The sequence below is a fragment of the Arthrobacter celericrescens genome (assembly GCF_003614925.1).
Lineage (GTDB): Bacteria > Actinomycetota > Actinomycetes > Actinomycetales > Micrococcaceae > Arthrobacter > Arthrobacter celericrescens.
The window spans coordinates 1-56,338 of record NZ_QYLP01000095.1 but is presented as its reverse complement, the minus strand read 5'-3'; the positions used below and the strand labels follow the sequence as shown (position 1 = coordinate 56,338).

Annotated in this window: 51 protein-coding genes, 2 tRNA genes, 1 pseudogene and 1 riboswitch (1 of these 55 cut by a window edge); of the genes and pseudogenes, 24 read left to right on the top strand and 30 right to left on the bottom strand. The window is 68.4% G+C overall.

The annotated features are described in order from the left end of the window. The 7 genes from D3654_RS17400 to D3654_RS17370 form a co-directional block, all read right to left on the bottom strand. Positions 1-4,145, bottom strand: partial view of an ATP-dependent helicase gene (locus D3654_RS17400; protein WP_120522712.1) — the 5' portion only. It extends 832 nt beyond the left edge of the window; only the first 4,145 of its 4,977 coding nucleotides appear in the window; its start codon is at positions 4,143-4,145; its stop codon lies beyond the left edge, outside the window. A 42-nt stretch (positions 4,146-4,187) separates the two neighbouring features. Then, positions 4,188-4,814 (bottom strand): DUF4232 domain-containing protein, encoded by a 627-nt coding sequence (locus D3654_RS17395; protein ID WP_120522711.1) that lies wholly within the window; start codon positions 4,812-4,814, stop codon positions 4,188-4,190. Between the two features lie 112 nt (positions 4,815-4,926). Beyond that, positions 4,927-5,652: a YcnI family copper-binding membrane protein gene (locus D3654_RS17390; protein WP_120522710.1), complete on the bottom strand. Its 726-nt coding sequence runs from the start codon at positions 5,650-5,652 to the stop codon at positions 4,927-4,929. Positions 5,653-5,731: 79 nt separating this feature from the next. Beyond that, a complete protein-coding gene (locus D3654_RS17385) occupies positions 5,732-6,367 on the bottom strand; it encodes a hypothetical protein (protein WP_120522722.1) in 636 nt (211 codons plus the stop codon). 66 nt (positions 6,368-6,433) lie between these two features. Next, on the bottom strand, positions 6,434-7,582 hold the full coding sequence (locus tag D3654_RS17380; RefSeq protein WP_120522709.1) for a cation:proton antiporter: 1,149 nt from the start codon (positions 7,580-7,582) through the stop codon (positions 6,434-6,436). A gap of 49 nt (positions 7,583-7,631) precedes the next feature. Continuing rightward, positions 7,632-8,198, bottom strand: a complete 567-nt coding sequence (locus D3654_RS17375) for an SRPBCC family protein (RefSeq protein WP_120522708.1) — start codon at positions 8,196-8,198, stop codon at positions 7,632-7,634. Positions 8,199-8,214: 16 nt separating this feature from the next. Next, positions 8,215-9,354 (bottom strand): sulfite oxidase, encoded by a 1,140-nt coding sequence (locus D3654_RS17370; RefSeq protein WP_120522707.1) that lies wholly within the window; start codon positions 9,352-9,354, stop codon positions 8,215-8,217. An 87-nt stretch (positions 9,355-9,441) separates the two neighbouring features. On the opposite strand from D3654_RS17370, the gene D3654_RS17365 reads away from it, so the two are divergent. From D3654_RS17365 to D3654_RS20560, 7 genes are all read left to right on the top strand, one after another. Continuing rightward, a complete protein-coding gene (locus D3654_RS17365; protein WP_120522706.1) occupies positions 9,442-10,050 on the top strand; it encodes a TetR/AcrR family transcriptional regulator C-terminal domain-containing protein in 609 nt (202 codons plus the stop codon). A 159-nt stretch (positions 10,051-10,209) separates the two neighbouring features. Continuing rightward, the gene (locus D3654_RS17360; protein ID WP_205571848.1) at positions 10,210-11,493 is read left to right on the top strand and encodes an MFS transporter; all 1,284 of its coding nucleotides are present in this window, start codon (positions 10,210-10,212) and stop codon (positions 11,491-11,493) included. A 30-nt stretch (positions 11,494-11,523) separates the two neighbouring features. After that, positions 11,524-13,149 carry an amidohydrolase gene (locus D3654_RS17355; RefSeq protein WP_205571847.1) on the top strand — a complete coding sequence of 542 codons (1,626 nt, stop codon included), beginning with the start codon at positions 11,524-11,526 and terminating at the stop codon, positions 13,147-13,149. A 133-nt stretch (positions 13,150-13,282) separates the two neighbouring features. Next, on the top strand, positions 13,283-14,893 hold the full coding sequence (locus D3654_RS17350) for a PAS domain-containing sensor histidine kinase (protein WP_120522705.1): 1,611 nt from the start codon (positions 13,283-13,285) through the stop codon (positions 14,891-14,893). 190 nt (positions 14,894-15,083) lie between these two features. Continuing rightward, on the top strand, positions 15,084-15,701 hold the full coding sequence (locus tag D3654_RS20685) for a sunset domain-containing protein (protein ID WP_205571846.1): 618 nt from the start codon (positions 15,084-15,086) through the stop codon (positions 15,699-15,701). Positions 15,702-16,178: 477 nt separating this feature from the next. Continuing rightward, on the top strand, positions 16,179-16,541 hold the full coding sequence (locus tag D3654_RS17335; RefSeq protein WP_120522703.1) for a hypothetical protein: 363 nt from the start codon (positions 16,179-16,181) through the stop codon (positions 16,539-16,541). 102 nt (positions 16,542-16,643) lie between these two features. After that, complete coding sequence (locus D3654_RS20560) at positions 16,644-17,183, top strand: hypothetical protein (RefSeq protein WP_162943779.1); 540 nt, start codon at positions 16,644-16,646, stop codon at positions 17,181-17,183. Between the two features lie 15 nt (positions 17,184-17,198). Here the strand turns inward: D3654_RS20560 and D3654_RS17330 are convergent, their stop codons facing one another. Continuing rightward, the gene (locus D3654_RS17330) at positions 17,199-17,618 is read right to left on the bottom strand and encodes a hypothetical protein (protein WP_120522702.1); all 420 of its coding nucleotides are present in this window, start codon (positions 17,616-17,618) and stop codon (positions 17,199-17,201) included. 100 nt (positions 17,619-17,718) lie between these two features. Further along, positions 17,719-18,018: a DUF4193 domain-containing protein gene (locus D3654_RS17325; RefSeq protein WP_120522701.1), complete on the bottom strand. Its 300-nt coding sequence runs from the start codon at positions 18,016-18,018 to the stop codon at positions 17,719-17,721. Positions 18,019-18,301: 283 nt separating this feature from the next. Between D3654_RS17325 and D3654_RS17320 the strand changes: the two are divergent. After that, positions 18,302-18,535, top strand: a pseudogene (locus D3654_RS17320) (RNA 2'-phosphotransferase); the annotation flags it as partial. Between the two features lie 42 nt (positions 18,536-18,577). Here the strand turns inward: D3654_RS17320 and D3654_RS17315 are convergent. Together D3654_RS17315 and D3654_RS17310 are read right to left on the bottom strand one after the other, a co-directional pair. After that, on the bottom strand, positions 18,578-19,234 hold the full coding sequence (locus D3654_RS17315) for a VOC family protein (RefSeq protein ID WP_120522699.1): 657 nt from the start codon (positions 19,232-19,234) through the stop codon (positions 18,578-18,580). A gap of 363 nt (positions 19,235-19,597) precedes the next feature. Then, positions 19,598-19,687, bottom strand: a tRNA-Ser gene (locus D3654_RS17310). Positions 19,688-19,772: 85 nt separating this feature from the next. Between D3654_RS17310 and D3654_RS17305 the strand changes: the two genes are divergently transcribed. The 3 genes from D3654_RS17305 to D3654_RS17295 are packed head-to-tail and all read left to right on the top strand — an operon-like array spanning position 19,773 to position 22,193. Next, positions 19,773-20,801 (top strand): zinc-dependent alcohol dehydrogenase, encoded by a 1,029-nt coding sequence (locus tag D3654_RS17305; protein ID WP_120522698.1) that lies wholly within the window; start codon positions 19,773-19,775, stop codon positions 20,799-20,801. Positions 20,802-20,803: 2 nt separating this feature from the next. Next, entirely contained in the window at positions 20,804-21,193 is a 390-nt protein-coding gene (locus D3654_RS17300; RefSeq protein ID WP_120522697.1) for a 6-pyruvoyl trahydropterin synthase family protein, read from the top strand. Between the two features lie 4 nt (positions 21,194-21,197). Then, positions 21,198-22,193, top strand: coding sequence for a glycosyltransferase family 4 protein (locus D3654_RS17295; protein WP_120522696.1), 996 nt, complete (start codon positions 21,198-21,200; stop codon positions 22,191-22,193). A 7-nt stretch (positions 22,194-22,200) separates the two neighbouring features. On the opposite strand, the gene D3654_RS17290 is transcribed toward D3654_RS17295, so the two are convergent. Genes D3654_RS17290 through D3654_RS17280 form a run of 3 tightly spaced genes read right to left on the bottom strand, consistent with a single transcriptional unit; the run spans position 22,201 to position 23,901 of the window. After that, a complete protein-coding gene (locus D3654_RS17290) occupies positions 22,201-22,482 on the bottom strand; it encodes an acylphosphatase (RefSeq protein WP_120522695.1) in 282 nt (93 codons plus the stop codon). Next, entirely contained in the window at positions 22,479-22,901 is a 423-nt protein-coding gene (locus D3654_RS17285) for a VOC family protein (protein WP_245413306.1), read from the bottom strand. The genes D3654_RS17290 and D3654_RS17285 overlap by 4 nt, the downstream gene beginning before the upstream one ends. 52 nt (positions 22,902-22,953) lie before the next feature. Beyond that, positions 22,954-23,901, bottom strand: coding sequence for a LysR family transcriptional regulator (locus tag D3654_RS17280; protein WP_120522694.1), 948 nt, complete (start codon positions 23,899-23,901; stop codon positions 22,954-22,956). Positions 23,902-24,017: 116 nt separating this feature from the next. Here D3654_RS17280 and D3654_RS17275 point away from each other — a divergent pair, with 116 nt between their 5' ends. The 4 genes from D3654_RS17275 (at position 24,018) to D3654_RS17260 (ending at position 30,198) form a co-directional block, all read left to right on the top strand. After that, on the top strand, positions 24,018-25,283 hold the full coding sequence (locus tag D3654_RS17275) for a TDT family transporter (RefSeq protein ID WP_245413305.1): 1,266 nt from the start codon (positions 24,018-24,020) through the stop codon (positions 25,281-25,283). Between the two features lie 178 nt (positions 25,284-25,461). Then, on the top strand, positions 25,462-26,997 hold the full coding sequence (locus D3654_RS17270; protein WP_205571845.1) for an MDR family MFS transporter: 1,536 nt from the start codon (positions 25,462-25,464) through the stop codon (positions 26,995-26,997). Beyond that, the gene (locus D3654_RS17265; protein WP_120522693.1) at positions 26,990-29,578 is read left to right on the top strand and encodes a PEP/pyruvate-binding domain-containing protein; all 2,589 of its coding nucleotides are present in this window, start codon (positions 26,990-26,992) and stop codon (positions 29,576-29,578) included. Before D3654_RS17270 ends, D3654_RS17265 begins: the two co-directional genes overlap by 8 nt. Continuing rightward, the gene (locus D3654_RS17260) at positions 29,575-30,198 is read left to right on the top strand and encodes a TetR/AcrR family transcriptional regulator (protein WP_120522692.1); all 624 of its coding nucleotides are present in this window, start codon (positions 29,575-29,577) and stop codon (positions 30,196-30,198) included. Before D3654_RS17265 ends, D3654_RS17260 begins: the two co-directional genes overlap by 4 nt. 25 nt (positions 30,199-30,223) lie before the next feature. Here the strand turns inward: D3654_RS17260 and D3654_RS17255 are convergent, their stop codons facing one another. Next, a complete protein-coding gene (locus tag D3654_RS17255) occupies positions 30,224-30,733 on the bottom strand; it encodes a nucleoside deaminase (protein WP_120522691.1) in 510 nt (169 codons plus the stop codon). A gap of 24 nt (positions 30,734-30,757) precedes the next feature. Between D3654_RS17255 and upp the strand changes: the two genes are divergently transcribed. The 3 genes from upp to D3654_RS17240 all read left to right on the top strand — a co-directional run bounded on the left by upp (position 30,758) and on the right by D3654_RS17240 (position 32,648). After that, complete coding sequence (gene upp / locus D3654_RS17250) at positions 30,758-31,393, top strand: uracil phosphoribosyltransferase (RefSeq protein ID WP_120522690.1); 636 nt, start codon at positions 30,758-30,760, stop codon at positions 31,391-31,393. Between the two features lie 63 nt (positions 31,394-31,456). Next, entirely contained in the window at positions 31,457-31,834 is a 378-nt protein-coding gene (locus D3654_RS17245; protein WP_120522689.1) for a VOC family protein, read from the top strand. Positions 31,835-31,937: 103 nt separating this feature from the next. Beyond that, positions 31,938-32,648: an HAD-IA family hydrolase gene (locus D3654_RS17240; RefSeq protein ID WP_120522688.1), complete on the top strand. Its 711-nt coding sequence runs from the start codon at positions 31,938-31,940 to the stop codon at positions 32,646-32,648. Positions 32,649-32,683: 35 nt separating this feature from the next. Here D3654_RS17240 and D3654_RS20945 read toward each other — a convergent pair whose 3' ends face one another. The 6 genes from D3654_RS20945 to D3654_RS17210 all read right to left on the bottom strand — a co-directional run bounded on the left by D3654_RS20945 (position 32,684) and on the right by D3654_RS17210 (position 39,957). Then, complete coding sequence (locus D3654_RS20945) at positions 32,684-34,636, bottom strand: ArnT family glycosyltransferase (protein ID WP_120522687.1); 1,953 nt, start codon at positions 34,634-34,636, stop codon at positions 32,684-32,686. Then, positions 34,633-36,045: a bifunctional glycosyltransferase family 2/GtrA family protein gene (locus tag D3654_RS17230; protein ID WP_120522686.1), complete on the bottom strand. Its 1,413-nt coding sequence runs from the start codon at positions 36,043-36,045 to the stop codon at positions 34,633-34,635. Before D3654_RS17230 ends, D3654_RS20945 begins: the two co-directional genes overlap by 4 nt. 151 nt (positions 36,046-36,196) lie before the next feature. Beyond that, positions 36,197-36,598, bottom strand: coding sequence for a DMP19 family protein (locus D3654_RS17225; RefSeq protein ID WP_120522685.1), 402 nt, complete (start codon positions 36,596-36,598; stop codon positions 36,197-36,199). Positions 36,599-36,693: 95 nt separating this feature from the next. Next, positions 36,694-37,398, bottom strand: a complete 705-nt coding sequence (locus tag D3654_RS17220) for an aggregation-promoting factor C-terminal-like domain-containing protein (protein WP_120522684.1) — start codon at positions 37,396-37,398, stop codon at positions 36,694-36,696. 5 nt (positions 37,399-37,403) lie between these two features. Beyond that, positions 37,404-37,575, bottom strand: a riboswitch (cyclic di-AMP (ydaO/yuaA leader). A gap of 160 nt (positions 37,576-37,735) precedes the next feature. After that, positions 37,736-39,211 (bottom strand): sensor histidine kinase, encoded by a 1,476-nt coding sequence (locus tag D3654_RS17215; RefSeq protein ID WP_120522683.1) that lies wholly within the window; start codon positions 39,209-39,211, stop codon positions 37,736-37,738. A gap of 8 nt (positions 39,212-39,219) precedes the next feature. Further along, a complete protein-coding gene (locus D3654_RS17210; RefSeq protein ID WP_120522682.1) occupies positions 39,220-39,957 on the bottom strand; it encodes a response regulator transcription factor in 738 nt (245 codons plus the stop codon). A 232-nt stretch (positions 39,958-40,189) separates the two neighbouring features. On the opposite strand from D3654_RS17210, the gene D3654_RS17205 reads away from it, so the two are divergent. From D3654_RS17205 to D3654_RS17195, 3 genes are all read left to right on the top strand, one after another. Next, positions 40,190-41,014 (top strand): hypothetical protein, encoded by an 825-nt coding sequence (locus D3654_RS17205; RefSeq protein WP_162943778.1) that lies wholly within the window; start codon positions 40,190-40,192, stop codon positions 41,012-41,014. A gap of 666 nt (positions 41,015-41,680) precedes the next feature. Beyond that, positions 41,681-42,550 (top strand): winged helix-turn-helix domain-containing protein, encoded by an 870-nt coding sequence (locus D3654_RS17200; protein ID WP_120522680.1) that lies wholly within the window; start codon positions 41,681-41,683, stop codon positions 42,548-42,550. A 216-nt stretch (positions 42,551-42,766) separates the two neighbouring features. Next, the gene (locus D3654_RS17195) at positions 42,767-43,294 is read left to right on the top strand and encodes a SixA phosphatase family protein (RefSeq protein ID WP_120522679.1); all 528 of its coding nucleotides are present in this window, start codon (positions 42,767-42,769) and stop codon (positions 43,292-43,294) included. Here D3654_RS17195 and D3654_RS17190 read toward each other — a convergent pair. Both D3654_RS17190 and D3654_RS17185 read right to left on the bottom strand, forming a co-directional pair. Then, positions 43,263-44,021, bottom strand: a complete 759-nt coding sequence (locus tag D3654_RS17190) for a phosphatase PAP2 family protein (RefSeq protein WP_120522678.1) — start codon at positions 44,019-44,021, stop codon at positions 43,263-43,265. The genes D3654_RS17195 and D3654_RS17190 overlap by 32 nt on opposite strands. Before the next feature lie 75 nt (positions 44,022-44,096). Further along, on the bottom strand, positions 44,097-45,023 hold the full coding sequence (locus D3654_RS17185; protein WP_120522716.1) for a LysR family transcriptional regulator: 927 nt from the start codon (positions 45,021-45,023) through the stop codon (positions 44,097-44,099). 73 nt (positions 45,024-45,096) lie between these two features. Between D3654_RS17185 and D3654_RS17180 the strand changes: the two genes are divergently transcribed. Further along, positions 45,097-46,026 (top strand): EamA family transporter, encoded by a 930-nt coding sequence (locus tag D3654_RS17180; protein WP_205571844.1) that lies wholly within the window; start codon positions 45,097-45,099, stop codon positions 46,024-46,026. A 46-nt stretch (positions 46,027-46,072) separates the two neighbouring features. Here the strand turns inward: D3654_RS17180 and D3654_RS17175 are convergent, their stop codons facing one another. The 5 genes from D3654_RS17175 to D3654_RS17155 form a co-directional block, all read right to left on the bottom strand. After that, the gene (locus D3654_RS17175; protein WP_120522676.1) at positions 46,073-46,651 is read right to left on the bottom strand and encodes a hypothetical protein; all 579 of its coding nucleotides are present in this window, start codon (positions 46,649-46,651) and stop codon (positions 46,073-46,075) included. Positions 46,652-46,725: 74 nt separating this feature from the next. Beyond that, on the bottom strand, positions 46,726-47,361 hold the full coding sequence (locus tag D3654_RS17170; protein WP_120522675.1) for a TetR/AcrR family transcriptional regulator: 636 nt from the start codon (positions 47,359-47,361) through the stop codon (positions 46,726-46,728). Next, on the bottom strand, positions 47,358-49,394 hold the full coding sequence (locus D3654_RS17165; RefSeq protein WP_120522674.1) for a YhgE/Pip domain-containing protein: 2,037 nt from the start codon (positions 49,392-49,394) through the stop codon (positions 47,358-47,360). Before D3654_RS17165 ends, D3654_RS17170 begins: the two co-directional genes overlap by 4 nt. Next, the gene (locus tag D3654_RS17160) at positions 49,391-50,107 is read right to left on the bottom strand and encodes an ABC transporter ATP-binding protein (protein ID WP_120522673.1); all 717 of its coding nucleotides are present in this window, start codon (positions 50,105-50,107) and stop codon (positions 49,391-49,393) included. The genes D3654_RS17165 and D3654_RS17160 overlap by 4 nt, the downstream gene beginning before the upstream one ends. A gap of 69 nt (positions 50,108-50,176) precedes the next feature. Next, positions 50,177-51,646, bottom strand: a complete 1,470-nt coding sequence (locus D3654_RS17155; RefSeq protein ID WP_120522672.1) for a dihydrolipoyl dehydrogenase family protein — start codon at positions 51,644-51,646, stop codon at positions 50,177-50,179. A 209-nt stretch (positions 51,647-51,855) separates the two neighbouring features. Here D3654_RS17155 and D3654_RS17150 point away from each other — a divergent pair, with 209 nt between their 5' ends. Next, positions 51,856-52,572, top strand: a complete 717-nt coding sequence (locus D3654_RS17150; RefSeq protein WP_120522671.1) for a FadR/GntR family transcriptional regulator — start codon at positions 51,856-51,858, stop codon at positions 52,570-52,572. 65 nt (positions 52,573-52,637) lie between these two features. On the opposite strand, the gene D3654_RS17145 is transcribed toward D3654_RS17150, so the two are convergent. Both D3654_RS17145 and D3654_RS17140 read right to left on the bottom strand, forming a co-directional pair. Continuing rightward, on the bottom strand, positions 52,638-53,816 hold the full coding sequence (locus D3654_RS17145) for an amidohydrolase (protein WP_245413307.1): 1,179 nt from the start codon (positions 53,814-53,816) through the stop codon (positions 52,638-52,640). Between the two features lie 259 nt (positions 53,817-54,075). After that, positions 54,076-54,149, bottom strand: a tRNA-Arg gene (locus D3654_RS17140). Between the two features lie 295 nt (positions 54,150-54,444). Here D3654_RS17140 and D3654_RS17135 point away from each other — a divergent pair. After that, positions 54,445-56,271, top strand: coding sequence for a phosphoenolpyruvate carboxykinase (GTP) (locus D3654_RS17135; protein ID WP_120522669.1), 1,827 nt, complete (start codon positions 54,445-54,447; stop codon positions 56,269-56,271). Positions 56,272-56,338: the final 67 nt, after the last annotated feature.

The following is a 56,338-nucleotide window of genomic DNA, read 5'->3' as shown; positions in this document are numbered from 1 at the left end:
CGCGCTCGCGGCGGCCTGGCGACCTGCCGGTGGGCCGTCTTGCCGCCCGCAATCAGCGCCCGGACCGGCGCGAAGGTGTCGCCGGTGATCCGCCCGGCCCACACGAGATCCCACAACGCGGCCACCACGGCGTCGTCGCTGAGCACGGCATCCATCCCGCCCGCGACCTCGGTGAGCTGGCGGAAGAAGTACGCCCCGCCGCCGTCGCGCAGGTGCCCGAGCAGGCGCAGCTGCGCGTCCGCGGGCTCAAACCCGGGGTCCGGGTTCAGGGTCAGCTCGGCGGAGTCGGCCACGTGCAGGCTGATCCAGCCGTCATTGCCCGGTAGCGAACCTGCCCCGGCCCACAGCAGCTCGCCAGCGGCCATCAGTTCGTCCAGCATTGCCGGCTGGTAGTCGGCCACCCGGCTTGCCAGCACCAAAGGCTCCCACGCCGACGCCGGAACGGGCACCCCGGAGAGCTGGTCCACCGCCGTCATGATGCCGTCCAGGCCGCGCAGCGCCGAGCCCGCGCGGGACCTCCCCGGCTGGCGGACGTTCTGCCAGTCGGGCAGGAACCGACCGTAGGCGGCGGCCTCCACGGGCTCGACTTCGGCCCGCAGCGCCGCCAGCGAGCGACGCCGGAGCTTGCGCAGCACGTCGGCGTCGCACCATTCGCTCGCCGGCGGCGCGCCGGCCGCGCCTGCCACTGGCGGGAGCAGTGATTCGGCTGTTTCCGGCCCCGCGCCACCTGCAGGCTCGGCGACCGGGTGCGGCCGGAACTCGCCTTCCACCACGCGGCCGTCGGCGGCGAGCCGCTTCAGGGCAGTGCGCACGACGGCGGCCCCGAGCCCCAGCCGGGCGGCGGCCTCTTCCGCGGTGAATGGGCCGTGGGTCCTCGCGTAGCGCGACACGAGGTCGCCCAAGGGATCCGCCACCGGCTCGATGAAGGCCAGCGGGACACCCACGGGCAGCGGGACCCCGACGGCGTCGCGGAGCCTGGCCGCGTCCTCGATGGCTGCGTAACGCTCCACGCCGCCCAAGGTCACCGTGAGCGCCCGGTTGGCCCTACGCAACGCGGTGAGGTGCCCGGCTGCTTCTGCGGTGGTGCCGTCCTCGAGGCGTGCGGCGACTTCGTCCGTGTCCAAGGGCCCGAGCAGCCGCAGCAGGTCCGCGACCCCTTCAAGGCCCCGGACCCGTCGGTCCGGAACGAGCCGTTGAAGCTCCAGTTCGGTGCTTTCGATGACCTTGGCGTCGAGCAGTTCACGCAGCTCCACCCGGCCCAGCAGTTCGTTCAGCAGGGCCGAGTCGAGGGCGAGGGCGGCGGCGCGCCGTTCGGCCAGGGGGGAATCGCCTTCGTAGAGGTACTGGGCCACGTAGCCGAAAAGCAGGGACTTCGCGAAGGGCGAGGGCTGCTGGGTGGTGGTCTGCACCAGGCGCAGTTCCCGGCGCTCAATGGCGCCCGCGATGTCCTTCAACGCCGGGAGGTCGTAGACGTCCTGCAGGCACTCCCGCACGGTTTCGAGCACCACGGGGAACTGCGGGTACTTCTTCGCCACGTCCAGCAGCTGGGCGGATCGCTGGCGTTGCTGCCAGAGCGGTTGCCGTTTGGCGGGGTTCTGGCGGGGGAGCAACAGGGCGCGGGCGGCGCACTCGCGGAAGCGGGATGCGAACAGCGCGCTGCCGCCCACCTCCGCCGTCACGATCTGCTCAAGTTCGTCCGGTTCGAAGAGGAACAGTTCTGCGCCGGGCGGTTCGTCCTCCATCATCGGCACCCGGAGCACGATGCCGTCGTCGGCGGCCATGGCGGAACCGTCCAGGCCGTAGCGCTGCTGCAGGCGCTGCCCGACGGCGAGTGCCCAGGGCGCGTGCACCGGCATGCCGAAGGGGCTGTGGAGGACAACCCGCCAGTCGCCCAGCTCGTCGTGGAAGCGTTCGACGACGAGCGTCCGGTCGTTCGGGACCACCTCCGTGGCCTGCTGCTGCTCGCGGAGGTACTGGAGCAGGTTGCCAGCGGCGTAGTCGTCCAGACCGCTGGCCTTGCACCGCTCCAGGGCGGGGGCGGGATCGGACGCGGACAGTTCGCGGACGAAGGCGCCCAGCGCCCTGCCGAGGTCCACGGGCCGGCCCAGCGAGTCGCCTTTCCAGAACGGCAGCTTCCCGGGCTGGCCGAAGGCGGGGGAGACCAGGACGCGGTCGTGCGTGATGTCCTCGATCTTCCAGCTGGTGGCGCCGAGGGCGAAGATGTCCCCCACCCGGGATTCGTAAACCATTTCCTCGTCGAGCTCGCCCACGCGGCGCCCGCCCTTGGGAGCCCGCGACGGCGTTCCCGCCTCCTGCCCGGACCCTGAACCCGAGCCGGTGGAGCCTTCGTTTTCCGTGCCGATGATGTAGACGCCGAAGAGCCCACGGTCCGGGATGGTGCCGCCCGAGGTCACGGCGAGCCGCTGGGCGCCGGGCCGGCCCTCGATGGTGCCGGCGTTGCGGTCCCAGATGATGCGGGGCCGCAGTTCGGCGAATTCATCGGACGGGTAGCGGCCCGAGAGCAGGTCCAGGGTGGCCTCGAAGGCCGAACGCGGCAGTGTGGCGAACGGTGCCGAGCGCCGCACCGTGGCGAACCAGTCCTCGACGTCGATGCTCCCCAACGCTGCGGCGGCGACGGTCTGCTGGGCGAGGATGTCCAGCGGGTTCGCCGGGATGTGCAGCCGTTCGATCCTGCCGCTGAGCATGCGTTCCACCGTGACCGTGGTGTGGACGAGGTCGGCCCGGTGCTTGGGGAAGAGGACGCCCTCGGAGATTTCGCCCACCTGGTGCCCGGCGCGGCCCACCCGCTGCAGCCCGCTGGCCACCGACGGCGGCGACTCCACCTGGATCACCAGGTCCACGGCGCCCATGTCGATGCCCAGCTCCAGGGACGACGTGGCCACCACGCAGCGCAGCCGGCCGGACTTGAGGTCGTCCTCGATCATGGCCCGCTGGTCCTTGGACACGGAGCCGTGGTGCGCCCGGGCCAGCACGGGATCGGCGCCCTGGGTGCTGCCCGCCTGGGCCATCATGTGCGCGGGGGTGGCGGTGGAGGTGGCAGGCCCGGCGGACGTCCCGGGCCCGGGCGGTTCCCCGAAGTCCGGGGCGAACCCGGCGGCCTCGGAGAAGACGTCCACCGGCATGAGCTGGCGTTCGGCGTGGATTTCGTTCAGCCGGGCCGTGAGGCGTTCGGCCAGCCGGCGGGAGTTGGCAAAGACAATGGTGGACTGCCGGGAGAGGACCAGGTCAACGATCTTCTCCTCCACATGCGGCCAGATGGACGCCTGCGGCTGCAGCCCGGACGCCGGCCCGGAGTCGAAGGCCCCGGACGCGCCCGCGAGGTCCGACATGTCCTCCACAGGGACAGTGACGGCGAGCTTCCAGTTCTTGGTGAAGGCCGGAGCCACGATTTCCACCGGCGCGGAGGACGACAGGAACTGCGCCACGAGCTCCCGCGGCTCCACCGTGGCGGACAGCCCGATCCGCTGGGCGGGCTTGGGAAGCAGCGCATCCAGGCGCTCCAGGGACACCGCAAGGTGCGCCCCGCGCTTGGTGCCGGCCACGGCGTGGACCTCGTCCACGATCACCGTGTCCACCTCCATGAGCGTCTCCCGGGCGCGGGAGGTGAGCATCAGGAACAGGGATTCGGGCGTGGTGATGAGGATGTCAGGAGGGTGGCTGAGCAGCGCGCGGCGCTCCGCCGTCGTCGTATCCCCGGAACGGACGCCGACGCTCACTATCGGTGCCGGCAGGCCCAGCCGCTTGGCCGTTTGGGTGATGCCGATCAGGGGTGAGCGGAGGTTGCGTTCCACGTCCACGCCCAAGGCCTTGAGCGGGGAAATGTAGAGGACGCGGGTGACGCGCTTGGCCGGCTTGCCCCCGGGAGCCGGATTGTCTTCCTGCACGGGCCGGGCACCGGGCGCCAGCAGCTTGTCCAGCGCCCACAGGAACGCGGCGAGGGTCTTGCCCGAACCGGTGGGCGCCACCACCAGGGCATGGGAGCCGGAGGAAATGGCCCGCCAGGCGCCGTCCTGCGCTGGAGTGGGCGCGGCAAAGGCGCCCAGGAACCACTCACGGGTGGCGCGGCTGAACGCCTCCATCACCGGGCTGTGTTTGTTCCCGCCGAGCGGCTCCTGCTCCTGCATTTTTCCATCATGCCGCACGGCGCCGACAGTAAGGAGGCAGGGTCAGCTTGCCTGGAATGACTCGATGGTCAGCAGCTTGATGCCGGTGTTGCTGCAGGCTTCACGCTGCTGCGCGAGGAACACGGAGCCGGTGTCCTCCGGCGGGTAGATCCGGAAGCCCGTGGCCGCGGCCTTCGTGCAGTCCGGGTAGAGGCCGGCCTGGGTGTAGCGGAGCACGGCGGCGCCTGAGTCGCCCGGCTTCAGGAGGAGCTCAACGGGGGCCTTGGCGGTGTCGCGGTCGGCGGGTGCCCCGATGGGGCCGCCGGTGGGTGCGTTCACCAGGGAAACGCCGGGGTAGCCCTTGAGGATGCACGGCGTGGTGCCGGAATTGGTGAGGATGAGCTTCTGGTAGACACTGCCGGCGGCGCCGCCGCCCGTGGAGTCGACGCTCGGGGTGAGCGAGGCGGACTTGCACAGGACCGGCCCTGCGGACGCGGTTCCCGAACCGGTGGCGCTGGCCGGCCCCGAGGGGGTGCTGCTGTCCGAGGGGGTCTGCGAGGCACTGGGGGAAGTGTCCGACGTCGGGCTGGCTGACGTTCCGCCCTGGCCCTGCCCGCAGCCGGCCAGCAGCAGGAGCGAGGCTGCCGCCGTGGTGAACAGGAGGGCCTTTTTGGCGCGCGCAGTAGTCATGCGCCCAGCCTTCCGGCGGCAATTGCCTGAGTCAACCACGCCACGGCGGCGGACACGGAAATGGCGCCCGGATCGTGATGTTCCGGGCGCCATCCTTTCAACTGGGTTTCAGTCAGGCCGTCTTCTTCCTGCGGAAGAACGCGGCGCCGCCCAGCCCGAGGCCTGCCAGCCCGGCAGCGAGTCCGGCCCAGCTGCGGGCGTCCGCGCCGCCATCGGACGCGCCGGAGTTGGCAGAACCGGAGGAGCCGGTCACGGCCGCAGCCGGCGCCGCGTGCTCACTGTGCCCGGCCTCCGCCGCAGTGATGGTGACCGACGGCGCCGGGGCCTCCAGGCTGTGCGGGTCCTGGCCTTCCTTGGGCTGTTCCTTCCAGTCGGTCTGGCCCTTGACACAGCTCTGCAGCGTGGGGAAGTAGAGGGTCTTGCCGGCGGCGTCGGGAAGCTTCACGGAGAGGACCAGGGCGTCGCGCAGGTGCGGATCCAGCGGGGCCTTGGCCGTGTACACGATCTTGCTGGTGCGCTTGGTGATCGAGGTGCCGTCGGCCTGTTTCCGCGGTTCCGGGAACGTTTCGGTGACCTTCTCCACCGTCCAGTTCGGGTTCACCGTGGGCTGGGCGTCGTTCAGTTCCTGCGGCAGCGTGATGGTCATCCTGGTGGTGCCGGAGGTGTCGCAGCCGTGCGGGATGCCGAAGGTCAGCAGCGCGTAGGAGTTCGCGGCGGTCTTGTCCGGGGTCACCGAGACGTGGGCGGAGGCGCCCTGCATGCCGGCGAGCATCAGGACGGCGGTGCCGCCGGCAACAGCGGCGGTGGTGAGGGTGCGGCGGAGTGCGGAGTTGGTCATGGTGCTGCCTTTCAAGGTGCGCGGAAGCGCGGAAGTACGGGTGTGTGCCCGTCACCGTGAAAGGTAGTGCCGGGCGGAGTCAGGAAGGAACGACGACGGCGGGCGGGCCGCGCCTGCTGTCCTGCCTGAGGTTCCGCCAGGGGCGGGGGGTGAACGCCGACGGTGCGCCGGCTCGCGCGCGGCGGGTACCGGCGTCGGGCACGAAGAGCAGGGCGAGGACCCGCCAGAGCGGGCGGAGCCACGAGGCCAGTTGCCACAGCGCCTGCTCGCCCTTGGCAAACAGCAACGCCGAGGCCGCCGTGGCGAGCACGTGGGCCGCCAGCATGAACCAGCCCAGCGAGGTGTCCAAGCCGTGCAGGTGCTGTGCCGCGTCGCCGATCACCGGCAACTGCACAGCGTGGTGCACATGCGGAGCCTCTGCAACCGGACCGGCGGCTACCGGGCCGAGCGCCGTGAAGGCCTCGTGCAGCAGCACCTGGCCGCCGCCGAGCAGCGCCGCCACGGCGGGCAGTCCGAGCTTGAAGCGCGTGGCCAGGGTGGTGGCAAGCGCGGTCAGGGCCAGGAGCGCCAGCAGGACCGGAAAGGCCGGCAGGGTGCCGCCCGCGATCACGTGGGCACCCGCGGCGAGGGACAGGACCGCCAAGGCGAGCGCGCCCGAACGGAGGGCGTGGAACGGAACCCGGTGACGGGAACGGGAGGACGCGGCAGCGCGCACGTGGTCCTCCCTTGTGTCCTTGGGGCCGCCTTCCGGGAGCGGCCAACCCCGCAATTCTACCGGCGCCTAGCCGGCCATCTTTTCCGGCTGGCTGAACGTACGTGCCGCCCGCGAGCCCGCTACGGCGCTCGCCGCGATGCTGATGAGGGCGCCGAGGAGCAACGCCGCGGCTTCCCCCGGTTCCAGCAGGTGCAGCTGGGTGCCGATGGTGGCCGCGGCAACGGGTACGCCCAGCTGCGAGGCCGCCAGGACCGCGAGCGGCAGGGGCTGGCCGAGCAGGCGCAGGCTGCCGTGGACCAGCAACGTCCCGAAGCCCAGGCAGAGCCCCAGCAGGATCATCCGCGGACTGCCCACGAGGGTGTGCAGGTCCAGGGAGGCGCCGAGCCAGACGAAGAACACGGGGCCCAGGAACCCGTCGCTGACCGCGAACAGCTGGTGGGCCAGGCGCCGCGGCTCGCCCACGGCCGCCACCACCAGGCCGAAGGAGAACCCGGCCAGCATGATCGACACATTCCCGGCCACCGCCAGCCCGGACAGCAGGAACAGCACCGCCAGCTGGATCCGCAGCTCCAGGGCGAACTTCCGGTCCTCCGACACGTCGTGCAGCCGTTCCCGGGCGCCGCTGCGTTCCAGCCAGCGCAGCAGGAAATAGAGCAGCACGGAGCATCCGGCGACGGCGGCGGCCCCGGCGGCGGCGCGTGCGGCGTTCGGCGGGTCGACGGCGAGGGGGAGCGCGACGATGCAGGCGATGTCCGCGATCGCCACCTGCGCCGTCGTCGTCAGGACCTTCGGCCCGGCAAGCCGCAGCGAATCGACGATCGGCAGCACCAGGGCCGCGGAGGAGGACGCCAGCAGCACGACGTACAGCGGCGTGTGCCCGGTGCCGAAGGCGAAGGCGATGCCGGTCCCGACGGCGGCCGCGAGCCCGGCCGCGATCAGTGCCCGGAGGGCTCCAGCGCCGAGCGCGGGCCGGATCGCTTTGTCGCGGACCGGTACGTGCGTACCGGCGACGAACATGATGAGGGCGAAGCCGACGTCGGCCACGAAGGTGAACGTGGGATCCGAGGAGTCCACCAGGGCCAGTCCGGTCCGGCCGATGGCGATGCCCGCCAGCAGTTGCCCCAGCACCACGGGAAGGTGCCACTTCCGGGGCAGGGCCAGCAGGGGCCCGAGGAGGGCGACGGCGGCGATCAGCGACAGCTGGAAGAACGACACACCTTCCTCCTTCCGCCGTCCGGCGTCGGCGGCAGTTTACCGCGGGGGCTCAGGCATGGGTGGTGATCCTGTGCCAGCGGTACCGCCCCGCGAAGGTGGGCTCGGGCGGCGGCGGGACCTTGGCCTTGTTCTCCGGCCGGCGGCGCCTCAGTTCCAGGGCCAGGCTTTCCTGACCGCGTGCCATGGCCCAGCGGTGGTTCGCCGCGAACACCGGGTTGAAGATGAAGCCCAGGCGCCGGATCAGGGGCTTCGAGGCGGTCACCCGCCAGTCGAAGCTGACGACTGTTTCCGGCCCGTCCTCCTCGAACATCCAGCGGCCGGTGCCGTTCAGGTCGCCCGCGGCCGCGATGGCGAAACCTTGCTCCGTGATGGGTTCCGTGACGGTGAGTTTCCAGCGCAGGGTGTAGGGCAGCCAGCCCTTCGTGTGCAGCATGAAGCTCTTTCCCGTGCCGTCAGCGTTGCCCGGGTCCAGCGGTGTCACCCGCAGGTACACCGCGGGCCACCAGCGGGCCAGGGTCCCGGCGTCGCCCAGGATGTCGGTCACCTCCCGGGGTGTTCCGGCGACGCGCCACACGGTCAGGAACTCGTAATCGATGCTGCCCTTGGAACCTCCCATGGTCGCTTTCACGCAGTTACTCCCGGACCGTCACGGTGAGGTGCTGGGCCGCGTTGTTGGCCAGGCCCTGGTAGTTCCACTCGGGCTGGTCCGGCTGTGTGAGGCCGGAGCTGTCGGTGGCGCGGCAGGCCAGGTCATGGGCGCCGGGGGATGCGATCCAGGTGAAGCTCCAGCCGCGCCATGCATGCGGACCGATCGCCGGTTCCAGTTCCGCCTCGGCCCAGACGCCGTCCACGCACACTTCCACCCGCTCCACGGTTCCGTGCCCGGACCAAGTCCTGCCGCTGAGGTGCACCGGCCCGGCCTGCACGAACCGTTCCCGGGTGAAGAAATCGGGAATGCCCGGCGGCACCATGAGGGCACGGGGCCTGATCCGCTGCACGGGCTCGCCCAGTTCCTCAGCGGTCTGCCCGAAGTGGTAGGCCGGCGTCTGCTGATAGCCGTCGAAGGCGTGGTCGATCGCCTCGATCGAGCTCAGCCACTTGACGCTGGTCATGCCGTACCAGCCGGGCACCAGGAGCCGGAGCGGGTAGCCGTGCTGCGGCGGCAGGGGCTGGCCGTTGACCTCGTACGCGAGCAGCACGTCGCCGGACATCGCGTCGGAGACACTGAGGCTGCGGGCGTATTGGTGCTCGATCCCGCCCTGGATCCCGCGGTCGGCCCCCGTGAAGACGAGTTCGACGGCGTCAGCCGGGATCCCGGCGTCGTGCAGCAAGGAGGCGAGCGGCGTCCCGGTCCATTCCGCCGTGCCGAAGCCGCCGCGGTCCCACGGCTGGCTGACCGGGCGCGGCTCCATCAGGGAGCGGCCGTTGCCGGCGCATTCCATGGTGACCGGAACGGTGCGCCGCTCACGATGCTTAAGTTCGGTGAGCGTGTACTCACGCGGGTGGTCCACCAGTCCGCCGATGCGCAGGCGCCAGGCCGTCGGGTCGATCCGGGGTATGTCGAAATGGATCAGCAGGTAGTGCATGCCGATCGGGGTGATGGGCCACTGGAGCATTTCCAGGGGCTGGGCATGGTTGCGGGACGCGAGGTGGAGCTCTTCGCGGGTGAGGGGTCCGTCAGTGGGCGCACCCGGTGCGGGAGGGGCAGCTGCTGGCCGGGCAGGCAAGGTTTCGGCGGTGTCCGCCGACGGGGGCCGGGACTCGACGCTCATGCACCTAAGTATGGGCGCCGGTGTATGGCCTTCCAAGAGCCCGCCGCTGATACCTTGGGGACCAGCCGAACCCCCAGGAGTCCTTGCATGGCGCGCCCGTCCCGACCACTGATTTCCGTCGACGCCGTGGTCACGGCCGCGCTCGAGCTCATCGACGAGGGCGGCGACTTCAGCCTGCCCAAGGTGGCGCGGAAGATCGGCGTCAGCCAGTCCTCCATCTACAACCACGTCTCCGGGCGCGAGGAGATCCTGGAACTCATCCGGGGCCGGATCACGGAAGGCAGCCCGGTCCCTCCCGCGGGCACGTCGTGGGATGAGGTCCTCCGCCTGGAAATCCGGGAGTACCGCGAGAGTTTCGCCCGTCACCCGCGCACGGCTCCCTTGCTGGTGATGCAAACCGTCCGGCACGCCAAAGTCATCGCCTTCTACGAGCGGCTGTCCTCGGCCCTGGAGGAAGCAGGCTTCACCGGAAGCGACGTGGCCTCGGCCCTGGCGCTGATCGACAGTTTCGCCATCGGTGCCGCCCTGGACCTCGCCGCTCCGGGCAACGTGTGGGAGGTGGAGCCGGGCGGCGGGAGCGCCCTCGGACGGGCCGTGGAAAATGCCTCCGGACTGGACGACCGGGCGGGAACTGCCTTTGAATTCGGCCTTGAAATCCTCATCGAAGGACTACGACGGCGGGCTGCCGGACTCTGATTTTCCGCTGATTTCCTGAACCCACTTGTGTGACGCGGGCCTCAGCCCGCATACTAAACGAAAGCCTTTCGTTTAGTGGTCCGGCCCTCGGCCAGGATCCCGACCGATCCCGACCGCAGGCCGCAACGGCGCGGCCCCGTCAAAGACCCGGAGAATTCCTTGAGCCCTTCCCCCACCCTGGATGCCAGCGGCCGCGTGCCCCTCACGTGGCGCCGCGGCATTTCGACCTTCGGCATCGGCGTCATCGGCTTCATGGCCGCCAACCTGGTGCCGTTCATGATCATCGCCCTCGTGGACGGTCACAGCCTTACGCCCACCGCCGCAGGGACCGTGATGACCGCCTGCCTGCTGAGCACGGCTGTGGGTTGCCTCCTGACCTCGCGCTGGTCGGCCCGCTCCGGCAGGTACGTGGTGGCCCGCGGCGGCCTTTTCCTCGCGGCAGCCGGCTTCGGCGCGGCGGCCTTGGTCCCCGTGACCCCGGTGGCCATCGCCGCCATCATCCTCGGCGGCCTCGGCGGCGGTGGTGCCATCTCCGCCAGCGGCGCCGCGCTCGCGGCCCTGCGCAACCCGAACCGCATGTCCGGCATCAGCGGCCTCGCCAACCGTGCGATCGTCACGGTGGTCCTCGCGCTCATCCCGCTGTTCGGCACCGGAATGCTGAGCGCGTTCGGGATCCTCGCGCTCCTGGCGCTCGCCTTCGTCCTGACCTCGGGCTGGATGCCGGCCGCGGCGGCGGCCCCGGACGCAACTTCCGCTTCGGGCCCCACTGTTGGGGCCGACGTCGGGCAGTCACCTGCGGTTCCCCGCAAGGCGCCGCTGCTGGTGACGATCGCCGGCTTCAGCCTGCTGTCCTGCTTCGGCCTGTGGGCGCTGGGGGAGGATTCGCTGTGGGCGGTGGCAGGGTCCATGGGTGCCGAGCAAACCGGAATCAGCGACGCCGACATGGGACTCATGCTCAGCATCTCCACCGCCGGGGGCCTGGTCTTCGGCGCCATCGCCAGTTACCTCGGCGACCGCCTGGGCCGCACCGTTCCGCTGCTGGTCCTCCTGCTGCTGGGCGGCGGACTGAAGCTCGCCGCAGGCTTGGTCAACGACCCCGGCACCTACATGCTGGTGATCATCGCCTGGAACACGGTCTACGCGCTGGCGTTCATGTACGTGGTGTCGGTTGCCGTGGCACTGGATGTGCGCGGCTTCTGGTCGGCGGCGTTGAGCGGCACCTACCTGATCGGCTCCGCCTTCTCGCCCCTGTTCGGCACCTTCATCGCCGAAACCCTCGGCTACGTGCCGTTGACGGCGATCCTCTCCGGATTCAGCTTCCTCCTGCTGGTGCCGTTCCTGGTGATTTCCCGGGTGGCGGCGCGCGTGGAGAAGGAGGGTGCCGCCGTCAGCGCCCCCGATTCTTCCGACGCCGCGCAGTTCAACCAAGCTGCGATCGTCTAGCCCGTGTCCATTCAGAACAAAGGAACAGTTGTGACCACCCGTACCCTCTACCGCAACGCCCGGATCTTCACCGCCGATGGTCCCGCGCTCGCCGAAGCATTGATCGTCGACGGCGACCGGCTGGCCCATGTAGGCAGCGAGGCGGCCGCGCGCGAGGTGCTGGCCGGGGGTCCTGTTTCCGAGACTGACCTCGGCGGTGCCTTCGTGATGCCCGGCTTCGTGGACGCCCACACGCACCTGGTGATGATGGGCGAGACCATGCAGAAGGTGGCCCTGCGCGACGCCGCGAACCTCTCGGAGATCCAGCTGCGGCTCAAGGCGGCCGTGGCGTCGGACCCTGGAGCGCCGCGCATCCTCGGCAGCGGCTGGCTGTTCTCCGCCATCCCCGGCGGTGCCCCGACCGCGGAGATGATTGACGCCGTCGTGCCTGACCGCCCGGTGTACCTGGACGCGAACGACCTGCATTCGGTCTGGGTGAACAAGGCCGCGCTCGCGGAAATGGGCATCGACAAGGACACCCCGAACCCGCTGGGCGGCATCATCGAACGCGACCCGGAGACCGGTGAGGCCACGGGCCTGCTGCACGAAACCGCGATGCACCAGTACGCCTGGCCGACGCTGGCGTCGCTCACCTCGGACGACGAGCGCGACGCCCAGTTGGCCACGGCCTTCGAGCACTACCTGTCCACCGGCGTCACCAGCGGCATCGATATGGCCCTGGGTGAAGCCGAACTGGCGGCGATGCGCCGGGCGCTGGAGGCGGGCGGCGGGACCCTGCCGCTGCGCATCAACGCGCACTGGCTGGTGGCGCCGTCCGGGGACCACGAGGAAAACCTGGCGCAGGTGGCGCGGGCCGCAGAGCTCAGCCGCGAAGTCAACACCCCGTGGCTGCGGGTGGTGGGCATCAAGATCATTGCCGACGGCGTGATCGACGGCTGCACGGCCGCCATGAAGGAACCGTATTCGGATGGCAGCAAAGCGGACCTCATCTGGGCCCCGGAATACCTGAACCCGGTGGTGGCCGCGGCCGACGCCGAGGGGCTGCAGATCGCCATCCACGCCATTGGCGACCTTGCCTCCGAAGTGGCCCTGGACGCCTTCGAACACGCCAACGCGGTGAACGGGCCGCGCGACCGCCGGCACCGGATCGAGCACATGGAGACCGTCACGCCGGAGAGCATCGCGCGGCTGGGGCGGCTGGGCATCGTGGCGTCCATGCAGCCGGTCCACGCCGACCCTGCCGTGCAGGAAAACTGGCGGGCCATGCTGGGCGACGAGCGGATCGAACGTGCATACCCGTGGACCGAATTCACCGACGCCGGCGCGGTGCTGGCGCTCGGTTCGGACGCGCCCACCGCACCGCACCCGCCGCTGCCCAACATGTACATCGCCACCACCCGGAAGTCCGCGCTGGAGCCGTCGCTTCCCGCGAACCTTCCGAAGTACGCACTGGAGTTGGCCTCCGCGCTTGGCCATGCCACCCGTGACGCGGCGTTCTCTTGCCGCCGCGAACACGAACTCGGCCGCCTTTCTGAGGGAATGCTGGCGGACTTCGTGGTGCTGGACACCGACCCGTTTGCGGCTGGCGTGGACTCGCTGCTGGCTTCTTCCGTGGTGCTCACCGTGGTGGGCGGGGACGTGAAGTTCCGGGCGTAGTTCTTTCTTTGCGGGTCCGTTCCTTTTTCCCGAGGGGGCGGGCCCGCCTTTTTGTCGCAGCCAATCAACGATCCATCAGTATGCTTAGCAGCACGGGTTCCAGTCTCGGCGTGAGTGGAAGGTGTGCTTGGTTATGGGGGATACCGTCTTTTTGCCGCTGGAGGATTATTTCAACCGAACGGGAATGCGCCGGGCTATTACTTTGTGCCAGCTGCCTCTGACGGTCACCGTGGCATTCATTGTCGGTTTGGCTCTTCTGTTCAACCCGGACACTCTTTCCGGGCCGGTATTCATGCCGGTCCTCATCCTGCACGTACTGATTCTCGGGGCATGCATTCTGCTTCCTTGGGACCGCTTGCCGGCCGGGAGTTTCGTGGCTGTTCCGATGGTGGATTGTTTCGCCATCGCCGCTATGCGCGAAGTAGGCGGACCGGTCTTGAGCGTCGTGGGACTCCTGATGGTGTTCCCGGTCATCTGGCTCTCTGTGAGCGCCAGCAGGGCTCGCCTGGTCCTGGCCGTCGGTGCCCCGCTCGTTGCCACCATCGCATCGTCCCTGGCGGTGGGAAGCGGGATTGAACGGTCCGACTTGATCCGAATGATCGTCTTCCCAACCATCATGGCTGGTTTGGCCATCACTGGACACGTCGTCGCCAGCGGCCTCATCCGCCACCGGGACAAGTTGAACCGCAAGGACCGTGAACTCGCGCACCTGCACGAGGCAACCAAAGACCACGCGCAATTATTGGATGCCGTCCTCGAAACCGTTACCGTCGGCGTCTGGACGATGAACACCGAGGGTGAAGACCTGCTCACCAACCGTCGTCTCCGTGCGGATCGCTCCTGGGCAGAAGGAGCAGTTGCCCCTGGCCAGGCAAACCCGTTCATTCCGTGCGCGCCAGATGCCAATGAACGGGGCGAAAGCCCTGCAAGCCTTGCCCTCAGAGGTGCCAACTTCACCAACAGGCTGGTGCGGGTCGGCTCAGATAATCAGCAGCGCACCTTTTCCGCCGCTGCACGTCCACTACTCGACGAATCGGGCCACTTGAAGGGTTCCACCATTGCCTTCACCGACGTCACCGCCCTTGTTGAAGCGCAGGCGGCACGGGACAAGTTCGTTGCTTCGGTCTCCCACGAACTTCGAACGCCGCTAACGTCCATCCTTGGCTACATGGAAGTCCTCGGAGACGGGCCGGACGCCCACTTCATGGGCATCATCGAACGCAACGCCAATCGCCTGTTGAGCCTGGTCAACGATCTGCTGCTCGTAGCTTCCGAGGACCTTGAACTCCGGCGCCGGCCCACGAACGTCTCGGAACTTCTCGAGGAGTCAGCCCGTGCCGCCATGCCAGCAGCAGCAGCCAAAGATGTCACTATTGCCACGAAGACCCCTGAGGACGTCATGGCGGTTGTGGACCCCAGCCAAATCTCAAAAGCCATCGGCCATGTCCTGTCGAACGCAATCAAGTTCTCCCCGGATGGCAGTCCGGTGACAATTGGCCTCCAGCAATATGAGGGAAGGATCGAATTCTCCGTCTGCGACCGCGGCGTCGGGATGACCGGGCAAGAGGTGAATCAAGCCTTCACTAAGTTTTTCAGGGGCGACCACGCGATGGAGACAGCGATCCCTGGGGCAGGCTTGGGCCTGCCCCTCAGCAAGGCCATCGTTGAAGCCCATGGCGGAACCATCGAGCTGAACAGCCAACCCGGATTCGGGACCACGGTAACGATCACCCTCCCGGAGTAACCCGCAATCCACGCGGGCAACAGGAAATTACAATTCATGGGTGTCGGATTGTTTAACGACCGCTTAGGCTGCACCTTGCCTGGGACTTCGCAGCGTTAGGATTCATTTCGTACACTCGTTCCTGCCTGAAATCAGGCAGCGATTCCATGGGGGAATTCATTTGTTCAGTACTTCATTGCGCCCTTCTCCAGTGCGCGCTGTTTCATGGCGTCGCAAAGCCCTTGGCACTTTGCTGGCGCTGGCCGCATTCGCCGCTCCCGCCGTCGTCGTCGCAACTTCGGCGCAGGCGGCTCCGACGGTGACGACCCGGGTGGCTTCATTTTCGGCCGGTCCGGCCACGGTGGTCCGCGGGAAGGCCATCACCGTCCAAGGCCAGATGCAGGGCTTCAACGGCCGCACGTGGGTCAAGACCGGAACGGTCACAGCAGTGGTCTACTTCGACCCGGACGGTGCCAAGCCCAACGCCGCCGTGCGCACGCTGAAGACCAACACCACCGGCTACTTCCGCACCGCGTTCGCCGCCTCGGTTACCGGCAAGTGGTCGGTGCGCATGACGCCTGGCGGCGCACTCAAGGGCAGTGCCTCCGGTCAGGCGACCGTCCGGGTGGCGGCTCCCGCGCCTGCGCCGACGTCGGCCAGGCCCGTGAGCACGTGGAACTGCCCGGCCTGGGCGCCGATCAAGGGCAACGCCCCGAGCAAGATTTACCACCTGCCCGGTCAGCGCTACTACACCAGGACGACGCCGGAAGTCTGCTTCGCGACGGAGCGCGCGGCCCAGCAGGCGGGGTACCGGAAGGCGAAGGTGTAGTGGCTAGTTGATCTGCAGGAGTTTGCGTGACGCGGCGAGCGTCAAGGCGCGTGACGCGGAGGAAGGGACTCGCCTCGACTATGCGCTCAGGGAGCTCGTGCAAAAGGCCATCAATGCAAGAATTCTGATGTAGGACGTCATTGAATGCACCAATCGAGCAACAGCGGATCTACCAATTCCGCGACGGACGTCGCTGAATCCAGAACTGGGGGAGCCATGAAGGAACTTCTCAAGAGTAGTGCCGTCCGGTCAACGGCCGTCGCCGGGATGGTCATCGCCCTCTGCGCCAGCGTCGGCGGACGGACCTACCCGTGGGTGTTCGCGGCCTTCGCCGTAGTGTGGGTCGTTGTATCCACCCTCGCTATCATCAACGCCCAGAGGAGCGCTCGCAACGAACGACGGTGACCTGGCCCGGCTGCGGGTATTGGCCGCGATAAGGGCTGAGGCGCGGGCCAGGGTGGACGCCGCGGCTGCTTCTTGGCGCACGAAACGGTCTGCACGGGCTTGTCGCCTGAGCAGGCGATCGAGGCAGTCCGTTTGTCTCTGGTGGCGGATGGGTACCGGCCGCAGATCAAGGAGCAGACAATTGTTGTCAGGCAGGGCTCGGATCTCGTAAAGAGGCTATTCGGATTGATGCTCGCGGCCGGAAGAAACGCTGTCCCGGTCGGTCTCACGGTTAGCGTCGAAGAAGCAGTTGACGGTAGCCAGGTTCGCCTGGATGCCTATGACCGGCTCGGTCCGTACCTCGATACAAAGACGAGCAAGCGCCTCGCCATAATCGTCGACGAGCGAATGCAACGTCTCATTGAAAGTGCGAAGAAGAACATCCAGCCCCGGTAATCGGAGCCGAGCGATGTGACCGGCAACGTCTGGTTCGAGCAGAGGGATAGAGCACGTTGCTGCCCCACAATAATTGTCGGTGCCCGGTGGGATCCTGCAATTATGGCCAAGCGTCGTAAATCTAGCAGCGCTGCCGCATTGGGTGCCGGTGGCGCCGGGTGTGGCCCAGCCGGCTTTATCTTCCTTCTGCTGGTGATCTGGTTCATCAGCACGTACTGGGTAGCCATCCTGGCAACCCTCTGCGTCATCACGGTGATCGTCGGGCTGATAGTTGCGTCTGTGATCGTCGGGAGAACCCCGACACCTGAAGTCAGTCAGGAGTCACAGGAACCGCCGCGGCTACCGGCCCAGGCTCCCAAGCCGGTCCGGAGGGCCAAACCGGTTCGGACGCCCAAGCCCAAGACTCTTTCCGCTGATGAACTTGCGGCACAAATGCGCGCTTTCAAGCAAACAAGTCACTTACGGGCGATGCAGGAATGGGACTACGAGTGGATCCTGCTGGCGTACCCCAACAAGAGCAGCGGGGAAATCAGCGAAATCGCCAATGCCCACTTCGCTCACGGACGATCGATCGGCGTCAACTGCGGCGACCCCACGCTCCCAGGCTTCAACGTCCGGGAGCCGGGCAAGCATGACCCGTAACTGGGGCTGCCGCCCCTACGCCGATCGCGAGCTGAGGAGTTGCCTGAGGCAGCTCTCGTAACCGGCCATGATGTCGTTGAAATGCTGCAGCTGCAGCCCCCCGTTGACGGCAGCTGCTTCCCAGGCGTCGGGCACCTCATTGTCCAGGAAGCACAGCAGCGGTTCCTGGACGACGCCGTCGCGCTCCAGTGTGGCGATTGCCCACGGGTGCGCCGGGCGGGCGACCCTGATGCCGGCTGCCGCGAGCGGCTCAGCGAGCAGGTTGCGGGTGACTACGCGCCACGAGGCAAGGTACGGCTCGCAAAGCTGATCGACGAGGTCGCTGTCCTTGCTGTCGTACGCCCGCCACAGGTCATCGGTGAGCGCATCCCATTCTTCTTCCGTGCGCACCAACAAATGGGCCGCGCGGACTTGTGCAGTGAGGACATTGAGCACTGTGCTTCTCCTTTTGATTGAGAGGCTGCCGAGTCGATTTTCAGAACAGGGTAATGCCCTTCCCTGATCATTGCCTGTCACAAGACCAAGGGGTCGAACGTCAGCCTTCGCACTCCACGCAGTAGCGGAGCCCGTCCTTCTCCTTGGCGATCTGGGAACGGTGACGCACCAGGAAACACGAACTGCACACGAACTCGTCCTCGCCCTGCGGGATGACCTGAACGATAAGTTCTTCCGCAACGATCTCTCCACCGGGTCCGCCGGCGTCGAGTCCGTCAGTTTCATCCAGCTCCAGCACCACGCTCTTTGCCGTCGGTGCACCGGCTGTCTGCAGCGCCTGCAGGGACTGTTCCTGCGACTCCTTTACGTCCGAGCGAAGTTCGTCGTAATCAGCTGCCACTTGGTAATGCCTCACTTTTTCTCAGGGGTGGTCCGCGAAGGAACAACGTACAGGGTGCCTTGGGAATTCCCTAATGCGCCGGTTCGCTGATCCGCCCGAAGGACCGCGGGCGCCGGGGCCGGTGAAGGGCACTTTCTTCGGAAGGGCTCTGTGTGGGATGAGCCCATGTCTGCTGTGCCGCGGATTTCGAATGGCTACAAAGGGGGAACCGTCGTGATGTTGATCGATGTCGACTTGAGCCGGGCTGTTTCTCATGCGCTTGTTTCACTGAACGGCACCTGAGAGATGGTCCCTGATTCAGGTTGATGGGCCGTTGCCCATGCGTCGTCAGTCCCTGCACTTGTCGGTGGACCGCGCGATGGCAGTGATGGTGGGGCGACGAAAGAGAGCCAGCCCGGTCGTATTGACAGTCGATGCCAGCGCCGCGGAAGTGGCAGGGACCATGTTCTACCGTGGCAATGAGTCGGTGTGGCTCGCCGACGGCATTCCCGCTCAGTTCATCAACGCAGGGGCTTGAAAGCCGGCCGCGCAGCTTCGTCGCGGAACATTTCTTTGGTGGTCATTCCGACTCAAGGATCACGTCGCCCAGCGGCGTGGATAGTGCGGCGCGCAGCCCCGATTCCGGAACATGCGTCACACCCTGAAGCGCCAGCACCTGGCGTACCAGCGTCGGCAGGCCCCCCAATCGCAGTTCGCGCAGCGTGACGCCGCTGGCCGCCATGTGGTCGGTTGGGTGGGTGCCGTCCCACTCGATCAGGGTCGGCAGCGCGCCGCCCAGCTGTAGTCCGCCGTCGTCGCGGACCAGAACCTGCCAGGCCAACCGTCCATTCGGCGTGTCGCGGGACATGGCGATGGGCAATCCAAGGTCGATTCCGACGGCGGCAAGGTCCCTCCGGTGTCTATCCAGCATGCGGCTGCGTGCCACCACGTGCACCAGTCGGGGCGAAAGGGCGATGCGCTCCTGCAATTCGGGGTCGTCGAGGCCGAACCAGCGTCTGCGCTGCGGCGGCGGAGCCTCGGGATCGATGGCGATGATCTCGAAGTACGTGGCCGGGTAGGCTGTCGACGCGATGCTGAACACCCGGTTGTGTGTGCCCATCAGCGGGTGCTTGCCGCCCGGCCCCGGTACGATCCCGAGCGTGATTTCGCACCAAGCCACGCCCTGCTCCAGGCTGGTCGCGGCGACGACGAGGTGATCGACTTGGGTGCTGCTCACGGGCACACCTTACCGCGGGCGCAACCGCCCTTGAAGGGTGGCGGCGCGTGGCCCCCTCAGTCCTTGATCGGCGTGACCAGCCTGAACATGCCCGTCATGTCGCCCGACGTGAAACCGCTAGCCGACGGTGCTCCTCCGGAGTCGGAAGCCGGTCGGAAAGGGTGTAGCCGATGGTCATGCGGCCATCCTAGTAGAGTCCTTGAAGCGCAGGCTCATCCTTGACGCGGGAGCTCAACCTGAGTCTTGGCGGCGAACATTGCGCGAAGGAATTCCATCCGCTGCTGGATGATCAGCCGGCCTGATTCCACCAAAGCAAAAGGCCCCGGTTCCCTTGTAAACAAAGGGAACCGGGGCCTTCTCATGTGGCGGTGACGGTGGGATTTGAACCCACGTTGGCTGTTACACCAAACAACATTTCGAGTGTTGCACCTTCGGCCGCTCGGACACGTCACCAACTGGAATAGGTTACCGGAGGTGGCCGCGGTTCCCCAAAACGGCCTTCCAAAGCAACCCGCCCCCGGCTAGATTCGTGAGCAGGATGACCACCCCCGAAGAACGCAACGAAGCGGCCGAACACAGCCAACGGCGAGGCAGCCACGCCACCGCCTACTGGACCGTGGGCCGGGGCAGGGGTGAGCTCCGCGCCGAAGAGCTGCCCGAACCCAAGGCCAACGAGGCACTCATCCGGACCCTCTATTCCGGCATCAGCAAAGGCACCGAACTCCTGGTCCACGAGGGCCACGTCCCGGAAAGCGTCGCCGGGACGATGCGGGCTCCGCACCAGGAGGGCGACTTTCCCTCACCTGTGAAGTACGGGTACCTCTCGGTCGGCGTTGTGGAGCAGGGGCCGGAGGACTGGCAAGGCAAAAAGGTCTTCTGCCTCCACCCGCACCAGGACCGCTACGTCGTGCCGCTTGAAGATCTCACAAGAATCCCCGACGGCGTCCCGCCCCGCCGCGCGGTCCTCACCGGCATGGTGGAGACGGCGCTCAACGCGCTGTGGGAGGCCGGGCCGCGGCTGGGTGACCGGGTGGCCGTCGTCGGGGGAGGGCTGTTGGGCGGCACCCTGGCGGCACTGCTGCGGAAGTTCCCGCTCCAGCGGCTCGAACTGGTGGACGTGGATCCCGACAAGGAACAAACCGCCAACGTGCTGAAGATCGGCTTCGCCCGCCCGGAAGAAGCCCAAAAAGACTGCGACCTCGTCTTCCACTGCTCCGCAACCAGCGAAGGGCTGCGGCGCAGCCTGCAGCTGGCGGGCGACGAAGCCCGGGTCATCGAGCTCTCCTGGTTCGGGGACGCACCGGTAAGCATCCCGCTCGGCGAGGACTTCCACGCCCGCCGGCTCTCGATCACCGCCAGCCAGGTGGGCGTGGTTGCCCGGGCCCGCCGCCACCGGCGCAGCACCGCCGAACGCCTGGAACTGGCCGTCGGCCTGCTGAAGGACCCGGTGTTCGACAACTTCCTCAGCGCAGATACGAGCTTCACCGAACTCCCGCACACCATGGAACACCTGGCGGCAGACCATGACCGCAGCTCCTGCCACGTGGTCAGCTACCCGGAAGGATAAGCATGTTCAGCCTCACCGTCCGACGCCATTTCATGATCGCCCACAGCCTCCCTCGCGAATCCTTCGGCCCGGCCCAGGGCCTGCACGGGGCCACCTTCGTGGCCGAGGTCAGTTTCCGCTGCGCGGACCTGACGCCGGACGCCGTCGTGATCGACATCGGCGCGGCAGGCGAGCTGCTCCAACACGTCCTGGACCGGCTGAACTACAAGAACCTGGACGAGCTGCCCGAGTTCGCCGGCCAGCTGACCACCACCGAGGTCCTCGCCAAGTACATCGCCGAACGGCTCGCGGACGCACTGCCCGACGGCGCCGGGCTGGCGGGGATCGACGTCGTCCTCCGCGAAAACCCCGACGCGTGGGCCGGCTACTCGCTGGAGCTCCCGGAACGCTAGGACCATGACCATCCGCTTCATCGTCCCGGGCAACATCGGGCACCGCTCCGGCGGGAACCTCTACAACGCCCGGCTGGTGGAGCACTTGGAGGCGCTGGGCGCACGCACCGAGGTGGTGATGCTCGACGGCGGGTGGCCGCCCGGGCGGCCCGAGGACCGGGAGTCCTTCGCCCGGGTCCTGCGTGGAGCGGGACTGGCGCTTGTCGACGGGCTGATCGCGGCCGGCGCGCCGGGAGAGATCGCTGCCGCGGTGCAGGCCGGCACGCGGGTCTGGATCCTCTCGCACATGGCCGTCACGGCCCACGCGGACCTCGAAGCGCAGGCGCTTGCCGCCGCGAGCGGGGTGATCTGCCCGAGCTTCTTCGCAGCTGAGAACCTCAAGGAACGGTACGGCCTGGACCGCGTCCACGTGGCGCTGCCCGGCACCCTGCCCGCCGAAACCGCGACCGGATCGCAGCCACCCCATATTGTCTGCGTGGCCGCCCTGCTGCCGAACAAGAGCCAGTTGCTCCTGGTCGAGGCGCTGGCCCGGCTCGGCGGAACGCCGTGGACGGCGGCCCTCATCGGTTCCCCGGAGGCGGACCCGCGCTACGCCGCGCAGGTGCGGGCCGCCGTCGGGCAGTCCCGGCTGGCGGACCGGATCCGGCTGACCGGCGAACTTCACGGGCCGGAGCTCGAAGCGCAATGGCACGCGGCGGACCTCAGCGTGCTGGTCTCGGCCAGCGAGAGTTTTGGCATGGCCGTGCCGGAATCCCTGGCCCACGGTGTCCCGGTGATTGTCCGGCGGGGAACGGGGGCCGAGGAAGCGCTCGGGCAGTCCGGCGCCGGCGCGGCTGTGGAGCTCGACGGCGGCCCGGCCGCCTTGGCGGATGCGCTCGCCGCCTGGCTGGAGGACCCGGAGCTGTCAGCCCGCTGGCGAGCCGCAGCACTTGAGTGCCGTGCGAGCCTGCCGAGCTGGACCGCCACCGCGCAGGGCGTCCTCGCCGCGATCCGGGCGTGAGGCAGGGTCACTCCACGCCGAAGCCGGAGAACTCCCCGCTCGCGCGGCCCAGCGACGCCTCCACATGCTGGACACGGCCCGGCGCCCTGTTGGAGCGCAACCAGGCCAGCAGTGCCTCGGCGCCCTCGGGAGTGCCCTCGGCCACCACGTACACCGAGCCGTCCCAACGGTTGACGGCCTCTCCGCTCAGTCCGAGGCGGCGGGCCTCCACCATGGTCCGGTAGCGGAAACCCACGCCCTGCACCTGCCCGGTCACGGTTGCAGTGAGGCGGACCAGGTCTTCGCTCATGCCGCCCCCGAGCCGTACGGGCGGGTGATCGCCTCGAGCAGGTGCCCGTCGGGGTCCTTGAAGTAGACGCCGCGGCCGCCGTCGTTGTGGTTGACCTGCTGCGGGCGGGTCCGCCCGGGGTCGGCCCAGTACGGGATTTCCTCGGCCGAGATCCTGGCGAGGATGCCGTTGAAGTCGTCCTCGGAAACCAGGAAGGCGTAGTGCTGCGGCTTGATGTCGCCCTCGGAGGTGGCGAAGTCGAGGGCCACGCCGTGCTCCAGCGCCACGGTCATGAACGACCACATGGGCGTCGGCGCGGGCAGGCCCAGGATCCGGGCAAGGAATTCGGCGGAGAAGCGCTTGTCCCGGGCGTAGACGATGGTGTGGTTGAACTCGATGGCCATGTGGTCCTCCTCGGCAGGCACCCCTCGAGTGCCCATGTTCCTCCTCCGGCCGTCCTATGACCAGACGGGCTCAAGTGACCAGAGGGGCTCAGGGCAGGCGCGCCGCGCCCGGCATCGGGCGGGCGGCGATCGCGGCGAGGTCCCGCGCGGCACCCGGCGGCGGGGTGTTCCCGGAGAGCCACACGGCGCTGAGGCTGCGCCGCAGGACCAGCCCGCGCACGGGCACCGCTACCAGCCGTCGCAGGGTGACGTCGTCGCGCACGGCGAGCGCGCTGAGCACGGCAGGAGCGGTTCCGGCGGCGACGGCGGAACGGACGGCCGCCGTCGTCGGCAGCTCCACGAGGGGAGCGGCCTGCTCCGGGATGCCGGCCGCTGCGAGCAGGTGCTCGAGCGCGTCCCGGGTGCCGCTGCCGTGTTCGCGCGTGACCAGCCCGACGCCGGCGAGTTCGGCCGCGGTGACCGGTGCCTTCCGCCGGGCCCAGCGGTGCCCCGGGGCGACCACCAGGACCAGTTCGTCTTCCTGCACGACGGCGGTGCTCAGGCCGGCGGGCAGCTGCGGGCTTTCGATGAAGGCGATGTCGGCGTCGCCGGAGCGGACGCGGGCCGCCGCCGTTTCGCTGTTGGACACGGCCAGTTCCACGACCGTGGGCGTGAGGCCGAGGGATTCCTGCTGCCGGCGCAGCGCCACCAGCCAGTGCGGGAGCAGGTGCTCGGCAATGGTCTGGCTCGCGGCAACATGCAGCTGGCGGACGGCGTCGGAACGGAGCGAGGCGATGCCAGCGTCGAGCCGTTCGGCGGCGGCGAGGACGTCGGCGGCCCAGCCGGCCACGAGTTCGCCGGATTCGGTGAGCGAGGAGCCCCGGGGCGTGCGGGTCAGCAGGGCCGCGCCGATCCTGGATTCCAGCGAGCGCATCCGGGAGGACACCGCCTGCTGCGACAGGCCGAGCTTCTTCCCGGCGGCCGACAGGCTGCCGAGTTCGTGCACGGCGGCGAGCATCTCCAGCGCGGACAGATCGGGGATGCGGGAGCTGAGCACGGGGTTCTCCTGGTTCGCGCGCCGGCCGGGCGGGTCCGGGGGTACAAGGCCGGCTTGTACCCTGACAAGTGTATGCCCCCTACTTCGGCACTTGCGGGCACGGAAGCATGGATGGCATGGGAATTCTGATGCTCGGCGATGCGCGTCAACACAAGGTCGCCCAACGCAAGGGGCGCTTGCTGCTCCGCAGGCTTGAGCGGCCGTCCGAACTGTTCGCGAACCTCGGCCCGAACTGGTTTGCCACCATCATGGGCACCGGGGTCATCGCCACCGCTGGGGCTAGCCTGCCGGTGCAGTTTCCCGCCCTGCACGCCGTGGCCACGCTCTTCTGGGCGGCGACCTCCCTGCTGCTGCTCCTGCTGGCCGCGTCCACCGGGATGCACTGGGCCCGGCACCGCGACAATGCCCGGGCCCACCACAACCATCCGGTGATGGCGCATTTCTACGGCGCGCCGCCCATGGCCCTCCTGACCGTGGGCGCAGGCACGCTGCTCCTGGGCAAGGACGTGCTGGGGGAGCGCCTCGCCCTGGGCATCGACGCCGTGCTCTGGGTGCTCGGGACCCTCCTCGGCCTGGCCAGTGCGTTCGCCGTCCCATATCTGCAGTTCACCCGCCACAAGGTTTCAGCCGCCGACGCATTCGGCGGCTGGCTGATGCCCGTGGTGCCGCCGATGGTCTCGGCCTCCACGGGTGCGCTGCTGCTGCCGTACCTGCCGGCCGGCGAGGCACGGCAGCTGATGCTGATGGCCTGCTACGCCATGTTCGGGCTGAGCCTGCTGGCCTCGCTGCTCATCATTCCGCTGGTGTGGCAGCGCCTGGCGGTGCACAAGAACCTCGCCGCCGCCGCGGTACCGACCCTCTGGATCGTGCTCGGACCACTGGGCCAGTCCATCACCGCGGCCAACCTGCTCGGTGCCAACGCGCACTTCGCGGTATCGGGGACGCTGCTGCACGCGATGGAGGCCTTCGGCGTGCTGTACGGGGTTCCGGTGCTGGGCTTCGCCCTCCTCTGGGCAGCTTTGGCCGCCGCGATCACCCTGCGCACCGCCCGCAGCGGACTGCCGTTCAGCCTCGCCTGGTGGTCCTTCACCTTCCCCGTGGGCACCTGCGTCACTGGCCTGAGCGGGCTCGCCGCGCATACCGGACTGGGCGCATTCAAGGCGATGGCCGCCGTCGGGTACGTCCTGCTGGTGGGTGCCTGGGTGCTGGTCGCCGTGCGGACTTTCCGGGGGAGCGTGCTGGAGGGGACGCTGTTCCAGGGGGCGGCGCCTGCGCCTGCCCCGCAGCAGGCGCCCGTTCCGCAGCCCGCGCTGAGCCCGACGGCGGCCTGGCCGCGTTCGTCCCGCAGATCAGGTGAGGTGCGGGCCGCCGACGTCGCCTGATCTGCAGGATGAAGGACCGATGCCCGCGCCGCAAACCTCCGGCCTAAACCCGTTAGAAAACGTTGAGTTCTCTATTGGTCCGGCGTAGCATTTTTAGGAAACGCACCGGACTCTAATCGCTGCCGGACTCTCATAATCCGGCCGAGCCCGGTCGCCGTACCGAGGCCAAGGACACGGCATGGACAGCACGCAGCACGTCAGACTCCCGATGCCGCGCGCGCTCCGTGCCGCCCTGCCCGGGCTGCTGCTGGTGATGTTCCTCGGGGCCCTGGACCAGACGATCATGGCCTCGGCGCTTCCCACGGTGGCCGGGGACCTCAATGGCCTGGACCAAATGTCCACCATCATCACCGGCTACCTCGTGGCTGCCACGGCCGCCATGCCCGTGACCGGGAAACTGGGCGATGCCTACGGCAGGAAGCGGGTACTCCAGGCCTCCCTCATCCTGTTCACCGTCGGCGCCGGACTCTGCTCGCTGGCCCAGTCGGTGCCCGAACTGATCGCCTACCGCGCCGTCCAAGGCGCCGGCGGAGGCGGCCTGATGATCGCGGCACAGGCGGTGATCGGCGAACTCGTCAGCCCCCGCGAACGCGGCAGGTTCCTTGGCATCATCGGCGCTGCCTTCATCCTGGCTGCCGTGACGGGCCCGCTTGCCGGTGGCGCGGTGGTGGACCTGCTGTCCTGGCGCTGGATCTTTTATGCGTACCTTCCCGTGGGGTGTGCGGCCCTCGTGGTGGTCTCCCTGACCCTGCATCTGCCACAGGCGCCCCGGGGACGGCGGGTGGACTACGGCGGAGCGGCCCTTCTCAGCCTGGCGATCGTCTCCATCATCCTGTTGTGCAGCGGGGGCGTTCACAACGGACCGCAGTGGCTCGTGCCAGTGCTGGCCGCCGTCGCCTTCGCCGCCGTCGCGGGCTGGCTGGCCACGGCCCGGCGGGTCAAGGACCCGGTCATCCCGCTGGCGCTCTTCCGGGACCGGGCGTTCTCCATCCCCACTGCGGTCAGTTTCCTGATCGGCTTCGCCATGTTCGCCGCGGTGAGCTACCTGCCCGCGTTCCTCCAAGTGGGAATGGGCATGTCCGCCACGGCGTCGGGCGGCATGCTCATTGCCCTGATGGCCGGCCTCCTGCTGACGACGTCCGTGTCCGGCGCCCTGATCACCCGCACCGGACGCTACAAGGCATATCCGGTGGCGGGAACCTTGCTCGCGGCCCTGGGCACACTGCTCTTCAGCACCCTTGACGCCGGAAGCAGCACGGTCCTGGTCACGGTGGCGATGGTGGTCCTGGGCCTGGGGATCGGACTGGTCATGCAGGTCATGGTGCTGGCCGTGCAGAATTCCGTGCAGCGGCGCGACCTCGGAACAGCGACATCCACTGTTGCTTTCATGCGGCAGGTGGGTGCCTCCGTCGGTGTCGCGGTGATCGGCTCCCTCATCGCGGCCCGCTTTGCGCTCGCCGTTCCCGGCGACGTGGCAGCAGCCCTGGGGAGCCGCATCAATTCCCTCACACCCAAGGCGCTGGAGGCTTTGCCCGCCCAGGACCGCGCCGCCGTCGCCGAGGCCTTTGGCCGGGCGCTGCCGCCCGTCTTCGGCTATGCCGCACTGGTGCTGTTCGCCGCGTTCGTGGCCACCCTGTTCCTGCCCGAGCGCGAACTGCGCACCACCTCGTTTTCAGACGTCCAACCGACTCTCCGGGAGCCCCGCAATGACTGAAAAACCCGTAGGTACCCTCGCCGAATTCGGTGCCCGGGACCTCCCAGCGGCGGGCGGAAAGGGAGCGAATCTGGGCGAACTGCTGCGGCAGGGCTTCCCGGTTCCGGAAGGTTTCGTCGTCACCACGGCTGCGTACACCACGACCCTGCGCGATACCGGGCTGGACGCGCGGCTGCTGGCACTGTTGCAGGTTCCTGACGGCGGAAATCCCGACGGCGGCGCCCTCCGGGAGCTGGTCAGCGCCGCCACGGTGCCGCCCGAGGTGAGGTCGTCGATTGCCGCGGCGTACGCCGCGCTGGGCGCGGGACCCGTCGCCGTCCGGTCGAGCGCCACGGCGGAGGACCTGCCGGGTGCCGCGTTCGCGGGGCAGCAGGACACCTTCCTCAACGTCATCGGCGAGGAGGAGGTGCTGAACGCCGTCGTCCGATGCTGGGCTTCCCTGTGGACCGACCGGGCCGTGGCCTACCGGCAGCGCCAGGGGATCGACCCGCGCACGGTGGCGATCGCCGTCGTGGTGCAGAAAATGGTGGAACCCCGGAGCGCGGGAGTCATGTTCAGCGCCAACCCGGTGACGGGCGAGCGCGGCGAAATCGTGGTTGATGCGGGCGCCGGACTGGGCGAGGCCGTGGTGTCGGGGCTGGTGACACCTGAACACTACGTCCTGGACGGCAAAGGGCACACGCTGTCCTTCACGCCCGGCGGGAATGAAGTGATCGTCCGGGCCGTGGCGGGCGGCGGCACCGAGGAAGTGGCCCCGGCCGGACCATCGCGGGCGGACTCTCAGCCGGCGGACCCTCAGCTGACCGATGCGGAACTGGCGGAACTGGCGCAGCTGGCACGGCGGGCCGAAGAACACTTCGGCTGTCCGCAGGACATGGAATGGGCTGTTGCGGACGGCCGGATCCAGGTGCTGCAGTCGCGCCCCATGACGGGCCTGCCGCCGCAGCCGCCGGTACTCAGCCGCTTCCAGCGCAGGGTCGGGCCGTTCTTCGTGGAGATGTTCCAGCAGCGGCCCTATCCGCTGGACGTGTCGGGGTGGATGCAGCGCGGCATTTTCGCGATGCTCGGCCGGATGGCAGGCAGCGTGGGCGTCAGGTTCCCGCCGCTGCACCAGATCCTTCCGGAGGAGGACGGCGTGGTGCTCCAGCTGGTACCCCCGGTGCCCAGGCCTACCCTGCGCACCCTCGCAGCACCGGTCTCCGTTGGCCGGAGGGTGCGCCGCTTCAGACCGGCCGAGTGGACCCGGGACCGCCGGTTCTCCGAATTCCTTGCCGACGTGGAGCGGCTGCGCGGCAACGATCCGGCTCGGCTCAGTTGGACCGGTGTGCTCGGCCTGGCCAGGGATACCTTCGCCGCGATGGAGAAGATCACGGACCTGCGGGTTTCCTACCTGCCGGGTTCGTTCGTGCCGCAGGCCAAGCTGCGGCTCATGCTCCTGCTGCTGGGGAAAGCCCGGCTCGCTTCGGCCCTGATCGCCGGCGCCGAAACCCGGACCAGCCAGGCCAACCGCGCCCTCGAAAACCTCGCCGCCCTCGTCAGGAACGATGCTGTCCTTTCCCCGGCGTTTGCCGGCCTCCACAACGGCGGCTCCCGGGACGGCAGCGCGGCGGCCCTCCTGGAGAGGGTGGAGAACGATCCGGCGTTCGAACAGTTCCGCGCCCGGTTCCACGCCTTTCTGGCCGAATTCGGCCATCGCGAGACCGTCAGCGTGGTGCTGAGCAGTGCGCCCACCTGGTCCGATGCGCCCCACGTTGTCCTGGGCCTGGTCAAGGCGTTGACCGGCGAACGGCCTCCCGCTACGGACCAGACCGGTGCCGCGCTCGCGGAACTCAAACGGCATCCGGCCTTGCGGGCCGCCGCCGTCCGCCGCCGGGTCCTGGCCGCCGTCGACGACGCCAAAACCGGCATGGCGTTCCGGGAAGACAGCCACTTCTACGCCACCATGGCGCTGCCGCTGCTCCGGCGGGCACAACTGGAGCTGGGCCGCCGGTTGGCGGACGCCGGCGTGCTGGATGCCCCCGGGGACGTGTACCACCTGCGCTTCGAGGAACTGGAAGCGGTCACGGAAATGCCCGACGGCGGTGCGCTGCCGGCGTGGGTGCGCGAACGGTACCGCCCGCTGGTGCTTGCCCGGGCCGCCAAACGCCGCGAACTGGCAGGGTTCCCGCTCCTCGACCCGGCCGTGCTGTTCACCGCCGGCCGGCGGCCGGAACGAGCCCTGGCCTTCGGAACGCTGCTTAGCGGGACCGGCGCCAGCCGCGGCCAGGCCTCGGGAGTTGTGCGCGTGGTGCAAGGTCCGGAGGATTTCGGCACCCTGCGCAGCGGCGAGATCCTGGTCTGCCCCTACACCAACCCCTCGTGGACGCCGCTGTTCCAGCGTGCCGCGGCCGTGGTGGTCGACGCCGGCGGCCTCGGCTCGCACGCCGCGATCGTGGCGCGCGAATACGGGATACCGGCCGTCATGGGAACAGCCAAGGGCACCAAAGTCCTGCACGACGGCCAGCGCGTGCTCGTTGACGGGAGCCGCGGTGAAGTCCGGGCGGCCGGCGACGGCCAGCACGCCACGGGGACGCCGTCATGACCCCCGCCCCCGGAACCGATCACCGCACACTGCCCCGCCGCCGCGGCGCCGCCCTGAACAGTGCCATCTTTGAGGCCGTGCGCGCCGAAATCGCCGAATCCGGTTACGCCGCCTTGACCATGGAACGGGTTGCCGAGCGCGCCCGCGCCAGCAAGGCCTCGCTCTACCGGCGCTGGCCCGGCCGGGCCGCGCTGGTGCTGGACGCCGCTTATGACGCGATGCCGGACTACAGCTCCGCGCCGGACACGGGAAGCCTGCGGGGTGACGTCCTGGCCCTCATGCGGCAGATCGTCCTCCTGCTGGAAGGAGTGGTGGGCGAAGCCATGATCGGACTGTTGGGCGAATCCCTGCAGAACCCGGACGCGGCGGCGCAGATCAGGGAATTCGGGCGGGGGAACATGGTGCGCACCATGCGCGAGATCGTCGGCCGGGCGGTGGCACGCGGCGAATGCGAGGCAGGCCTCGTCACCGAACGGCGGCTGGAAGCCGGGCCGGCGCTCCTGCGCCAGCGGGTCATGTTCTCGGGCCTGCCCGTCGGTGACGACTACCTCCAGGAGGTGGTGGACGACGTCGTCCTGCCGCTTTTCGGCGTCCGTCCCGAAGCTCAGCCGGAAGGGTGAGTCTCGCCCGGCTCTTGCGGTGCCGTTACCCCCGGTGCGTCGCGAAGAAGTCCCGCAGCAGCGCCGCGCACTCGGGTTCCCGGACCCCCGGGTAAACCTCCACCCAATGGTTGAGCCGGCGCTCGCGGAGGATGTCGAACACGGAGCCGACTGCCCCGGCCTTCTCGTCCCAGGCACCGAACACCACCCTCGGGATCCGGGCCAGCACGATCGCCCCGGCGCACATCGCGCACGGCTCCAGGGTCACCACCAGGGTGCAGTCCTCCAAGCGCCAGCCGTCCCCGCCTTCGCCGAGTTCCCGGGCGTGGCGCTGCAGGGCGGCGGCCGCCTCGCGGATCGCCACGATCTCGGCGTGCGCGGTAGGGTCCCCGTGCGCTTCACGCTCGTTCCGCCCGGCACCCAGCACGCCGCCGTCGGGCCCCAGAACCACGGCACCGATCGGCACATCATCGGTGTCCAGCGCGCGCCGGGCTTCGTCCAGGGCAAGGCCCATCCAGGCCGCGTGTTCGGCGTGATACGGCTCGGAGCTGTTCATGGCTTCAATGATAGTTTTGGACGCATGCGCACACTCGTCGTGGACCACCCGCTCGTTGCCCACAAGCTCACCGTTCTGCGGGACAAGAACACCCCTTCGCCGGTCTTCCGCCAGCTCACCGAAGAACTCGTCACCCTGCTGGCCTACGAGGCCACCCGCGAGGTCCGCACGGAGACCGTGGACATCGAAACGCCGGTCACCAAGACCACCGGCACGGCGTTCACCAAGCCCACTCCGCTGGTGGTTCCGATCCTGCGCGCGGGCCTGGGCATGCTCGAGGGCATGACCAAGCTGGTTCCCACCGCCGAGGTCGGCTTCCTGGGCATGGCCCGCGACGAGGAAACCCTGGACATCATCACCTACGCCGAGCGCCTGCCCGAGGACCTCACCGGCCGGCAGATTTTCGTGCTCGACCCCATGCTCGCCACCGGCGGCACCTTGCGCGAGGCCATCAAGTTCCTCTTCAAGCGCGGCGCCTCGGATGTCACCTGCATCTGCCTGCTCGCCGCCCCGGAAGGCCTGGCCAAGCTGGAAGAAGAGCTCTCCGAGGCCAACGTCAAGATCGTGCTCGCCTCGATCGACGAGAAGCTCAACGACAAGGCCTACATCGTTCCGGGCCTCGGCGACGCCGGCGACCGCCTCTACGGCGTGGCAGGCTAGACTCACGGCCCACCCGGCGAAGCCCCCTATCGTTTTCACCCGGGCCCCACTAGCCTGTGGCGCATGGACTGGAAACTGGAGCTTGTATTTGTCCCTGTGTCCGATGTGGACCGCGCCAAGGATTTTTACGTCAACAAGGTGGGCTTCAACGCCGACTTCGACGAACGACCCATGGACGGCCTCCGGTTCGTCCAGCTGACCCCGCCGGGCTCGGCCTGCTCCATCGCGATCGGCGAAGGCCTCAGCGAAGCCCCTGCCGGTTCCGCCCCGAGCCTGCAGATCGTGGTCAGCGACATCCAGGCCGCCCACGGCCAGCTCAAGGACAACGGCGTGGACGTCAGCGAGATCGACATCCAGCCCTGGGGCCATTTCGTGTACTTCGCCGACCCGGACGGCAACAGGTGGGCGGTGCAGTACATCCCCTCCCGGCCCAACGGCTGACGCCGCCGGCGCCCGGCACTCCGCCCGGACGCCAGTCCCCGGCCCCGCCGAAACAAACGGCCTCCCGGTTGGGCGGACAGCCCCGGGCGGGCAGGATGGACCCATGAGCCTGCCCGCCTCCACCGAAACCAACGCCTCCACCGAAACCGCCGCTGATGCCACACGCTTCACGGTCCGTGCCATCCTCTTCGACATGGACGGCACCATCGTGGATTCGACGGCGGTGGTGGAGCAGGTGTGGGGCGAGTTCGCCGCCCGCTACGGCCTGGATTATGCGGACATCCTGCGCACCTCACACGGCGTGCAGGCCCGCGACACCGTGACCCGCTACGCCCCGGCCGGGTCGGACATCGACGCGCTCACCGACGAACTCGGCGAGATGGAACGCACCCGGACGGAAGGCGTCGTGGCCCTGCCAGGTGCCGAGGCGTTCCTGCGCGCCCTGCCGGCGGACGCCGTCGCACTCGTCACCTCCGCGGACCGGGTGCTCGCCGAGATCCGCATGAAGGCCGCCGGGCTGGACATGCCCGCGACGGCGGTCACCGCCGAATCCGTGACCCGCGGCAAGCCGGACCCGGAAGGCTACCTCGCCGCCGCCGCACTGCTCGGCGCCGACCCGTCCGAGGTGGTGGTCTTCGAAGACGCCCCGGCCGGGATCGCCGCGGCACTGGCCGCCGGCATGCGCACCGTGGTGGTGGGCGACGGCGGCGGCCAGGCCGCCGACGGATTGGCACGGATCCCGGACTACACCGCAGCCTCGGCCGCCGTCACCCTGGATGGCGACGGCCACCCCCTGATCGAAATCAGCCTCTAGGCCCCTCCTGGCTGGCATGCGAGCCGGCGGCCGGCCTACTTCGCCAGCTTGTACACCGTGGAGCTGCCCACGGTCTCGGCCTGGAAGTTCGCAGCCACCCACGTGGCCACCTCGGAGCTTCCGCCACGGCCGCCTCCCGCGAAACCGCCCATGCCGCCGGTGATGAAGTAGCTGACTTCGCCGTTGGCCACCATCTGCTGGAATTGCGCCAGGGTGGGGTAGGGGTCGCCGCCGTTCCAGCCGCCGAGCGCGATCACGCTGGTATCGGACGCGAGTTCGAGGTTCGCGGCCTGCGTGGCGCCCGATACCGCCGCGGACCACTTCGTGGTGGTGGCGGAGAGCAGGGCGGTCAGCTCGCTGCTGCTTTCGGTTTCCGGCGAGCCGCCGGGAGCGCCGTCCAAGGCGCCCGCACCGCCGTCGCGGTTTCCGAAGCCGCCCAGCGCCGCGGAGGACGGGCCCGACGTCGGGATGGAACCGGAGTGCGGCACCGCGGCGGTGGCGATCGTCCAGGCAGCCGTGCCCAGCCCGCCGGCCAGCAGCGAGGCCACCACGACGGCGGCGGCCGCCGCCTTCCGGAACCTGCCGGCGAGCATGTCCACCCGCAGCAGCAGTGCGGCCGCGGCAAGAACGCCGAGAACCACCACGAAGACGCGCAGCCACGGCAGCCAGGACGCGTCGCGGCCCAGCAGCAGGGCGGACCAGACCGAGCTGGCCAGAACCACTGCGGCGAGCACAACCCGTGCAGGCCAGTGCGCCCGGCCGCGCCACAGCTCCACGCCGCCGATGCCCACCAAGGCCGCGATCGCCGGAGCCAGGGCCACCGCGTAGTACGGATGCACGATGCCGCTCATGAAGCTTAAGATGCCCGCGGTGACCAGCAGCCAGGCGCCCCACAGTAGCAGCGCGGCGCGGGTGCGGGAGATCCGGGCCTCGCGGCGGGCGAACCACAGTCCGGCGGCCAGCAGGATCAGGGACGCCGGAAGCAGCCACGAGACCTCGGCGCCGAAGCTGGTGCCGAACATGCGGAGCAGTCCGGCCGCGCCGCCGAAGCCGGCGTTGCCCCCGCCCGCTCCTGCGAAGCCGCCGCCCGCGCCGGGCATGCCTTCGCCCGAGCCGGTGATGCGGCCCAGGCCGTTGTAGCCGAAGGTCAGTTCCAGGAAGCTGTTGGTTTCCGAGCCCGCCATGTAAGGCCGGGCCGAGGCCGGGGTCAGCTGGAACAATGCGATGTAGCTGCCGGCCACCACCATGATCCCGGCCAGGGCCCCGAGCAGGTGCAGGAGCCGGCGCCGCAGCGTGGTGGGGGCGGCCCACAGGTAGGCCAGGCCGAGCCCCGGCACCACCAGGAAGCCCTGCAGCATCTTCGTCAGGAACGCCAGGCCGATCACGGCGCCCGTGGCCGCAAGCCATTTCCAGCCGGCCCGTTCGATCGCCCGCGTGGTCAGGTAGGCGGCAAGGACCAGGCACAGGGTGAGCATCGCGTCCGGGTTGTTGAAGCGGAACATCAGCGCCGCCACCGGGGTGAGCGCGAGCGCGCCGCCGGCCAGCAGGCCCGCCGCCGGGCCGGACACGCGCTTCACCGCCAGGTACAGGAGGCCGACGGCGGCCACGCCCATGAGTGCCTGCGGCACCAGCATGCTCAGCGGTGAGAAGCCGAACACCCGGCCCGCCAAGGCGGGGATCCACAGCGAGGCCGGCGGCTTGTCCACCGTGATGGCGTTGCCGGCGTCGAGCGAACCGAAAAGCAACGCTGTCCAGTCCTTGGTGCCCGCCTGCACGGCGGCGGCATAGAAGGAGTTCGCGTAGCCGGTGGCCGCGAGGTTCCACAGATACAGCACTGCCGTGGCCAGCAGCAGCCCGACGGCGGAGGGCCGCACCCAGCGCGGCTGCCCGCCGAAGGCGATCCGGGACCAGCGGACCCCGTTGGTGGGGCGCTCCGGCTGGATGGCTTCGGGCGCGGCCGGGGTGGCGGGAGTCATGGTGGAGGTCATCGTGCTGCCGTTTCTGTTTCGACGGGACGGGGTTGTTCTGTGGTTTCTTCGGCGCGAGGCGACGGCGGCTGCCGGAACACCCACAGCCGGAACAACAGGAAGCGCAGGACCGTGGCGGCGAGGTTCGCCGCGACCACGGTGAGGACTTCCACCCAGCGCTCGGGCGCCGTCGAGCCGTACAGGACGCTGCTGTTATGCACCAGAGTGAGGGCACCGGAGGTCAGCCCGAGCCCGATGCCGAACACCAGCAGGCCCTCGAAATGGGCCCGCACGGCCCCGCCGCCTTGGATGCCGAAGGTGAAGCGCCGGTTGGCGCCGGTGTTGGCGATGGCGGTAATCAGCAGGGCCAGGAAGTTGGCCAGCTGCGGATCCATGAAGCCGCGACAGAACAGGAAGAGGAGCAGGTAGGCAAGGGTTGACGCGGCGCCGATTGCACCGAACCGCACCAGCTGGCCGAAGAGCCTGTTGCGCGGGTTCTTCTCGGCCGTGCGGTCGGAGGCGGGCAGTGGGCCGCGGGCGAGGGCGGCACGGAGTTCCGGAACCGGGATGCGGCCGCTGAGCAGGTCGCGGCTCAGGCGGGCCATGCCGCGGAGGTCGGCGAGGGCGGTGCGGACCACGTCCACGCTGGAATCGGGGTCGTCGATCCAGTCCACGGGCACCTCGTGGACGCGCAGCCCGCAGCGTTCGGCCAGGACCAGCAGTTCGGTGTCGAAGAACCATTCCTTGTCCAGGGTGTGCGGGAGGATCCGCTGGGCCACGTCGGCCCGGATGGCCTTGAAACCGCACTGGGCGTCGCTGAAACGGGCACCCATGAGCGACTGCAGCATCAGGTTGTAGCTGCGCGAGATGAATTCCCGCTTGGGCCCGCGGACCACCCGGGAGTTCCGGGTCAGCCGGGTGCCGATGGCCAGGTCGGAGTGTCCGGAGATCAGCGGCGCCAGCAGCGGGGCCAGGGCCGCGAGGTCGGTGGACAGGTCCACGTCCATGTAGGCCAGGACAGGTGCCGGGGAGGCCAGCCAGACTTTCCGCAGGGCGTTGCCGCGGCCCTTTTCATCGAGGTGCACGGCGATCACTTCGGGGAGTTCCCGGCCGAGGCGCTCGGCGATCTTTAGGGTGGCGTCCGTGCTGGCGTTGTCCGCGATGGTGATCCGGAAAGGATGCGGGAAGCCGCCCCGCAGGTGTCCGTGGAGCCGGCGCACGCACTCTTCCAGGTCGCGTTCCTCGTTGAAGACGGGGATGGTGACGTCCAGGACGGCGCTGCCGGAGCGGGTGTCGACCGGGGCGTGCCGGAGCAGGGTCGCTGTGCTGGGGCGGACATCCGTATGGACGGGCCGGAAGGTGCTGCCGCTGGTGCCCGGTGGCGGGACGGCGCAGTCTGCGCTTGCTGTTGAAGAGTCTGTGAGTGCCATGGATCCACAGTGACCGCGCGGGATTTGCGTGCTTTAGGCGCAAGCTGTGCTGTGGCTGTGGATGCGAAACACCAAGCTGTGGATGCGCAAAACGGCCCGTCCCCGGAGAGGGACGGGCCGTTGTTCTGGTGCCTTGTGTCCGCGGTGATTTCTAACCAAAGCGGGATGCGATGTACCCGTTGAGGCAGGCGTCGGCGTCGATTGCTTCTTCGAGATCGTAGAGCCGTCTGTCCAGATCCTCCAGGGTCTCTTCAAGATCGTTGTTGTCGAGGAACCGAGCCCTATCATCACAATTGATTGGGAACGGGGCACCAAAGAGATCCATCGCCTCCTCAAGGAGGTTGGCCCACTCGCTGCCGAGGATTTCCGGTAGCGCTGCGAGCGCAGCAGGCGCAGAGTCCGCGCCCCAGTAGCGAAAATAGGAGTCCACGCCGCCGGAAGCGACCTCTTGCCGTAGGTCGCACACAGCCAACAAGCCGCGATGCTTTTCATCCATCAAGGACCTGTCTGACTGCGCAAACTGTTCGTAGATCTCCCAAACATCCAGCGACATGGAAGTACCCTACAGCCCGTCCTCTGGTTACGCGCTGAAACGAAAACGGCCCGTCCCCAAAGGGACGGGCCGTTGCGGTGGTGGCAAAATCCGGCTCAGTACCAGTTGTTGGCGTAGTGGAAGGACAGCGCTGCCGACGGCGAGCCGTAGCGTTCCTTGATGTACTTCAGGCCCCAGCGGATCTGGGTCTTGTAGTTGGTCTGCCAGTCCGCGCCCTCGGTGGCCATCTTCTCGGCCGGCAGGGACTGCACGATGCCGTACGCGCCGCTGGAGGGGTTGGTTGCCGTGGTGGTCCAGTCCGATTCCTTGGTCCAGAGGATCCGCAGCGAATCCATCTCTCCCGGTCCCCAGCCGAAGGAGGAGAGCAGGCTCGCGGCGTAGGCCTGGGCGCCGGCGGGATCGTTCACTGCAACCGGCTTCGCGGGAACGGCGGGCTTGGCCGGAGCCACCTTGGCCGCCTGGGCGGTCACAGGGGCCGGCTTCGCGGCCGGCTTGGCCGGAGTGGACGGCTTGGCGGCAGGTTTGGAAGCAGCGGCCGACGGCGTCACGCTCGGCGTCGCGGTTGCGCTCGCTTCCGGGGCAGACACGGAGGTCCGGGCGGCGTCGATTGCCTGGCCGCCTTGTCCGGCGGCCTGTCCGGCAGCGCCGGCACCCACGGCCAGGGCGAGCACGCCTGCCGTGACGGCGAGGCGCTGGCTGGTGCTGCGCAGGCCCGCAGCTTTCTTCAAAACGGTGCGCGGAGCAGAAACTTCCCCGCGGCGGCGCCCATGCAGGCGCGACTGATCCTTGGCAGGAGACATGGTGGTATACCTCTCAACGCCTGCGGAGTTAGCTGTCGGGTTCGGATGAGGTCATCCGGCCGCACCAGCGGAGATTCTGGTCTGCGGCTTCACCCCAAGGGCCGGTTCGTGAACGCGAAGCGGCCCGGAGACTCTGGGTCCCCCGTCTCTGCCTGGGTGTTGGGGCGCCGGGGAGTGGCAGAGCTCGGCGTCTGCCCGGCGGTGGTCCGGAATATCCGGAGCACCCTTTCGACGGTACAGGAGCCCGCCGCGAAAGTCACATTTAGGTAACGGACATCACGACGGCGGTGAGTCGCCTTGCGCAGGCGCGCTCCGGCGTCGTGCGTTCAGCCTTCTCTCAGGGAAGGGGGAGCCTCACAGCGAATTCCGTGCGACCCGGGCGCGAGCTGACCTCCACCGAACCGCCGTGCGCCTGCACGATCGACTCGACGATCGACAGGCCCAGCCCCGAGCTGCCTTCGGTGCCGGTGCGCGCCGCGTCGGCCCGGGCAAAGCGGGAGAAAATCCGGTCCTGGAACTCCGGCGGGATGCCGCCGCCGTCGTCGGTCACGGTGATCACGGCGGTGCCGTCGGCCGAGCGCATCACTCCGGTGGTGACTGTGGTGCCATCCCCGGTGTGCTTGCGGGCGTTGGAAAGCAGGTTGGCCAGGACTTGGTGCAGCTGCGTGGCGTCGCCGCGGACCGTGAGGGGCTCGTCCGGGAGTTCCAGCTGCCAGACGTGCCCGGGCGCCATGACTTTCTCGTCGCTGACGGTTTCGACCACCAGCTGGGTGAGGTCCACATCGCCGAACTCCGTCGGCTTGCCTTCGTCCAGGCGGGCCAGCAGGAGGAGGTCCTCCACCAGCGCCGTCATGCGTTCGGACTGGCTCTGCACCCGGCCCAGGGACTTTCGGCCGTCCTCGCTGAAGTTTTCGGTCATGCGCAGTAGTTCGGTGTAGCCGCGGATCGCCGTCAGCGGGGTGCGCAGTTCATGCGAGGCGTCGGCGACGAACTGGCGCACCTTCGTCTCGCTCCGCTGCCGTGCCTCCAGGGCGTTGGAGACGTTGTCCAGCATGAGGTTGAGGGCGTGGCCCACGCTGCCCACCTCGGTGCTGGGGTGGGCGGCAGTCTTCGGGACGCGTACCGCCAGGGCCACCTCGCCGGCGTCGAGCGGAAGCCGCGAAACTTTGGTGGCCACCTCGGACAGCTGCTCCAACGGGCGCATCGTTCGCCGGATCATCACGGTGCCCGCAAGCCCGATCAGTCCGAGCCCGCCCAGGGACACCAGAACCATGGTCCACACCAGCGACGCCTCCGTGCCCTGCTTTGCGGCGAGCGGAAGCCCGGTGACGATGATGTCGCCGTACGGCGTTTCGGTTGCCACGAGGCGGTAGTCGCCGTTGGACAGGCTCCGGTCCACGTGCGCGCCGTTCCCGGGCAAATCCAGCAGTACGGCCTTGTCCGCCGCCGAGAGGTCGGCCCGGACGCCGTCGGCGTTGATGAATCCCGCGCTGTTGACCGTGGAACCGAAGATCCGGGCGTTGATGGTTCCGGCACCCTGGCCCCGTGCCTCAAGCGGGTCCGGGCGTCCGATGGGACCTCCCGACGGCGGCCTGCCGAACTCGGTTGCGCGGTGCGCAGCCTGCGTCAGCTGTTCGTCCAGCTGGCGGGTCAGGAAGAGATCCATGGAGGCGTAGCTGACGAGGCCGATGGCGCCGCAGATCGCCACGAGAAGTGCCATGGAGACGAGGATCAGCCGGGTGCGCAGGTGCCAGGTGGCAGGGTTCAGCCAGTACCGGCCTGCCCGCCGGGGTGCTCCCGAAAGCTTGGACATGCCTGCCCCTACTCGGCGGGCTTGATGACGTAGCCGGCGCCGCGCACGGTGTGGATCATCGGCGGGTGCTCGGCGTCGATTTTCTTGCGCAGGTAGGAAATGTACAGTTCCACGATGTTGGCCTGCCCGCCGAAGTCGTAGTCCCACACGCGGTCCAGGATCTGTGCCTTGCTGATGACCCGGCGCGGATTCTCCATGAGGTAGCGCAGGAGCTCGAACTGGGTGGCGGTGAGGGCGATGTCCTGGCCGGCGCGGGTCACTACGCGGGTGTCGACGTTCAGCGTCAGGTCGCCCACCACCAGTTCCGCGGTGTCCATGGCGGCCACGCCGGAACGCTGCACCAGGCGGTGCAGGCGCAGGAGGACTTCCTCCATGCTGAACGGCTTGGTGACGTAGTCGTCCCCGCCGGCGGCCAGGCCGGTGATGCGGTCCTTGACGTCGTCCTTGGCGGTGAGGAAAAGCGCAGGCACTTCGGGCGCGAAGGCGCGGATCCTGCCCAGCAGCTCCACGCCGTCGAACCCTGGGAGCATGACGTCCAGCACCAGGACGTCCGGGCGGAAGTCCTTGGCCAGCTTGACCGCGGCCGGGCCGTCCCCGGCGATCTCGACCGACCAGCCGGCCATGCGCAGGCCCATGCTCATCAATTCGGCGAGGCTCGGTTCGTCGTCAACCACGAGGGCACGGATGGGGGAGCCGTCCGGGTGGGTGAGCTGCGGAAGGTTGTTGGTGGAGTGCGAGGATGCCATGGGACAAGCCTCCGATCTGGCCGTTTGCCGCCGCTTTGCGCTTCCTGTGAGCACGCTGTGAGTCCTAAGCCTAGTCCCCGCCGCCTCCCTAACCTCCGCTTCGTCCCCACCGGCTCCACAGACGGGTTCGCTCGTGCTCACAGGAGGGGCTTCCGTGCGACACAGCCCGTGCACAGCAACCCGGCTGAATCTGGGTGGGACAACGATTCCTTCCCAAGATTCGGAGAAGACCATGGAACGACAGGACCCTCCCGCAGCCCCCGGCCCCGTGGGACCGGCCAACGGTGGGCAGGACCCGGAAAGCCGGCAGGCCTCCCAGCCTGCCCAGCCTGGGCCATTCCCGACGGCGGCCCAACCGTCGGGCGGCTGGGGCACCCCGCCGTCGGGCCAGCCTTCCGCCGGCTGGGGTGCGGCACGCGCCCGGAGCGCAGGGCCGGCCGGGGGTGCCGCCGGCAAGTGGACCCTGAAGAAGGGGCTCATCGCGGGAGGCGTGGCCGTGGTCGTTGCCGGAGCAACGGCTGCCGGAGTCTACGCGGCGGGCAACGGAGCGGCGGCCGACGCCGGAACCCAGGCCGCGGGCGGAATGGCCGGGCAGAACGGCATGTCGGCCCAGGGCGGGCCTGGCGGTATCGGAATGAACGGCGGCGGCTTTGCACCGGACGGCCTGGGCATGGGAGCCGGCGGACTCGGCGCTGCTGTCCATTCCGAATACGTGATCCTGAGGAATGGAACGTACGTGAACATGGGTTCGCAGACCGGCACTGTCTCCGAAGTTTCGGCGGACTCCATCACGATCAGGAGCGAGGACGGGTTCAACCGCAGCTACAGACTGGGCAGCGACCTCGTGGTGTCGCAGGGCATGGGCCGCGGGATGAACCAGGGGAGCAGCACCCTGAGTATTTCGGACGTGCAAAGCGGGGACACCGTACGCATCACCGCATTGCAGGAATCCGGGAACTACACAGCCGAAACCATTCAGCTCGTCACGGGTACGTCCAGCGGCCAGGATTCAGGCACCGGTCTTCCGGGCGGCGATCCCGGCACGGCGAGCAACTAAGGCACCTCGAACAACCACGGCAATCTTGCAAGAGCGAGGCAGGAACCGCGCAGCGGCGGTTCCTGCCTCCGCCGTTTAACTCCTGTCCCGCGAACCGCCTCAGACCCTCCAGCCACACCCGTCAGGCACCTCAAAGGCTTTTAGCAGAGGATTCGGGGAAAATTTTCCGCCGGAGGTTGAATCCCGATTGGACAAGAGTTGTTTCATATCTTGAGATTCAGGCATCCTGCATGATTTCGCGCCAAGATTCCAAGAAAGCCCTTCCTGGCGAAGAACGTTCGATTATTTCGCCCAGTAGTGGGATTGTGACGAAGCCAAGTCGGTCACATTTGGACATCCTGAAATTGTGATTTGGCGCACAATAGTCCTTCGCGTCTCAGGATGTGGACGGATCGGCGCTTTGTTACTTGCAAGTTCCCTTTATTACGTTGCACACTTCAAATGTGAACAAGAACTCAACAGCACCTGCAGCCGCAGCAATCGGGACCAGCGCACCCGCTGGCATCGCGATGAGCTGTTGTCGAATGTACGCCTAACTTCCGACCCCAAGAAGTTCCAGGCATTCGTCCCTTGCCCAGCGTCGGGCGCCTTCCCCAACTCATTGCGGGGACCGTATAAGCATTCGAAGCCGCGATGACGGCCATTCACATTGAGGTAAGTACTCCTATGTCAGTTGCATCCGGATACGTCCACATCTCCGTCCGAAACGCCAACAAGGCGGCGTCCAACGCCGGCCTGCGCCCTGGCTTGGGCGGCCGCCCCGGTTACGCCCAGCCCGGCCCCGCCGGTGCAGGCCAGGCCCCGGGCTACGTTCCCCAGGGCTACAACCCCAACTCCTACGGACAGCTCAGGGCGGTTCCCGCCAACGAGGCGGCACCCATGACGGCACCCACCCCGGTCCTGGCGCCCGCCGAGCGCGCCATCCGCCCCGTCCCCGGCGACAACGTTGCCCGCGGCTTCGTGCTTTACATGGGCATTGACGAGGACACCGCCGCAGCCGCGGGGACCTCCATCGCCAAGCTGGCCCAGGAAATCCGCGCTTACGCCCAGTCCCTCGTGACCGGCGCCGAGAGCTACGCCGCCGTCGCGGTCGCCCCGGCCACCGCCCCTGGTTCCGCCCTCGACGTCGTCCGCTCCACCTTCGGCGATCCCACCGTCGGCAACCGCCAGCGCTCCGAGGCCGTCCGCCCGCAGCCGCAGCAGGAAGCCCGCCCCTCTGGCGTGCTGATCGATCTTGCCCGCCGCGAAGTGCACCTCGACGGCGAATCCCTGAACCTGACCTTCAAGGAGTTCGAGCTCCTGAACTACCTGGTCGAAAACGGCACCCGCACCGTGGGCCGCGACGAGCTCCTCGAGGGCCTGTGGCGGAACGCCGAAGAAGTGCCGAACGAGCGCACCATCGACGTCCACATCCGCCGCCTCCGCTCCAAGCTGGGCCGCCTCGCCAACACCGTCCGCACGGTCCGTGGCCAGGGCTACCGCTTCTACGAGCACCCCGAGGTCATTGTCTGGGCCGCTCCGGAATACTCGATCTAGTCCCTGGCGACGCGCACATGCGCCCGTTCCCTTTCTTGGGGGCGGGCGCTTTCGCTTTCGCGGCACGATCCCTCTGCGCCTGCGCTCGTCCCTCACGCAACAACGGCGCTATCGGGATGTGCCGCTTCGCTACAGCGCCCCTCGCATCGGGATGTGCCGCCCTTCGACGTTCCACGTACCGACGGGTCTGTGCCTCCGCGGCTATAAAGTGGGGGCATGAGTGAGCACCACATCAAGCGGCTGGTCATCATGCGCCATGCCAAGTCGGACTGGCCCATGGGCGTCCCGGACCATGACCGGCCTTTGGCTGAGCGCGGCCACCGGGAAGCTCCGCTGGCCGGCAAGTGGCTGCTGAAGCACAAAGTCGTTCCCGACTTCATCTTGTGTTCCTCGGCCCTGCGGACCCGTCAGACCTGCACCTGGGTGTGCAACGAACTGGGCGACAAGGCCCCCACGCCGAAGCTTGAGGGCGGTCTCTATGCCGCCTCGGCGCTGCGGATGCTCAGCATCATCAACCACGTGCCGGATACGGTCGGCACGCTCATGGTCTTCGCGCACATGCCGGGCGTCCAGGACCTCGCCATGCACCTTGCCTCCCGCGACTCGGACCACGAGGCCTACATGGACGCCGCCAGCCATTACCCCACCAGCGCCCTGACGGTCATGGAGTTGGAGAAACCCTGGGCTGAGCTGGACGGACAGGACGCCCGACTCACACACTTCGCCGTGCCGCGCCCGAAATAGCCGCGCCTGGAACCGAAGTAGCCCGGTCCGGGCCGCGGCGGACCGCGTCCGCGAAAACCGCGACGGCGGTCACGGCCAGTCCCAGCCCGATCGATGCCACTACATCGCTCACCCAGTGGTAGCCGAGGTAGATCCGGCTAAGGGCCACTACAAGCGTCCCGGCAAGGGCCACCGCCGGGGCGAGCACCGCCGTCGAGCGCTGGCCCGAACGCGACGCCAGGAAGTACGCGAGGACGAACAGGAACACTGTGACGCCCGTGGTGTGGCCCGATGGGAAGGACAGGGCGTCGTCGGGACCGAAGAGGAAATCCCGGGCCGGCGGGCGCGGCCGGCCCACCCATTCCTTCACCACCGCGGTGACCACCACGGTGAAGCCCATGGCGCACAGCAGCAGGACCGGGCGCCATAGTTCGCGGAGGCGGATCCACCAGGCCACGCAGAATCCCACGCAGATCACGGACATCGCCAGGGGTGACGTCGCCGCGGAAACTGCGCCAAGCAAAGTCGTGAGGGCCGGGCTGCGGATTCCCAGGAGGAAGTCGTGGACGGGGCCATCGAGCAGCACGAGGCCCGAGTTGGTCTGAACCTGGGCGTACACGGTCCAGAACAGCGCGTCACCGGCAAGCAGGAGCCCTGCCGCCCAGAAAAACAGGGTCCGTTGGGAGCAGCGCGGCGCGGGCGGGGGCACCGAAGTGTGCCGGGCGCGTTCCCGGAGGGCAAGGTGCATGTTCCGATGATCTCCGCCCGAACTGCGCGGACGCGGGGAGCTTGCTGGATGCCGGCTGAACCCGGCCTCCGTCAGCTAAACCCCGTCCAGCTCCGCAGCCGCCTCCCGGAGCAGCCCCACGACGTGCCGGATGCTCGGGCTCGACCGCATCGTCTTGCGGTAGACGATGCCCACTTCCCGCTGCTGCCGCGGGTTCTCCACGGGCACGGCCACCACGCCAGGAGGAAGTTCCGGCCGGCCGAGCCGGGGGACGAGCGCCACGGCCACGCCCTGCCGGACCATGGCGATGTGGGTCGAGAAATCGGGATCGTACATACGGATGTCCGGCACCTGGCCGAGGCCGGCGAAGATCGCCAGCAGTGCCTCGTTGCAGATGGCGTTGGACGGCGTGCTGATCCACGACTCGCCCAGCAGATCGGAAGCCTCGACGGCGGACCGCCCGGCCAGGGGGTGCGCGGAGTTGAGCAGCACGTCCGCGGTGTCCGTGCACAGTTTCTCGTGGACCATGTTGCCGGGGATGAGCAGCGGCACGGAGTTCCAGTTGTGGACCACCCCGAGGTCCGCTTCGCCGGAGGCCACGCGCTGCACCGCCTCCCGCGGGTCCTCGGCCAGGACGCGGATGTCCAGCCCGGGCTCGCCGTCGTCCGCCGCCGTGCGGCCGAGCTTCCCAAGCATCGGCCCCACCAGGCCCCGGCAAGCCGTCGAGAACGCCACGAGCCGCAGCATGCCGCTGGGCTTGGCGGGATCGGCCAGCAGCGTGGCCTGCAGCTCCTCCAGCTCGCCGAGGATCCTGCGCCCGTACTCGGCCAGGGCCATGCCCCGGTCCGTAAGCAGCACCCCGCGGCCGTGGCGCTCCAGGACGGCCACCCCGCTCTGCTTCTCGAGCTTCTTGATCTGCTGGGACACCGCAGACGGGCTGAAACCCATGATGTCTGCGGCGGCTATCACCGAGCCGTGCTGTTCCACCGCCACCAGGGCGCGCAGCGCTGCGATCTCAATCATGAAGCAACGGTACATGATTGCATGCAGAATTCAATGCTGGTGCTTCATGGTCCTGTGGTGCCACAGTTGGATCGTGAACCTACGCCACTCCGCCCTCGCCGTCCTGGTCGCCGTCCTTTGGGGACTCAACTTCGTCGCGATCGATCTCGGCCTGCACCCCTCCGACGGACACGGCGGCACCGCCGACGTCCCGCCCCTGCTGTTCGTGGCGATGCGCTTCGTTCTGGTGGTCTTCCCCTGCATCTTCTTCATCCCGAAGCCGGACGTCGGCTGGAAGGTGATTGCCGGCGTCGGGCTGTTCATGAGCGCGGGGCAGTTCGGCCTGCTGTACCTGGGCATGGCACTGGGCATGCCCGCAGGGCTGGCGTCGCTCGTCCTCCAGGCACAGGTGCTCCTGACGGTGCTGCTTGCCTCCCGCTTCCTCGGTGAAAAGCCAGGGAAGCGGCAGCTGGCCGGGGTGGTGCTCGGCGTGGCCGGGCTCGCCGTGGTGGCGGTCGGCCGGAGCCTCGTGGCGCCGGTGGTGCCGCTCATGATCGTCCTCGCGGCGGCGCTGTCCTGGGCGATCGGGAACGTGATCGTGCGCCAGGCCAAGGCGGCCTCGGGCTTGGGCCTGGTGGTGTGGTCCGGGGCGGTGGTGCCGGTTCCGCTCGCGGCCCTGTCCCTGCTGGTCGACGGCCCCGACGCCGTCTTCGGGACGCTCGCACAGTTGCAGCCGGCCACGGTGCTCAGCGCCCTCTACACGGCGGTCTTCGCCTCGCTGCTTGGCTACGGGATCTGGAACCGGCTCCTCGGGCTGTATCCGGGGTCGGCCGTGGTGCCGTTCACGCTGCTGGTCCCCGTGGTCGGGATGACCGCGGCGTGGCTGCTCCTCGGGGAAATCCCGACGTCGGCCGAACTGGCGGGCGGGCTGATCCTGCTGGGCGGGGTGGCCGTGGCAGTGCTGCAGCTGAAAGGACCGCGGCGGGTAACGCCCCCGAAGATTCCCCAACTGGCTCGCAGTTAATGTCGCTATAAGCGCCCAAAACGACAACAACTGCGAGTTAGTTGGGTCAGCGGCGGCGGGCGGGGGACTTGCGCTGGGATGCAGCGCCCGACGTCGGCCGCTTGGCAGGTGCCGCCGGCACCTTGGCGGAGGGGTGCCGCTGCGCCGCCGACGCCGGGCGCTTGGCAGGAGCGGCCGCCGGCCGACGGGCAGGGCGCGGTGCGGGCTTGCGCCCGGCAGGACGCGAGGGAGCGGTCCGGCGGCCAGGCCACACCGCCCCGGCGAAGAGCACGAGCAGGGACGCGCCGCCGGCAGCGAGGGAGAGGTAGAAGTAGATGTCCGAGTCCTTGCTGCTGACAGCGCTGCCCAGGGAGTTCTCGCTCAAGGTGAAAGCCAGGCCCCACATACGCAGAAAGGCGATTCCGAAGGCAATGAACAGTGTGCACCCGATGAAGGCCAGGGCAAGGACCAGGTAGCGGCGCCGGGCGAGCACCAGCGTGAGGGAAGCCAGGTAACCCAGCACCACGGCGCTGAAGAACATGAACAGGACCCACTCTTCGAGGGTGACGGCCGCCAACACCAGCAAGGCCCCGGCCACCACCGCGGAAATGACCGCGAGCTTTCCACTGTTCCCCATACGACGCATGGATCAATCATCCCGGAGCGGACACTCGCGCCCGGACCCCCGCCACGCCGCGGCAGGTTGCAGTTGCGTACCGTTTAGCGCAGCACGTAGCCGTGCATGAGGGTCATCACCGCGGCCACGCCCTGTTCCTTGCTGCGCTCCGGGTTGTAGGTCTGGCGGTCCAGGCCCACCACGAAGATGGCACCGAACATCGCTGCCTCCAGGCCGCCCCGCGCAACCTTGGTGTCCACGGGGTACTTCCGGGCCACGTTTTCCAGGGCCGCTCCGATCACGCCGATCAGCTCGGCCCGCAGCTCCGCGAAGAGCTGACCCCATTCGTTCGGCGTCTTCCAGTTCTCGCTGACCCAGAGCCGGGCGAAGGAGGGGTAGTCGTCCATGAAGTCCATGGCCTGGCCCAGCATGGCTTCCATGGCGTCCAGGGGATCGGCCTCCGGGTCCGCGATGCTTTGCAGCCGGCCCAGCATGATGTCCACGCCGTGGCGCAGCAACTGGGCGATCAGGTCCGACTTGCTGCCGAAGTTGTAGTACACCGTCCCTTTGGACACCCCGGCCGCGGCCGCGATCTCGTCCACCGTGACCCCGGCTGCCCCGCGCTCGCCGATCAGCTCCATCGAGGCCTCGAACAGGCGCTGCTTGGTGACGTTGGTCCGGGCCGGACGCAGCTTCCTGCCGGCGTCATCCTTCCTGCCGGCGTCATCAGGGGTGCTCATACGGCGATCTCCGGCTTCAGGGTCTTCAGGGTCCAGTACTTGTGCTTGCGGACGGCCAGGGTGGACAAGACCGCGCCCAGCAAAGTGTAGCCAAGCAGCCCGAACGCCGTGGGCAGGATCATCGAGAGGTCACCGCCGTAGACCAGGTGCCGCATGCCCGTGACAACATAGCCCATCGGCATGATCTGGTGCACCACGTGCAGCGGTTCCGGGATGGTCTGCCAGGGGAAGGTGCCGCCGGAGGACACCAGCTGCAGCACCAGGAGGATCAGCACCACGAATTTTCCGGGCGTGCCGAGCAGGGCCACCACACCCTGGATGATCGCGCTGAACGCCATCGCTGCGGCCAGCATGAACAGCCACATCAGCACCGGATGCGCCGGGTGCAGCCCGAGCCCGAAATTCACCACGAGCGTCAGGATGCTGGCCTGCAGCACGGACACCGCGAAGAACGGCAGCCAGCCGCCCACGGCGATCTTCCACGAAGGCGCGTTCGAGGCCAGCGCCCGCCGGGTGATGGGCCGCATGGCCTGCACCAGCATGAACACGCCGATCCACAGGGCAAGGGTCAGGAAGAACGGCGCGAGCCCGGCGCCGTAGGACCCGGCCTCGGCTTGCGAAACGTTGTTCACCGCCACGGGGTCGGCGATCACCTTGGAGACTTCGCTCTTCTGCGCGTCGTCCGGGTTCGGGATCTTCCCGGCACCCTTGGCCAGTTCGTCCGCCAGGGTGCGCGAACCGTCCGCGGCGGTGGCGGCGCCGCTGGCGAGCCGGGCGGCGCCGTCGTCGAGTTTCGCGGCACCGTCCGCCAGGGCGGAGGCTCCGTCCAGCGCCGTCTGCTGCCCCGCGGCGAGGGTGGCGGCTCCGGCGCTGAGCTGGCCGGCGCCCGTGGAGGCCTGGCCGATCGCCCCGGTCAGGGAGGGGGTCGCGCCGGCGAGCTTAGCGGCTCCGGCGCTCACCGCTGCCGAGCCGTCCGAGAGTTGCTGGATCTTCGCGGCGTCGGCGGCGATCTTCGCCTTCGCGTCAGTGACCGGGGCCGAGGCTGCCGCGGTGTCGTAGTCGGCGAGGATCTTGTCCGCCTGCGCTTGGTCGATGACTCCGGCGTCCATCAGCCGCTGGTTGGCGGCGATCACGCGGTTCCGCGCTCCGGCGTCGAACGCTTCCAGCTGCCCGACGACGTCCTGCACCTTCGCGTTCAACTGCGCGTTTCCGGCGGCCACCTGTGCGGCGCCGTCGGCGAGCTTCTGCGAATCCGCCGGGAGGCCGGCGGTCTTGTCCTTGAGTTCGGACAGGCCGGCGCTGAGCTGGCCCACCCCGGCGTTGAGCTGGTTCGCGCCGTCGCGCAGCTTGGTTTGCCCGGCCACGAGCTCGCCGGTGCCGCTGCGCAGCTGGCTGGTGCCGTCATGCAGGGTGGCCGCGCCCGAGCTGAGCTGCCCGACGCCGTCCGCCAGCTTGGCTGCCCCGTCGGCGGCCTTGACGATCTGGGCGTGGATGGTGCCGAAACCCGTGAGGAGCTGGTTGGCCGTTTCCTCGCCCACTTCCTTGGCCACCGTGGAGTGCACGGCGGCGGTGAGCTTGTCCACGATGGTGCTGAGCAGGTAGTTGTTGGCGTCGTTCGTGGTCACGTTGAGCATCGCCTGGTTGGCGGCGTCGAAGCTGCCAGGCGAGACGAGGTTGGCCGAGAAGTCCTTCGGGATCTTCAGGGCGAAGGCGTACTTGCCGCCCTGCACCCCGGCGTCGGCCTCCTCTGCGGTGTCCACCTGCTGCCAGTTGAAGACATGGCCCTCCACGAGCGAATCCGCAACCTTGTGGCCGGCCTGCAGTTCTGTGCCGTCTGAGGACCTGGCGCCGGCGTCCTGCACCACGAGGGCGGCGTCGATCTTGTCCAGGTTTCCGTACGGGTCCCAGTTCGCGTACAAGTACACCGCACCGTAAAGCAGCGGAACCATGGTCAGGGCAAGGATGGTCAGTTTGGGCAGCAGTCCGCCGGTCATGCGCTTGAGTTCGGAGCGGGCCAGCCGCAGAACAGTCACGGTGCAGTCCTTTGCAGGGTTTCAGTCTCGGGTACTTCCGGAGTGGCGTCCGCCGCGCCGGGTGCGGTGTCTGTTTCCTCGGCAGGCTCCGGCACGGCATTGCCGATCGTGGCGGTGGCGCCGCCCCAGCCGTCCGGGAGGGCGGAAACGACCGCGACGACGGCGAGCGGCCGCCCGGCGTCGTGCGCCAGTTGCCCAAGGCGAGGGAGCCAGTCCGCAGGATCGGAGCTGTGCCGGTCCGGGGAGTCGAGCACGAGGAGATCGACGGCGGGGTCCGCGAGCGCGAGGGCGGTCAGCAGTTCGAGGCGCCGCGCCGCGGGGAGCTGCTCGATCCACAGATCGGCGATGTCTTCGAAGCTGTTCACCTTGAGCCAGGGCTTGCTCAGCAGGGCGCCACGGTAGCGCCGCGGGATGAGGGCGAGGTCCTCGGTGACGAGGTCCCCCACGCTGAGGTGCTGTTCGGGTTCGTTGACGCCGGGGGAGTCAAGCAGTGCGCTCGCCGAGCGGATCCTCTTGGTCTTGGAGTTGCCGTCCCAGCGGAGAATGCCGCTTCCCGGCTTCATCCGGCCGCTGAGTGCGAGGGCGAGGGCGGTGCGCTGCTCCTGCCCGTCCCCGCTGGCAAGCAGAAGGCTGCCGCGGCGGATTTCGAGGGAGGTGGGCGGCAGGAGGTCGGCGCGGTGGCCGTTGATCTGGAGTTCCTGTGCGGTGAGCACCGATGGACCTTTCGAGAGCCTGATGTCACCACCATTCTATTTGAACTGACTAGTCAGTTCAAATAGAGCTCACAGGCCGTACTTTTCCAGGAGCCGCAACCACACTTCGCTGAGGGTGGGGAAGGACGGCACCGCATGCCACAGCCGCTCCAAGGGCACCTCGCCCACGATCGCGATCGTGGCCCCGTGCAGCAGTTCCGCCACCCCGGGTCCCGCGAACGTGGCGCCGAGCAGCACGCGCCTGTCCTCGTCCACCACCAGTTGCGCCCACCCCTTGTAGTTCTCCGCGTACAGCTGCGAGCCCGAGACGTTGATGGGCAGTTCAACCGTGCCGGCCCGGAGTCCTCGCTCCTGTGCCTGGCCCAGGTTCAGGCCGACGCTCGCCACCTCGGGATCCGTGAAGACCACGCTGGGCACCGCATGCTCGTTGGCCGTGGTGGTGACGTGGCTCCACGGCTTGGGGGCGCGGTGCAGCTTCCCCTCGGACCGGGCCACGATTGCGTCGCCCGTTGCCCGCGCACTGTACTTCCCCTGGTGGGTCAGCAGCGGGGTCCCCGCGGCGTCGCCCGCCGCGTACAGCCAGAGCCCGCTGGTTCCGTCGCTCGCGGCCCCCTCCACCAGCCCGGTCGAATCGGTGCTGATCCGCACCGCCGGCGGGCCGTCGTCGTCCTCCGCTTCGGCGAGCCCCACACTTTCCAGCCCCAGGTTGTCCAGGGAAGGCCTGCGGCCTGTCGCTACTAGGAGCTTGTCGGCGTCAAGGACCTTGCCGTCGTCGAGGGTGACGGAGAAGGACTGGTCGTTGGTGCGGACGCTGAGGACTGCGGTCCCCGTGTGGAGGGTGACGCCGTCGGCCCGCAGCCCGGCGGCCACCAGCTCCGCCGCCTCTTCCGGGAAGGCGCTGAGCAGCCGGCCGCGGGCCACCACCGAGACCTGCGATCCCAGCCGGGCAAAGGCCTGCGCGAGTTCCACCCCGGCAACCCCGCCGCCCAGCACCACAAAGCGTTCGGGGACTTCACGGGCCGAGGTGGCGCCGCGGGTCGTCCAGTACGGGGCCGAACGGAGCCCGGGAATGTCCGGGATGACGGGGGTTGAGCCGGTGGCTATGACGACGGCGTGCCGCGCCTTGAGCGCGTAACTGTTGCCGTCCACTCCGTCCACCTGGACCTCGCGCGGGCCGGTGATGCGGGCGACGCCCCGCACCAGCTCGATCCCGGTCTCGGAGAGCCACCGGACGCCGCCGTCGTCCTGCCACCGGTTGGTGAAGTAGTCCCGGTACTTCAGCACGGGCGCAGGGTCCAGGACCTTCGTGACTGAATCGGCCGCGCCGGGGACGGACTGGGCGACATGCAGGGCGGTCCCCGGCCGGAGCAGGGCCTTCGACGGGATGCAGGCCCAGTAGGAGCATTCCCCGCCCACCAGTTCGGATTCGACGATCGCTGCGGTGAGGCCTCCCCGGATGACGCGGTCGGCGACGTTTTCGCCGGCGGCTCCTGCACCGATCACGATGACGTCGAATTCCCGGGAGCGCTCCTCAGTCATGAGAGAAGCCTACGCCTGTCCTTTCTCCGCGGTATCCGGGGCCGCGGGCTGTTTTCCGGGCGGAGGTGGGACATCCGATATTGTCTTGAGCTGGGCGGGTACGGCGCACTAAGCTCGCTTCAACACCGTCACCGGACTGGTCCGGACCCGCACCCGCGGACCGCCCGAACGAAGTCCGGACTGCGAGGGGAGCAAGGGTGGAATCGGGCATGGCTCGGCAGGCACGGTATGGCGCGCAGTCCCGGCTCAGGGCCCTGCAATCGGACATCATGGACCTCATCCTCGAACGGGAACTCGAAGCCGGGGACCCCCTGCCCACCGAGAACGAACTCGCCGCCTCGCTGGGCGTCGGCCGGAACACACTCCGGGAATCGCTCAAGGTCCTGCAGGCGATGGGCGTGATTGAGATCCGCCATGGCTTCGGCATGTTCGTCGCGCCCACAAATTTCGATGCCCTGGCCGAAGGACTGATGTTCCGCGGGCGGCTGTCACTGCGCCAGAACGGCGAGGATGCCCTGCAGCTTCTCGGCATCCGGCAGGCCCTGGAAACGGGACTCCTTCCGGCCGCGGTCGCCGCGAGCACGCCCGGCCACCTGGAGCGGCTGGCTGAAGCCGTCGAACACCTGGAGCAGCTGGCCCAGGCGGGCGAACACTCCGCCGCGGCCGACGCCGAATTCCACCGCCGCCTGTTCGAACCCCTCGGCAACGAGCTGCTGCAGCAGTTGCTCGGCGTTTTCGGGAAGGTCCACCGCAAGATCCAACTGGAGGCAGGTCCCGCCACGGACGATGCCGCGGCCGTGGCCGCGCTGCACCGGAAGATCTACGACGCCGTCGCGGCCGGGGACGCCGCGGCCGCGGGCGGGCTGTTGGCGTCCCGTTTCGAGGAACTACGGGCGAAGATCGGCGCGCTGGTCGCCGGCCGCTGAGGCGGGCCTTCAGCTTGCCCGACGGCGGCGGGCCGGGCGCCCGGGGCCGGGCACCCGCCGTCGTACTACTTCCCGAGTTTGGACAGGATGGCCGCCAGGGCGGCCCGCACACCGGTGCCCAGCGTCGGCTCGATCACCGGGGCGAAGAAGGGCGAATGGTTCATCGGCACGGGCTCGCCGGAGTCGAGGACTTCCCGGCTCATGCCGCCGAACATCCAGTACACGGACGGCACCCCGATCGCCTCGGCGAAGGCGCCGAAGTCTTCGCTGCCCATCATCGGCTCCACCAGTGCCACTTTGTCTTCGCCCAGTACCGCGCGGAAGGCCGTGATGAGTTCCTCGGTGTCGGCGGGCTCGTTGTAGTTGCGAGGGAAGGTGTAGAGCTCCGCGATCTCCGGCTGCGGCGCCCCGGACGCTTCGGCCTCGGCCAGGATGATCCTGCGGACCGCCGCCAGGACCTGGGCACGGACCTCCGGCTCCAGGGTGCGGATGTTCAGCGTGAACTCCGCAGTGGCCGGGATGATGTTCTCCTTGAGGCCGGCGTGGAAGGTGCCCACGGTGACCACTGCGGCCTTCAGCGGGTGGACCTCGCGGGACACGATCGTCTGGAGCCGCAGCACCATCTGGGCGCCGAGGACGATCGGGTCGATGGCCACTTGGGGCTGCGAACCGTGGGACTGCCGGCCTAAGACCGTGACCTTCAGGGAATCGGCCATCGCCATGGCGTTGCCGATGCTGATGTTGATGGTCCCGGCCTCGTTGCCCATGACGTGCTGGCCGTAGATGATTTCCGGCCGCGGAGCCTTGTCCCAGATCCCGTCGTCGATCATGGCCTGCGCCCCGGCGGCGGTTTCCTCGCCCGGCTGGAAGATGAAGACGATCGTGCCGCTCCATGACTCCGGGGCGCCGGCGAGCAGTTCGGCCGCCGCCAGGAGCGTGGTGACGTGGGTGTCGTGGCCGCAGCCGTGCATCACGGGCACCTCGGTGCCGTCGGCCATCACGCCACGTGCCGTGCTGGCGTAGTCGAGGCCGGTGGCTTCGAGGATCGGCAGGCCGTCGGTGTCCGCGCGGAAGCCGACCACCGGTCCGTCGCCGTTGCGCAGCACTCCCACGACGCCGGTGCCGCCGCAGGCGAAGTTGCCGATGCCGAGGGCATCAAGCCGCTCCGCGATGAAGCGGGCCGTGTCGTGTTCCTGCATGGAGAGCTCGGGATTGGCATGCAGATGCTTGTACATTGCGTGCATCCGGCCACGGAGGTCCTCGCTGAGTTGTCCGTTGAGGGCGGCGGTGAGCGCGGCGCCGGTGTGGGGGAGTGCCTCGGTCATGGCCAGGTCTCCGTTCTCTAGGTGGCTTCCCGGCCGCGCCGTCCGCGGCCTGCTCCCACGCTATTGATGGATCGCTGCCTTTACCGACCGACCGGGCGTTCAGGGCGCTCTGTGACGAAAAAAGAACGGCAGAAAAAGAAAAAGGCCCGTACCGCCGAAGCGGTACGGGCCTTGTCTGTGCGCCCAAAGGGATTCGAACCCCTGACCTTCTGTTCCGTAGACAGACGCTCTATCCAGCTGAGCTATGGGCGCATTCTGTGCTTTCACACTTTGGTTCGTGGGCTTCGCTTTTTCGCTCGCCCCCCGAACCTCAATAAACTTTACGCGAGATCGGCCCATCCGCCAAATCGAGGGCGTGTAATCTGGCCGACTATACCGGTCTATGTGACCTTGCTCACTAAAATCGCCGGTTTTTGGGTCACAATCGTTGATTTTCCGGGCTTTTGCTCCGAAAGGCCCATGAGGTCCCACGTCCTAAGCCGAAATGGTCTACTCCGCGAGACCTAGCATTTAGGACACACCACTGACCCCGACGAAGGGAACCGCAATGGGCGACCTGGCGCGACTGCCGCTGCTTGAGAAGGCACCCACTACGCACGCACGCCTGCTGGCCTGGGTTGAAGAAGTTGCAGAACTCACCCAGCCTGACCGCATCCACTGGGTGGACGGCAGCGAGGGCGAATACAAGACCCTGACCGAGGAACTCGTCGCAGCCGGCACGCTGAAGCCGCTGAACCCGGAGACCTTCCCGAACTCCTTCGCGGCGTTCTCCGATCCGGCAGACGTTGCCCGCGTCGAAGAGCAGACCTTCATCTGCTCCGAGAACGAGCGCGACGCAGGCTTCACCAACAACTGGATGGCCCCGGCCGAGATGAAGCAGAAGCTGCGCGGGCTGTTCGCCGGCTCCATGCGCGGCCGCACCATGTACGTCATCCCCTTCGTCATGGGGCACCTCGACGCCGAGGATCCCAAGTTCGGCGTTGAGATCACCGACTCCGCCTACGTTGTGGCCTCGATGCGCATCATGGCCCGCATCGGAACCGACGTGCTTAACCGCATCACCCAGACCGACGCGTTCTTCGTGCCGGCCCTGCACTCCGTGGGTGCACCGCTTGAGCCGGGACAGAAGGACGTCGCCTGGCCGTGCAGCCCGGAGAAGTGGATCGTGCACTTCCCGGAGGAGCGCTCCATCTGGTCCTTCGGTTCCGGCTACGGCGGAAACGCCCTCCTGGGCAAGAAGTGCTACTCGCTGCGCATCGCCTCTGTCATGGCGCGCGACGAAGGCTGGCTGGCCGAGCACATGCTCATCCTCAAGCTCACCTCGCCTGAGCAGAAGGTCTACCACGTAGCCGCGGCCTTCCCGTCCGCCTGCGGCAAGACCAACCTTGCCCTCCTGGATCCCACCATCAAGGGTTGGAAGGCCGAGACCCTGGGCGACGACATCAACTGGATGCGTTTCGGCAAGGACGGCGAACTCCGTGCCGTCAACCCTGAGGCCGGCCTGTTCGGCGTTGCTCCCGGCACCGGCTGGGGAACCAACCCCAACGCCATGCGCGCCATCGCCAAGGGCAACAGCATTTTCACCAATGTGGCTCTCACTGACGACGGCGGTGTGTGGTGGGAAGGCATGACCGAGGAAACCCCGGCGCACCTCACCGACTGGCAGGGCAACGACTGGACCCCCGAGTCCGGCCGCCCCGCCGCGCACCCGAACTCCCGTTTCTGCACGCCGATCGACCAGATCGACATGCTGGCACCGGAATACTTCGCTCCGGAGGGTGTGAAGGTTGACGCGATCCTCTTCGGCGGCCGTCGCAAGACCACCATTCCGCTGGTCACCGAGGCCCGCGACTGGTCCAACGGCATCTTCATGGGTTCCACGCTGTCTTCGGAGACCACGGCTGCCGCTGCCGGTGCCGTCGGCGTTGTTCGCCGCGACCCCATGGCCATGCTGCCGTTCATCGGCTACGACGCAGGTGACTACCTGAACCACTGGGTGAACCTGTCCGCCAAGGCCAACCCGGAGAAGCTGCCGAAGATCTTCCTGGTGAACTGGTTCCGCCGCACGGCCGAGGGCGGCTTCGCCTGGCCGGGCTTCGGGGACAACTCGCGTGTGCTGAAGTGGGCCATCGAGCGGATCGAAGGCAAGGCCGACGCCGTCGAAACCCCCATCGGTTTTGTTCCGACCGGTGAGTCCGTCGACCTGGAAGGCCTGGACATGACCCCGGCCGAGGTCGAAGCGGCTGTCCGCGTGGATGCTGCCGAATGGGAGACCGAACTGGCCTCCATTGAGGAATGGTTCGCCAAGTTCGGCGGGTCCCTTCCCGAGGCACTGCAGGCCGAGCTGGACGGGTTGAAGAGCCGACTGGCCTAGACCTCTTAGGGACAACGGCGTCCTTAAGGCGACGGCGGCCCGTCACCTTCCACTGGAAGGTGACGGG

What these genes read in the sequence shown, in the direction of transcription:
- D3654_RS17395 (WP_120522711.1), bottom strand. Translation starts at nt 4,814, where the DNA reads ATGACTACTGCGCGCGCCAAAAAGGCCCTCCTGTTCACCACGGCGGCA.
- D3654_RS17390 (WP_120522710.1), bottom strand. Translation starts at nt 5,652, where the DNA reads ATGACCAACTCCGCACTCCGCCGCACCCTCACCACCGCCGCTGTTGCC.
- D3654_RS17375 (WP_120522708.1), bottom strand. Translation starts at nt 8,198, where the DNA reads ATGGGAGGTTCCAAGGGCAGCATCGATTACGAGTTCCTGACCGTGTGG.
- D3654_RS17370 (WP_120522707.1), bottom strand. Translation starts at nt 9,354, where the DNA reads ATGAGCGTCGAGTCCCGGCCCCCGTCGGCGGACACCGCCGAAACCTTG.
- D3654_RS17365 (WP_120522706.1), top strand. Translation starts at nt 9,442, where the DNA reads ATGGCGCGCCCGTCCCGACCACTGATTTCCGTCGACGCCGTGGTCACG.
- D3654_RS17350 (WP_120522705.1), top strand. Translation starts at nt 13,283, where the DNA reads ATGGGGGATACCGTCTTTTTGCCGCTGGAGGATTATTTCAACCGAACG.
- D3654_RS20560 (WP_162943779.1), top strand. Translation starts at nt 16,644, where the DNA reads ATGGCCAAGCGTCGTAAATCTAGCAGCGCTGCCGCATTGGGTGCCGGT.
- D3654_RS17305 (WP_120522698.1), top strand. Translation starts at nt 19,773, where the DNA reads ATGACCACCCCCGAAGAACGCAACGAAGCGGCCGAACACAGCCAACGG.
- D3654_RS17300 (WP_120522697.1), top strand. Translation starts at nt 20,804, where the DNA reads ATGTTCAGCCTCACCGTCCGACGCCATTTCATGATCGCCCACAGCCTC.
- D3654_RS17295 (WP_120522696.1), top strand. Translation starts at nt 21,198, where the DNA reads ATGACCATCCGCTTCATCGTCCCGGGCAACATCGGGCACCGCTCCGGC.
- D3654_RS17290 (WP_120522695.1), bottom strand. Translation starts at nt 22,482, where the DNA reads ATGAGCGAAGACCTGGTCCGCCTCACTGCAACCGTGACCGGGCAGGTG.
- D3654_RS17285 (WP_245413306.1), bottom strand. Translation starts at nt 22,901, where the DNA reads ATGGGCACTCGAGGGGTGCCTGCCGAGGAGGACCACATGGCCATCGAG.
- D3654_RS17275 (WP_245413305.1), top strand. Translation starts at nt 24,018, where the DNA reads ATGGGAATTCTGATGCTCGGCGATGCGCGTCAACACAAGGTCGCCCAA.
- D3654_RS17270 (WP_205571845.1), top strand. Translation starts at nt 25,462, where the DNA reads ATGGACAGCACGCAGCACGTCAGACTCCCGATGCCGCGCGCGCTCCGT.
- D3654_RS17265 (WP_120522693.1), top strand. Translation starts at nt 26,990, where the DNA reads ATGACTGAAAAACCCGTAGGTACCCTCGCCGAATTCGGTGCCCGGGAC.
- D3654_RS17260 (WP_120522692.1), top strand. Translation starts at nt 29,575, where the DNA reads ATGACCCCCGCCCCCGGAACCGATCACCGCACACTGCCCCGCCGCCGC.
- D3654_RS17255 (WP_120522691.1), bottom strand. Translation starts at nt 30,733, where the DNA reads ATGAACAGCTCCGAGCCGTATCACGCCGAACACGCGGCCTGGATGGGC.
- upp (WP_120522690.1), top strand. Translation starts at nt 30,758, where the DNA reads ATGCGCACACTCGTCGTGGACCACCCGCTCGTTGCCCACAAGCTCACC.
- D3654_RS17245 (WP_120522689.1), top strand. Translation starts at nt 31,457, where the DNA reads ATGGACTGGAAACTGGAGCTTGTATTTGTCCCTGTGTCCGATGTGGAC.
- D3654_RS17240 (WP_120522688.1), top strand. Translation starts at nt 31,938, where the DNA reads ATGAGCCTGCCCGCCTCCACCGAAACCAACGCCTCCACCGAAACCGCC.
- D3654_RS20945 (WP_120522687.1), bottom strand. Translation starts at nt 34,636, where the DNA reads ATGACCTCCACCATGACTCCCGCCACCCCGGCCGCGCCCGAAGCCATC.
- D3654_RS17230 (WP_120522686.1), bottom strand. Translation starts at nt 36,045, where the DNA reads ATGGCACTCACAGACTCTTCAACAGCAAGCGCAGACTGCGCCGTCCCG.
- D3654_RS17225 (WP_120522685.1), bottom strand. Translation starts at nt 36,598, where the DNA reads ATGTCGCTGGATGTTTGGGAGATCTACGAACAGTTTGCGCAGTCAGAC.
- D3654_RS17220 (WP_120522684.1), bottom strand. Translation starts at nt 37,398, where the DNA reads ATGTCTCCTGCCAAGGATCAGTCGCGCCTGCATGGGCGCCGCCGCGGG.
- D3654_RS17215 (WP_120522683.1), bottom strand. Translation starts at nt 39,211, where the DNA reads ATGTCCAAGCTTTCGGGAGCACCCCGGCGGGCAGGCCGGTACTGGCTG.
- D3654_RS17210 (WP_120522682.1), bottom strand. Translation starts at nt 39,957, where the DNA reads ATGGCATCCTCGCACTCCACCAACAACCTTCCGCAGCTCACCCACCCG.
- D3654_RS17205 (WP_162943778.1), top strand. Translation starts at nt 40,190, where the DNA reads ATGGAACGACAGGACCCTCCCGCAGCCCCCGGCCCCGTGGGACCGGCC.
- D3654_RS17200 (WP_120522680.1), top strand. Translation starts at nt 41,681, where the DNA reads ATGTCAGTTGCATCCGGATACGTCCACATCTCCGTCCGAAACGCCAAC.
- D3654_RS17195 (WP_120522679.1), top strand. Translation starts at nt 42,767, where the DNA reads ATGAGTGAGCACCACATCAAGCGGCTGGTCATCATGCGCCATGCCAAG.
- D3654_RS17190 (WP_120522678.1), bottom strand. Translation starts at nt 44,021, where the DNA reads ATGCACCTTGCCCTCCGGGAACGCGCCCGGCACACTTCGGTGCCCCCG.
- D3654_RS17185 (WP_120522716.1), bottom strand. Translation starts at nt 45,023, where the DNA reads ATGATTGAGATCGCAGCGCTGCGCGCCCTGGTGGCGGTGGAACAGCAC.
- D3654_RS17175 (WP_120522676.1), bottom strand. Translation starts at nt 46,651, where the DNA reads ATGCGTCGTATGGGGAACAGTGGAAAGCTCGCGGTCATTTCCGCGGTG.
- D3654_RS17170 (WP_120522675.1), bottom strand. Translation starts at nt 47,361, where the DNA reads ATGAGCACCCCTGATGACGCCGGCAGGAAGGATGACGCCGGCAGGAAG.
- D3654_RS17155 (WP_120522672.1), bottom strand. Translation starts at nt 51,646, where the DNA reads ATGACTGAGGAGCGCTCCCGGGAATTCGACGTCATCGTGATCGGTGCA.
- D3654_RS17150 (WP_120522671.1), top strand. Translation starts at nt 51,856, where the DNA reads ATGGCTCGGCAGGCACGGTATGGCGCGCAGTCCCGGCTCAGGGCCCTG.
- D3654_RS17145 (WP_245413307.1), bottom strand. Translation starts at nt 53,816, where the DNA reads ATGCACGCAATGTACAAGCATCTGCATGCCAATCCCGAGCTCTCCATG.
- D3654_RS17135 (WP_120522669.1), top strand. Translation starts at nt 54,445, where the DNA reads ATGGGCGACCTGGCGCGACTGCCGCTGCTTGAGAAGGCACCCACTACG.